The organism is Streptomyces lydicus, from assembly GCF_000717345.1.
GTDB classification, from domain to species: domain Bacteria; phylum Actinomycetota; class Actinomycetes; order Streptomycetales; family Streptomycetaceae; genus Streptomyces; species Streptomyces lydicus.
The window spans coordinates 1-56,985 of record NZ_JNZA01000027.1; the positions used below are offsets into that span (position 1 = coordinate 1).

Here is a 56,985-nt window from a genome sequence, read left to right on the forward strand (position 1 = left end):
CCCCAACCCAGCCCCCCAACCCCACCCCCTACTCCTCCACCACCAGCGCCGGCGTGGCCCGGGTGAGTACCTCGCCGCGGAAGAAGGCGGGGCTCCGGCGTCGCATGATCAGCATGATGACGACGCCCAGCAGGAGCAGGCCCACGCCGATGACGAAGACCGAGCCGACGCCGAAGACGGAACTGCCCGAGCCGTAGGCGGGGTTCCACATGTCGGTGAGGGTCTTGCCGAAGACGGCCGCGAGGAGCAGTCCGCCCAGGAAGGGGAAGACGCCCTTGAAGAGCAGGTCGCGGGCCGAGTTCCGCAGCTCGCGGCGGAAGAACCAGGCGCAGGCGAAGGCCGTGATCGAGTAGTAGAAGCAGATCATGAGGCCGAGGGCGTAGATCGTGTCGATGAGGACGTTCTCGCTCAGGATGCTCATGACGGCGTAGAAGACGCCGGTGGCGACGCCGGCGGCGATGGTGGCCCGGCCCGGGGAGCGGAACCGCGGGTGGATCTTCGCGAAGGACGCCGGCAGGGCCTCGTAGGTGCTCATCGCCAGGACGGTGCGGGCGACGGGGATGAACGTGGTCTGCAGGCTGGCCGCCGCCGAGGCGAGCACCGCGACGAAGAGCAGGACGCCGAGCACGGTTCCCATGACGGGGTTGGCGAGGGCGGCGAAGACGTTGTCGGCGGTGTCCGGGTTGCCGAGCCCGGTCCCCTTGTGGCCGACGCCGGAGAACATCTGCGAGGCGACGGCGGTGAGGAGGTAGGAGCCGATCAGTACGAGCATGGCCAGCAGGGCGGCGCGTCCGGGTGTCTTCGCGCTGCCGGTGGTCTCCTCGTTGACGGTGAGGCAGGTGTCCCAGCCCCAGAACATGAAGATCGAGAGGGACAGTCCCGCCGTGAAGGCCGAGAAGGACCGGACGGCGAACGGGTCGAGCCAGGTCCAGGAGAAGTGCAGCGAACCCGCGAGGTCGCCGGACTGCGCCTTGGCCACGGCCATGACGACGAAGACCGCGAGGACGGCGAGTTGGAGGCCGACGAGGGTGTACTGGACGCCCTTGGTGGCCGTCATGCCGCGGTAGCTGATGGCGGTGGCGACGGCGATGAAGGCCAGGCAGGTCAGGACGTGTGCGGCCCGGTTGCCGTCGAGGTCGGCGATGGCCTGGCTGCCGGTGAGTTCGCCGAGCAGCAGGTAGAAGAACGAGGTGGCGACGCCGGCGAGGTTGGAGAGTACGATGATCGTCGCGATCACCAGTCCCCAGCCGCACATCCAGCCGACCCGCGGCCCGAATGCCTTGACCGTCCAGGTGAACGAGGTGCCGCAGTCGGGGACGGCCTTGTTGAGTTCGCGGTAGGCGAAGGCGACCAGCAGCATCGGCAGGAAGCCCGCGAGGAAGACGGCGGGCATCTGCACCCCGACCTCGCCGACCGTCGGGCCGAGGGTCGAGGTGAGGCAGTAGACGGGCGCGACGGTCGAAATGCCGATGACCGCGCTGCCGAGGAGGCCCACGGAGTTGCCACTGAGGCCCTTGCCGCGGGTGCCGTCCGCACTGCCGGTAGCCGCAACGCTCGTTACCGTGTCTCCGGCCTGGGGCCGGGGGTCAACCTGAACCATGAACAGGACGTTAAGTGCTGCTGTATCCGTATCCGGAAGATCAAACTCCGCCACCTAAGCCTTAGTTAGCACGGTGGAGAGCGGCCAAGGGTCAATCAATCGAAACCCTCACGACCGTTTCGACCTTGGATTCGACCCTTTCTCCTTACATCTTTCACATTGCGAGAATCGCAGCAGCGTCCGCTTTGCCCCGATTCAAAATTTTCCCGTCCGGATTTTGAACATCACATCCCGCCCACCGGAACCCGAAGCGCCCGCCCGCGCACTCACCCCTGCCAGACGATCGCCTGCAGCTCGCTGTACGCATGCAGCGCGTACGAGCCCACGTCCCGGCCCACCCCGCTCTTCTTGAAGCCGCCGAACGGCGCCTCCATGTTGCGGCCGACCGTGTTCACCCCGACGCCGCCGGCCCGCAGCTGCCGGGCGACCCGGAAGGCGCGCGCCACGTCGCCGGACCAGACGTAGTCGATGAGCCCGTAGTCGCTGTCGTTGGCGAGGGCCACCGCCTCGTCCTCCTCCTCGAAGGGGACGACCACGACGACCGGGCCGAAGATCTCCTCCTGTACGACGCGCATGTCGGGGGTGCAGTCGGCGAGCAGCGTCGGCGCGACGTAGAAGCCACGCTCCGGGCCCCGGGGGTGTTCGCCGCCCGTGACGAGCCGCGCGCCCTCCTTCCTGCCCAGCTCCACGTACGACGCGACCCGGTCGCGGTGCGCCGCCGAGATCACCGGCCCGACGACCGTGCCCGGCGCCCTCGGATCGCCGACCTTCAGGTGCCCGGCGTAGCGGGCGAGCCGGTCGATCAGCGCGTCGCACACCCCCCGTTGGGCGATCACCCGGGTCGGCGCCGTACAGATCTGCCCGCTGTAGAAGGAGAACGTCGTACCGATCCCGGCGACCGCCGCGTCCAGGTCCGCGTCGTCGAAGACCACCGCGGCGCCCTTGCCGCCCAGCTCCATCAGCTGCCGTTTCATCGCGCGCCCGCAGACCTCGCCGATGCGCTGCCCGACGGCCGTGGAGCCGGTGAAGCTCACCATGTCGACGTCCGGCGCGTCGACGGCGGCCGCGCCGGCGTCCGCGGAGGCCCCGCTGACCACGTTCACCACCCCCGGCGGCACCCCTGCCTCCTCCAGGGCCGCCGCCATCCGGTAGACGGAGAGGGGGTCCTGCGGGGCCGGCTTCACGACGACGGTGTTTCCCATGGCCAGCGCCGGCGCCACCTTGCCCGCGGGGTTCGCCCAGGGGTTGTTGTAGGAGGTGATGCAGGTGACGACGCCGACGGGCCGGCGTGCGGCGAGCGCGCCGATCACCCCCGCCCTGCCCATCGGGCCCGCCTCGTTGACCTGTGGGGGCAGTCCCTGTTCGACGGGTTCCAGGGCGCCCTTGGCGTAGCGCCGGAAGCGTGCGACGGCCACCGCCACCTGCAGGGCGCGCGCCGTGCCGGTCGTCGCGCCGCTCTCGGCCTGCGCCAGCTCGGCGTGCGCGGCGAAGTCCCGCTGGAGCACGTCCGCGGCCCGGTCGAGGATCGCGGCACGTTCCTCGGGTGCGGTACCGGACCAGGTCGCGAAGGCCGCGCGGGCCGCGGCGGCCGCCTCGTGCACCTGCGCGCGGGTGGCCTCGGGGGCGAGCCCGACGACCGTCTCCGTCGCCGGGTCGATCACCTCGTAGTGGCCGCCGGCCGGGGCCACCCACTCCCCGCCGACGAACAACCGTCCTTCCGCCCCCGTCACCGCCGCCCCTCCCCCACCGTCACCACCACCCGCGCCGACACGGTCACCTGGTGCTCACCGTCCTGGTGTCGCGGCCCGAGCGCAGTACCGTGCCCGGTACGGCCCCGGTCACCTCGTCGTCGCGGAGGGTCTCGACGCCGTTGACCCACACCGCGTGCACCCCGATCGCCTTGGAGTCCAGGCGGGGGCTCTCGCCCGGCAGGTCGTGGACGAGGGTCGCCTTGCCGGCGTCGACGGTCTCCGGGTCGAAGAGGACCAGGTCGGCGTGGTAGCCCTCCCGGACGCGTCCGCGCTCGCGCAGGCCGAAGAGCTGCGCCGGATCGTCGGTCAGCATCTTCACGGCCTGCTCCAGGCCCACCAGCCGCCGTCCGCGCAGGCAGTCGCCGAGGAAGCGGGTCGTGTACGGCGCTCCGCACATCCGGTCCAGGTGCGCGCCCGCGTCGGACCCGCCGAGCAGGACGTCCTCGTGCTGCCAGGTTTCGGCGCGCAGGGCCCAGGACGCCGGATCGTTGTCGGTGGGCATCGGCCAAAGGACCGTACGCAGGCGGTCGTTGGCGCAGATGTCCACCAGGCAGGTGAAGGGTTCCTGGCCGCGTTCGGCGGCGATGTCCTTGACGATCCGGCCGGTGAGGCCGTCGTTGGCGGCGCTGTAGGTGTCGCCGATGACGTACCGGCCGAAGTCGGTCAGGCGACGGAAGACCCCGGCCTCCTTCGAGGTCGCGCGCCGCAGCATCTCGGTGCGGACGGCCGGGTCGCGCAGCCCGGCGATCCGCTCGTCGACGGGGAGGCCGAGGATGTCGCCCCAGCCGGGGATGAGGTTCAGGGCGCAGAAGGTGCCCAGGGACATGTTCATCGGGGTGAGGATCGGCATGGTCAGTGCCACGATCCGCCCGCCGGCCTTCCGGGCGCGTTCGCTCGCGACGAGCTGGCGCGGTACGCGCTCCGGGACGGCGGCGTCGATCGTCAGCACGTTCCAGTTGAGGGGCCGGCCGGCCGCCGCGCTCATCTCGACGAACAGCTCGATCTCGTCGTCGCTGAACTGGTCGAGGCAGCCGGCCACGATGGCCTCGATCTGGGTGCCTTCGTGCTCGGCGACGGCCCGGGACAGGGCGAGCAGTTCGGCGGGTGTCGCGTGCCGGGAGGCGACGGGCTGCCCGTCGCCGTCCGAGTGCGTGCCGGACTGGGTGGTGGACAGGCCCCACGCCCCCGCGTCCATGGCCTCGTGGAAGAGGGCGAGCATCTGCGCCATTTGCTGCTCGGTGGGCTGCCCGCCCACCGCGTCCGGCCCCATCACGTACCGCCGCAGTGCGCAGTGGCCCACCATGAAGCCCGCGTTGACGGCGATCCGTCCGTCGAGCGCGTCCAGGTATTCGCCGAACGAGTTCCACGACCAGGGGGCGCCCTCCTCCAGCGCCACCAGGGACATGCCCTCGACCCTGGACATCATCCGGCGGGTGTAGTCGGCGTCCTCGGGGCGGTCGGGGTGCAGGGGGGCCAGCGTGAAACCGCAGTTGCCGCCGGCCACCGTGGTCACGCCGTGGTTGAGCGAGGGCGTGGCGTAGGGGTCCCAGAAGAGCTGGGCGTCGTAGTGCGTGTGCGGATCGACGAAGCCGGGCGCGAGGATCCGGCCGTGGGCGTCCTCGCTCGTGGCGGATTCCTCGGTCACCGTGCCGGGCGCGGCGATGACGGCGATGCGCCCGCCGCGTATCCCGACATCGGCGGCGTACGCGGGTGCGCCCGTCCCGTCCACGACGGTCGCGCCCTTGATCAGATGGTCGAGCATGACGGAATGCCTCCCCTCGGGTGCTGTTGAACGCCGGCCGGTCAGCTGCCGGCCGGCTCCCTGTTCCCGGTTCTCGGCTCCCGGCCGTTCAGCTGCCGGCCGTCTGCCGGAACCGGGTCGTCCGGTGCACCGGATCCGTGTCGATCTTCGGGATCACGTGTTCGCCGATGAGCTTGATCGTGTTCATGGTGTCCTCGTACGGGATCCCGATGGGCAGCCCGAAGCTGAGCTGGTCGGCGCCGGCCTGGTCCCAGCGCTTGCACTGCCGCAGCACCTCGTCCGGGTCGCCGCAGATCATCAGCTCCTCGGCGATCAGCAGCTCGATGATCTCGGTGGTGTAGTCGGGCAGCAGCTCGGGCCACTCGGGGATGCCGTCGGGTCGGGGGAAGGTGTCGTGGTAGCGGAACACCAGCGACTGGAGGTAGTTGAGCCCGCCGTTGACGGCGATCTCCACCGCTTTCTCGTGCGTCTCGGCGCAGATCGCGGTCGACGTGACCATCACGTTGTCGTTGACGAAGTCGCCCACCGGTTCGGCGTCCCGGATCGCCGTCTTGTACTGCTCCAGCACCCACTCCATGTCGGAGACCTTCTGGACGCTGAAGCCCAGCACGCCGAGCCCCTTCCTCGCCGCCATGGCGTACGAGGACGGCGACCCGGCCGCGTACCACATGGCCGGGTGCGAGGCGCCGTACGGCTTGGGGAAGATCTTGCGCGGCGGCAGCTGCCAGTGCTTGCCCTGGAACCCGACGTACTCCTCCTGGAGCCACATCTTCGGGAACTCGGCGATGGTCTCTTCCCAGATCTCCTTGGTGTGGTTCATGTCGGTGATGCCGGGGAGGAAGCCGAGGATCTCGTGCGAGCCGGCCCCGCGCCCGCTGCCGAACTCGAAGCGTCCCTCGCTGAGGTGGTCGAGCATGGCGACCTTCTCGGCGACCTTCACGGGGTGGTTGACCTGGGCGAGCGGGTTGAAGATCCCGGATCCCAGGTGGATGCGCTCGGTGGCGTGCGCCAGGTAGCCGAGGAAGACGTCGTTGGCGGAGAGGTGGGAGTACTCCTCCAGGAAGTGGTGCTCGGAGGCCCAGGCGTACTTGAAGCCGGAGGTGTCCGCCTGGATGACGTACTCGGTCTCCTCCATCAGCGCCTTGTGCTCGGCGAGCGGGTCGGTCTCGGCCCGCTTGCCGACGTATCCCTGTACAAAGAGCCCGAATTCCAAGGTGGTTCACCGTCCCGAGCTATTTCTGACGCTCCGTCAGATTCGATGTGTGTGCCGACTGTTCCATCGCCCACGGGGACCGTCAATAGCTGACGACCGGTCAGCCACAGCGTCGTCCGGGGCTCACAGCACCGAGACGCCCGCGAGCCATCCGCCGTCGATCACGAACGGCTGCCCGGTGATGTACGACGAGTCCTCGCACGACAGGAAGAGCGCCAGCGCCGCGACTTCCTCCGGCCGGCCGACCCGCCCCAGCGGCACGAGCTTGCGGTACAGCTCGTCCAGCGCCTGCGCCGCCGCCTCGGTGTCCGCTTCCGGGTCGAGCTGCGCGGGATTGCTCATGGCGGTGTCGATCGCGCCCGGGCAGACGGCGTTCACCCGGATCCCCTTCGCCGCCAGCTCAAGGGCGGCGACCCGGGTCAGCCCCACGATGGCGTGCTTGGTCGCGGTGTACGCGCCGACGTACGCCATACCGGTCACACCGGTGTACGACGCGGTGTTGACGATGGTCCCGCCGCCCGCCGCCTCGATCTCCGGCGCGACGGTCTTGATGCCGAGGAACGCACCGACCTGGTTGACCTGCACGATCTGCTGGAACTCCGCCAGCGGGGTGCTGGTCAGCTCATTGAAACGCAGGATGCCGGCGTTGTTGACCAGCCCGTCGATCTTCCCGAACGCGTCCTTGGCGGAGGTGACGGCGGCCGCCCAGTCCTCCTCGCGGCCCACGTCCAGGTGGACGTACACGGCCCGCCCCTCCCCCGCCTCCTCCGCTACCTCCTTGGCGAGCGCCTCCCCCTGCGCGTCGAGGACATCGGCGAGGACGACCCTCGCCCCCTCGCCGGCGAAGAGCCGCGCCTCCCGTTCACCCTGCCCGCGCGCCGCCCCGGTGATGAGGACGACGCGCCCGTCCAACTTGCCCATGAGAGCCTCCCTGGCTGCTCGGTCGAGGTGCGGATGCTCGGTACGCGCGAGGCGACCGGTGCCGCCGGACCCGCGGGGCACGCCAGGGCCCCGGGAGGGCGGGGCGACCGCCCGCCCGTACGGTCACGGCACCGGCGGACCGGCCGGCCACCCCGGCGGTGACGGCCACCGCCGCTCAGTTCAAACAGGGGGCGACGTCCGTCCCGAACGCCGCCATCTGATCCGTCAGCTCGGCCCGGCTTCGGCTGCGGAACCGCACCTGGATCTGCGTCACGCCCATCGCCCCGTACTCCCGCAGCGAGGCCGCGATCCGCTCCGGGGGCCCGGTCAGGGCCCGCCGCCCGACGTCCCACCCGGGCTCGCCGACGTACACCGGCTCGGCGATCGCGCCGATCACCGCCGGCTCCCGGACCCCGGCGGCCTCCCGCATCGCCCGCAGCCTGGCGATCTGCCCGGGCAGCGCCTCCCGCCGGTCACCCTGCGGGAGCCAGCCGTCCCCGCGCTCGGCGGCCCGGCGTACGGCGGCGGCCGAGGAACCGCCCACCCAGATCGGCGGCCGCGGCGTCTGCGCGGGCCGCGGCGCCTGCCCCAGCCCCTCGAAGGCGAACCGCTTCCCCGCGAACGCCGGGAACTCCTCACTCCCCAGCGCCGCCTTCAGCGCGTCGACGGTCTCGTCCAGCACCGCCCCGCGCTCCTCGAACCCGATCCCCAGCGCCGCGAACTCCTCCGGTACGTGCCCGGCCCCGACCCCGAGGATCAGCCGCCCGCCGGAGAGGTGGTCGAGCGTCGCGTACTGCTTGGCCGAGATCAGCGGGTGCCGGAGCCCGACCACCGCCACATGACTCAGCAGCCGCACCCGCTCCGTCGCCGCCGCCAGATACGCCAGCGTGGCGACCGGGTCGTACCAGACGGTGCTCATCGCCTCCGCCAGCCGCCGCGGAATCGCGATGTGCTCGCAGCAGCCGATGTACGCGAACCCGTACCGGTCCGCGGCCCGCGCGACCGCCACCAGATCGGCCACCCCCGCGGCGGCCTCCCACCCCTCCGCGAAGAGCACACTCTGCGACTGCACCGGCAACTGCATCCCGTACACCAGCCGCCCACCTTCGGGCCGCCACACCCCACCACCTGCGCCGTCCGTACCACCCGTGCCGTCCACGCGCGCCCTCCGGCCATATCTGACGATGCGTCATATAACTGCGTGCGGGACATCGTCATACCTGACGGGCCATCAGGCAAGAGGAAGGGGAAGTGGGCAGCGCGGGCCGGCGCCGCCTCAGCCTCTCGGCGCCGACGGTTCCCAGAGGCCCTCAGCCGTCAGGCCCAGCAGGTCGATCGCGTTGCCGCGGACGATGCGTTCGACGGTGGCGGGGGGCAGGTGGGCCATCTGGGACTCGCCGACCTCGCGGGATTTCGGCCAGGTGGAGTCGGAGTGCGGGTAGTCCGTCTCGTACAGGACGTTGCCGGGGCCGATCGCGTCGAGGTTGCGCAGGCCGAAGGCGTCGTCGAAGAAGCAGCCGTAGACGTGGTCGGCGAAGAGTTCGGACGGGGGGCGGAGGACCTTGTCGGCCACGCCGCCCCAGGCGCGGTTCTCCTCCCAGACGACGTCCGCGCGCTCCAGGATGTACGGGATCCAGCCGATCTGGCCTTCCGCGTACATGATCTTCAGGCGGGGGAAGCGGTCGAAGGCGCCGCTCATCAGCCAGTCGACCATCGAGAAGCAGCAGTTGGCGAAGGTGATGGTGGAGCCGACGGCGGGCGGGGCGTCGGCGGAGGTGGACGGCATGCGGCTGCTGGAGCCGATGTGCATAGCGATGACGGTGCCGGTCTCGTCGCAGGCGCGCAGGAAGGGGTCCCAGTGGTCGGTGTGGACGCTGGGCAGGCCCAGGCGGGGCGGGATCTCGCTGAAGCAGACCGCCCGTACGCCGCGGGCGGCGTTGCGCCGTACTTCCGCGGCGGCGAGTTCGGGGTCCCACAGGGGGATGAGGGTGAGGGGGATGAGCCGGCCGCGCGCCTGGGGGCCGCACCACTCCTCCACCATCCAGTCGTTGTAGGCGCGCACGCCGAGGAGCCCCAGCTCGCGGTCCTTGGCCTCGGTGAAGGTCTGGCCGCAGAAGCGGGGGAAGGTGGGGAAGCAGAGGGCGGACTGGACGTGGTTGACGTCCATGTCGGCCAGTCGTTCGGGGACGCTGTACGAGCCCGGCCGCATCTGTTCGTAGGTGATGCCTTCGAGCTTGATCTCGTCGCGGGAGTAGCCGACGGCGGTGTCCAGGCGGGTCAGCGGGCGGTGCAGGTCTTCGTAGATCCACCAGTCGGCTATCGGTCCGTCGTCGCCGGGGGCGCCCATCTTTGGGGCGAATTTGCCGCCGACGAAGGTCATTTCCTTCAAGGGGGCGCGGACCACCCGCGGGCCGATGTCGTGGTACTTCGACGGGAGCCGGTCCCGCCAGACGTTGGGGGGCTCCACCGTGTGGTCGTCCACCGAGATGATCTTGGGGAAGGTCTCCATGCCCGTTACGGTAGCGTTGATCTGACGGTCCGTCAGTAACGGGAGGAAAATGCGCCGGGTGGAACGGGGGCGCGGAAGGCCGGCGTCCGCGCCGTTGTGGTGCGCCGCACCGCTCCCCGGCCGCTCCTCAGCCGAGGAGGCTTTGTGCACGGTCCGGACCCCTACTGACGTAAGTGGTCGCGACAAGGCAGACTGACCGTTGCGCACAGCGAGAAGGCGCATACAGCGCGGTCAATTCGGCACAGGGCAGGGGGACACCATGGACGACGGTCCGGGGCGGGAGCGGCTCCGCTTCACCGTGCTCGGTCCCGTACGGGCCTGGCGCGGCGCAACGCCGCTGGCGGCGGGCTCCCCGCAGCAGCGGGCGCTGCTCGCCGCACTACTGCTGCGCGGCGGACGCACCGCCACCGCGCCCGAACTCGTCGACGCCCTGTGGGGCGACGAACCGCCGCACGCCGCGCTCGCCGCCCTGCGGACGTACGCCTCACGGCTCCGCAAGGCACTGGGCGCGGACGCCGAGGCGCTGGTCAGCGAGTCCGGCGGCTATGCGATCCGGCCGGTGGACGGCCACCCGCTGGACCTCGACCACGACCACGCCGAGCAGTACGCCGCCGAGGCCGAGAAGGCCAAGGCGTCCGGTGACCGCGCCCGCGCCCGCGAACTGCTCGACGCGGCCCTGGACCTGTGGGACGGCGAACCGCTGGCCGGCCTCGCCGGTCCGTACGCCGAGACCCAGCGCACCCGCCTGGAGGAATGGCGGCTGTCCCTGACCGAGACCCGCCTCGAACTCGTCCTGGAGGCCGGCTGCCACGCCGACGCGGTCTCCGAGCTGACCGCGCTCACCGCCGCGCACCCGCTGCGCGAGCGGCTGCGCGAACTGCTCATGCTGGCGCTGTACCGCAGCGGCCGGCAGGCCGAGGCGCTCGCCGTCTACGCCGACACCCGGCGGCTGCTCGCCGACGAGCTGGGCGTCGACCCGTGCGCCTCACTCTCCGAGCTGCAGCAGCGGATCCTCCAGGCGGACCCGGACCTGGACGCGCCCGACGTCAGCTTCGACACCGACCCCGCCGGCCCCGCCGTGGTGCGCCCGCAGCAACTTCCGGCCACCGTGGCCGACTTCACCGGCCGCGCCTCGTTCGTCTCCGAACTCGGCGATCAACTCGCCACGGCCGAGGGCAGCGTGATGGCCGTCTCGGCGTTGACCGGCATCGGCGGCGTGGGCAAGACCACCCTCGCCGTCCATGTCGCCCACGCCGCCCGCGACCACTTCCCCGACGGGCAGCTTTACGTCGACCTCCAGGGCGCAGGGGACAACCCGTCCGAGCCGGTGGCCGTCCTCGGTGCCTTCCTGCGCGCGCTGGGCACGCCCGACGCCTCCATCCCCGACGGCCTGGCGGAGCGCTCCGCCCTCTACCGCTCCACCCTCGCCGGCCGGCGCGTGCTGGCGCTCCTGGACAACGCCCGGGACGCCTCCCAGGTCCGGCCGCTGCTGCCCGGCATGGAGGGGTGCGCCGCCCTGGTCACCAGCCGCGCCCGCATGATCGACCTGGCCGGCGCGCACCTCATCGACCTCGATGTGATGAGCCCGGAGGAGGCGCTCGCGCTCTTCACCCGCATCGTCGGCGAGGAGCGCGTCACCTCGGAGCGGCAGGCCGCCATGGCCGTCGTCGGGGCCTGCGGCTTCCTGCCGCTGGCCATCCGCATCGCCGCCTCCCGGCTGGCCGCCCGCCGTACGTGGACGGTCTCCATCCTGGCGACCAAGCTCGCCGACGAGCGCCGCCGCCTGGACGAACTGCGGGCCGGCGACCTCGCCGTGAAGGCCACCTTCGAACTGGGCTACAAGCAGCTGGAGCCGGCGCAGGCCCGCGCCTTCCGGCTGCTGGGTCTGGCGGACGGCCCGGACATCTCGCTCGCCGCGGCCGCCGCCGTACTCGACATGGACGTCGACGACACCGAGGAACTCCTCGAATCCCTCGTGGACACCTCCCTCCTGGAGTCCGCCGCGCCGGGGCGCTACCGCTACCACGACCTGGTACGCCTCTACGCGCGTGCCTGCGCCGAGCGCGACGAACACCCGCCCTCGGAGCGGGATGCCGCGATGTCGCGGCTGCTGGACTTCTACCTGGCGTCGGCCGCCCGGATGTACGCGCTGGAGCGCCCCGGTGACCGCCTGATCGTCCACATGGAGGCCACCAGCTACCCCGGCCTCGCCTTCGCCGACCGGGCGGCGGCCCTGGAGTGGCTCTTCAACGAGGCCGGGTGCCTGCTCGCCTGCGCCCGGCAGTCCAGTGGCGCCGCCACGCTGCGGCGGGCCGCCGATCTGCTGCTGCTCACCAAGGACCTGGCCGAGTCCGGTGCCGACGCGCTGCAGTACGAGCAGGCCAACGTCGCCCTGCTGACGGCCGCCCGGGAGGCTGCCGACCAGCACGCGGAGGCGCGTTTCCACCTCGCGCTCACCTATGTGCGGACGTTGTCGGGACGGCTGGACGAGGCCGACGAGAACGCCAGGTCCGCCATGCTGCTCGGGCTCGCCTCCGAGGACCCGTACGTGGCCGCGTCCGCGCCCAACGACCGCGGCATCATCGCCAACGCCCAGCACCGGCACGCCGACGCCGAGGGCTACCTCCGCCAGGCGCTGACCGCGTTCCGCGACGACAACAACCGGCAGTCCGAGGCCAGCGCGCTGTGCAATCTCTCCCGCGTCCACCTGGACACCGGGCGGGTGGACAGCGCCATCGAACTGGCCGAGGAGGGCCTGGCGATATACCGGCAGCTCGGTGCCAAGCGCCGGCTCGCCAACGGGATGTACGCCCTCGCACTCGCGTACACCCAGGCCATGCGGCTGGACGAGGCGACCGGGCAGCTGACCGCGGCGCTGGCGATCTTCCGGGACAGCCGGCAGCGCTTCTGGGAGGGGATGACGAACTTCCGGCTCGCCGAGGTCGAGCTCGCCGCCCGCCGCCCGGCCACCGCCGCGAACCACGCCGAGCAGGCGCTGACCGCGCTGCGCGGCATCGGCGGCGACTCCTGGCGCGCGACGGTGCTGACGACGCTGGGACGTGCCCTGCACGCGCTCGGACAGACCGGCCGGGCCCGCGTGTGCTGGCAGGAGGCACTGGCGACCTTCGAGCGCCTGGGGTCCTCGGAAGGCAACGCCGTGCAGGCGCTTCTCACGCCCACCGCGGTCGCATAACGCGTCCGTTCATCGGGCGGCTGCGACGTTTATCGATCGTTCATCGCGGCGGGCCACTCTTGTCGTTATCGATCCGCCGCCTCGGGGGGCAAGCGGCTCGGTGCCCAGGCCGCAGAGCTATGGTGAGCGGCCATGCTACGCCCGTCCGGCGGCCCACGGGGGAGCCGCCGGGCGGTCGACCAAGCAGTAAGCGCCCACACAGGAGTTGATCCCAGTGAACGCCGACAACAAGGCACCAGCTACGGGGGAGCGGGACGTCATCCGTCCCCTGGACAATCACCAGCCCATCATCGGGGCCGGCGTCACGCCGCAGGTGCAGAAGCCGGGCGACCGGGATGTCGTCAGGCCCATGGACAACCACCAGCCCATCATCGGGGCCGGTGTCACGCCGCAGGTGAAGCCGGCCGGGGACCGGGACATCGTGCGGCCGATGGACAACCACCAGCCGGTCGCCACGCCCAGGACCGACGACAATCACCAGCCGAGCCCGGGTAACGGCGCCGCACAGAAGGACTGACGCCGGCACGTCTACGAGTGGCAAAGGCCCGTAGAACCAACGGGGACCCAGAACCAACGGGGGGACGTTTTCGGGGGATCGCAGGGGCCGATTTCGGTGGCGCGGAGGGGATGCCATCGAAGCCGGTCCCTGCGGCGTATGCACGCTGCAGTCGCATTGGCGATATGTGCGCCCTTTTCCCAATGATCGAACATCTGCTCGCCATCGCCGCTAGCTTGTCCCGTGAAGAACAGCCGTACTGCTCCGAGGAGTTGGAATGACCCGCACCGCAAAGGGCCTCATCGTCACCGCCGCCGCGGTGGCCGCGCTGGGCACCGCCGCACTGCCCGCCGTGGCCGACAGCCACTCGCCCACCCCGCCGCACTCGGCGATGACCCTGGACAACCACGCACCGGTGCCGCCGGCGGACAAGCACACGCCGCTCACGCCCCTGGACAACCACATACCCTGAGCCACCGGAGGCCGGGCACGTCCGGCACCCTCGCGAGTCGAGCCGGCAGCGGCGCCACGCACCCCGTGGCCCGCTGCCGTCGCCGTTTCCCCCCAGGGCATCAACCCCGCACCGCACCAGACCTGACGCTTCGTCAGCTCCGGTGCTACAGTCACGCGGCACACCCCCGTCCTGCCCGCAGTCAGGAGGCGCGCCGTGTTCGAAGCCGCTCGTGTGCAGACGCTCTGGGAACTGGTCGAGTACCGGGCGCGGGCCTCCCGCGGGGCGCCGATGTTCTTCGACGCGGACGGGCGGAGCGTCACCTTCGACGGGGTACGGGACGAGGCGCTGCGGGTGGCGGCCGGCCTGCGGGAGCTGGGGATCGGGGCCGGGAGCCGGGTGGCCTGGCAGCTGCCGAGCCGGATCGGGACGGTGCTGGTCTCGCTGGCGCTGGCCCGGCTGGGGGCCGTGCAGATCCCCGTCATCCCGCTGCACCGGGAGCGCGAAGTCGGCTTCGTCCTGGCCGAGTCGGCGGCGGAGTTCGTCCTCGTCCCGGGGGTGTGGCGGGGGTTCGACCACACCGCGATGGCGCGGAAGGTGGCGGCGGACGGGGTGCGGGTGGTGCCGGTGGAGGACGGGCTGCCGCGGGCGGATCCGGCCGGGGTGCCCGCGGTGGCGCCGGCCGAGGGGACGACCTGGATCTACTACACGTCCGGAACGACCGCCGCCCCCAAGGGTGTCGAGCACACCGACGCCACGCTCCTCGCCGGCGGGGTGGGGCTGGCCACCGCACTGGGCATGTCCGCCCGCGACATCGGCTCGATCGCCTTTCCGTACGCGCACATCGCCGGCCCGGACTACGTCATCGCCATGCTGGTCAGCGGCTTCCCCGCGGTCATCCTCGACAGCTTCGAACCGGGCCGGGCGGCGGACGTCTACCGGCGCCGGGGCGTCACCATGGCCGGCGGCAGCACCGCCTTCTACCAGGCGTTCCTGGACGAGTCCCGGCGCCGTCGGGCGGGGCGGCCGGGGGCCGGGCGGCTGATTCCGTCGCTGCGGCTGCTGTCCGGCGGCGGGGCGCCGCTGCCGCCGGAGCTCTGCACGGCGGCCCGGCGCGAGCTGGAGTGCGCGATCGTGCACGGGTACGGGATGACCGAGTGCCCGATGATCGCCATGGGCACGCCGTACGACAGCGACGAGCAGCTGGCCCGGACGGTGGGGAGGCCGGTGGTGGGGGCGGAGATACGGATCGTCCGGCCGGACGGGAGCGGGGCCGCGACCGGGGAGTGCGGTGAGGTGACGCTCAAGGGACCGATGCTCTTCCGCCGGTACACCGACCCGGCGCTGACCGCCGCCGCGTTCGACGCCGAGGGCTACTTCCACACCGGTGACCTGGGGCTTCTTCGTCCCGACGGCCATCTGGTGCTGACCGGGCGGCTCAAGGACATCATCATCCGCAAGGGCGAGAACATCTCGGCACAGGAGATCGAGGACCTGATCCACACGCATCCGGCGGTGGCGGAGGCGGCGGTGATCGGGCTGCCGGACCGCGAGCGCGGGGAGCGGGTCTGCGCGGTGATCACGCCCGCCGATCCGGCCGCCCCGCCGCTCGCCCTCGACGCGCTCACCGCGCACCTGCGGGCGGCCGGGCTGATGACGCAGAAGCTGCCGGAGCAGCTGGAGAGCGTCGGGGAGCTGCCGCGCGGCGGGCCGCTGAACAAGGTGCTGAAGTCCGTACTGCGCGAGCGGTACGCGCGGGGTGCGCGGTGACCGCGCGGTAGCCGGGTGGTGCGGCGGGCCGTGGCGGTGTGGCGATGAGTTCACATCGGGGTGGGAGTCTTCACTGGGAGGGCCCGGCCGCGGTGTGCCGGCACGCCCGTACCCGTTGGACGGAAGGACCCGGACCATGACCGAGATGATCGACTTCACGGCGCAGACCCGGCTGGTGGCGCGGCTCGCGGAGCGGACGGCCGACGCGCAGCTCGATGCGCCGACCCCGTGCGGGACGTACGCGGTACGCCACCTCCTGGGCCATCTCGTGGGGCTGAGCGCCGCCTTTCAGGACGTGGCGCGCAAGGAGCTCGGCCCGACGACCAGTACCTCGCCCAACGCGTTCCGGCCGGATGTGGAGCCCGGCTGGCGGGCCGAGCTGGACCGGAACCTCGCCGGGATGGTGACGGCCTGGCGCGCCCCGGAGGCGTGGGAGGGGGAGACCCAGGCGGGCGGGGTGCCCCTGCCGGGCGCCGTCGCGGGCCGGATCGCGCTCAACGAGCTGGTGCTGCACGGCTGGGACCTGGCGCGCGCCACGGACCAGGACTACGCGCCGGACGAGGACAGCCTCGAAGTGTCGTACGCGCTGCTGTCGTCGTGGGCGGCGGCGGACGGGACGAACGGTGGGCTGTTCGGCACCGCGGTCCCGGTACCGGAGGACGCCCCGCTCCTCGACCGGGTCGTCGGACTCGGCGGTCGCCGGCCGGACTGGACTCCCTCAGCGGCGTAGGCCCGCCGGGTGGGCGGATCGCGCGGGAGCGGATGCACGGAGCGGGAATGAACAAATAACAGGGCTAGGCGCGGGCGGGGCCCGGGAGTCCCTTGCGCAGGTGGGTCTTGAGGACCTTGCCGCCCGCGTTGCGCGGCAGTTCGGTGACGAAGGCGACCTCCCGCGGCACCTTGTAGTTGGCCATCTCGCGGCGGGACCAGGCGATCAGGTCGTCGGCGGTGAGCGAGGAGCCGGCGCGGCGGACCGCGTAGGCCCGGCCGACCTCGCCGAGGCGGGGATCGGGTATCCCGATGACGGCGGCCTCGGCGATGTCCGGGTGGCGGCACAGGAGTTGCTCTATCTCGGCCGGGTAGGCGTTGAAGCCGCCGACGATGAACATGTCCTTGATGCGGTCGGTGATCCGGAGGTTGCCGGCCGCGTCGAGGACGCCGACGTCGCCGGTGTGCAGCCAGCCGTCGGCGTCCAGGACCTGCGCGGTCTCCTCGGGGTCCTCGAAGTAGCCGCCCATCACGTGGTGGCCGCGCACCAGCACCTCGCCGGGCTCGCCGGGCGCGGCGAGGACCCGCACCTCGGTGTCCGGGATCGCCCGGCCGGAGGTCGAGGCGATGACCTCGGGGGCGTCGCCGCGGCGGCACATCGTGACGATGCCGCTGGCCTCGGAGAGGCCGTACGCCGTCAGGACCGTGCGCACGCCCAGCTCGGCGTGCAGTTGTTCCACCAGCTGGAGCGGGACCACCGCCGCACCGGTCACCACCAGGCGCAGCGCGCTCAAGTCGTGGGCGGAGCGGGCCGGGTGGTCCAGCAGGGACCGGTGCAGGGTCGGCGGGCCGGGGAGTACCGAGATCCGCTCGGCGGCGATGTTCGCCAGCGCGGTCTCCACGCTGGACACCGGCTGCGGCACCATCACCGCGCCCCGCAGCAGGCACGCGACGATGCCCGCCTTGTAGCCGAAGGTGTGGAAGAACGGGTTGACGATCAGATAGCGGTCGCCCTCGCGCAGCCCCGCCAGCTCGCTCCACACGCCGTAGCAGCGCAGGGTCTGCGCGTGGGTGATGACCGCGCCCTTGGGCCGGCCGGTGGTGCCCGAGGTGAAGATGATGTCGGAGGGGGCTGTGGGGGCCACCGCGTCGGCGCGCCGCCGCACCTCCTCACCGGTGATGCCCTCACCGCCCGCGAGGAAGTCCTTCCAGGTCCGGTACCCCTCGGGCGCGCTGTCCGACAGCACGACCACCTGTTCCAGGTGCGGGAGGCCGGGCGCCGCACGGCGCAGCGAGGCGACGTAGGAGGTGCCGAGGAAGGTGCCGGTGACGAAGAGCAGCTTGGCGCGGGTGCGGTCCAGGACGTGGGCGGCCTCGGCGCCCTTGAAGCGGGTGTTGACGGGGACGAGGACGGCGCCGGCGGTGACCGCCCCGAGGGCGGAGACGATCCAGTCGAGGGTGTTGGGCGCCCATACGGCGACGCGGTCGCCGGGCTCCACCCCGCCGGCCATGCAGGCGGCCGCCGCCCGCTCCACCCGCTCGCCCAGTTCGGCGTACGAGACGCGGGTGCGGCCCTCGACGACGGCCTCGCGGCTGCCGTACCGCCGGGCGGCCGCGCGCACCAGCCGGGGCAGGGTGCCGTACTCCAGGTCCGCCCGGGGGTCCTCGTCACCGTGCATCTCGACCGCCTCCCGCCGAAGAGCCGCTGAACCACTAGCTGACTGTCCGTCAGATTAGCGGTAGCCTCCTCCGCTGTCAGCACTGACGACCGACCACGGAGGTGGCGATGGGGGCGACCCTCAAGGACGCTACGGCGATAGCCGGCATCGGACAGACCCCGTTCGCCAAACACCTCCCGGAATCCGAGAAGACCCTGGCCTGCCGGGCGATCGTCGCGGCGCTGGACGACGCCGGGATCGCCCCCTCGGAGGTGGACGCCTTCGCCTCGTACACCATGGAGGAGACCGACGAGGTCGAGATAGCCAAGGCCATCGGCGCCGGGGACGTCACCCACTTCTCCAAGGTCGGCTACGGCGGCGGGGGTTCCTGCGCGACGGTGGCCCATCTGGCCGCCGCCGTCGCCACCGGCCAGGCGAGCGTCGGCGTCGCCTGGCGGTCCCGCAAGCGCGGATCGGGGCCGCGCCCCTGGAAGAACACCCGGGTCCAGCTGCCGACCCCCGGGCAGTGGACCCGGCCCTTCGGGCTGCTGCGCCCGGCCGACGAGATCGGCCTGCTCGCCCGCCGCTACATGCACGAATACGGCGCCACCCGCGACCACCTCTTCAATGTCGCGCTGGCCTGCCGCAACCGCGCCAACCAGAACCCGGCGGCGATCATGTACGAACGCCCGCTGACCCGCGAGATGTACATGACCGCACGCTGGATCAGCGAGCCGCTCTGCCTCTTCGACAACTGCCTGGAGACCGACGGCGCGCTGGCCTGTGTCGTGGTCTCCGCCGAGCGGGCTCGCGACTGCCGGCAGCGGCCCGTCTACGTCCACTCCGCCGCCCAGGGCCTGCCCGCCCAGCACCACGGCATGGTCAACTACTGGAACGACGACCCGCTCACCGGCCCCGCCTGGACCGCCGCCCGGCACCTGTGGAAGGGCGCCGACCTCGGCCCGCAGGACGTCGACGTGGCACAGATCTATGACGCCTTCACCCCCCTGATCCCGCTGTCCCTGGAGGGCTACGGCTTCTGCGGGCGCGGCGAGGGCGCGGCCTTCACCGAGGGCGGCGCGCTGGAGATCGGCGGCCGGCTCCCCCTCAACACCGGCGGCGGCGGCCTGTCCGAGGCGTACGTCCACGGTTTCAACCTGATCACCGAAGGCGTCAAGCAGCTGCGCGGCACCAGCACCGCGCAGGTCCCCGACGCCGCCACCTGCCTGGTCACCGCGGGCGAGGGCGTCCCCACCTCGGCCCTGCTGCTGAGGAGTTGATCCGCCATGAGTGCCACCGAGTCCGTCCGTGCAGCCATGACACCCTCCGTTCCCGAGTCCTTGTCCGCAAGCGTGCCAGGCACCACTGACAACGCTCCCGGCGACGACGCCGGCCTGCTGCTCCCCGTCCCCGACGAGGACGGCGCGCCCTTCTGGGACCACGCGGCGCGGGGCGAACTGCGCGTGCAGAGCTGCTCCGACTGCGACGAGCTGCGCTTCCCGCCCCGGCCCTGCTGCCCGCACTGCCAGTCCTTCGCCTCCCACTGGCGCAGGATGAGCGGCCGCGGCCGCATCTGGTCCTACGTCCTGCCGCACCCGCCGCTGCTGCCCGCGTACGCCGCGCTGCCCGGCTACAACGCGATCGTCGTGGAACTGGCCGAGGCCCCCCGCATCCGCCTCGTCGGCAACCTCGTCGCCGCCCCCGACGCGCCCCTCAACTCCGTCGGCCCGGCCCGGCTGCGCATCGGCGCCCCGGTGAAGGCCGTCTTCGCCAAGCTCCCCGGGGGCGTGACCGTGCCCCGCTGGCTCCTGGAGCGGCCGTGACGGTCCGCACCCGGATCGCGGACGGGGTCGCGCTGGTCACCCTCGACCGGCCCGAGCGGCACAACGCGATCGACCTCGACACCGCCGCCGAACTCGCCGCCACCTGGCGGGCGTTCCGCTTCGACGACTCCGTACGGGCCGCGGTCGTCACCGGCGCCGGCGGGCGCGCCTTCTGCACCGGCCTGGACCGCTCCGCCGACGTGCCGCAGCCGCCGTCGCCCTACTCCCTCGACGACCCGCTGCTCTCCATCGGCCCGAAGACCAACGACCTGTGGAAACCGGTCATCGCCGCGGTGGACGGGATGGCCTGCGGCGGCGCCTTCTACCTGCTGGGCGAGGCCGAGTTCATCGTCGCCTCCGAGAACTCCACCTTCTTCGACCCGCACACCACCTACGGGATGGTCAGCGCCTACGAGTCCGTCCTGATGGCCCAGCGGATGCCCCTCGGGGAGATCGCCCGGCTGTCCCTGATGGGCACCGCGGAGCGGCTGGGCGCCCGGCGCGCGTACCAGATCGGGCTGGTCTGCGAGCTGACCGCGCCCGGCGCCGCGGCCGAGGTCGCCCTGCGGCGCGCCGCCACGGTCGCCGCCCAGCCGACGAGCGCGGTGCAGGGCACCGTACGTGCCCTGTGGGCGGCGAAGGAGGCGGCCAGGACGCAGGCCCTGGCGCACGCGCCCCAGCTGATCGCGCTGGGCAACCTGCCGCCCGAACGGCAGGCCGAGCTGTTCGCGGCCCGGAAACGGGACGGCTCCGGCTGACCGCCCCGGCCGCCCCGGGTCACATCCGGGTCTTGTGCGCCCGCGTGATCTGGCAGGTGTACCAGAACTGCCCGATGGAGGACTGGTTGACCGTGTACTTGGCGGTGTAGGTCTCGGTCGCGCCGGGGCCCACCGTGATCGAGCGCTCGTGCAGCCCGTACGCCTTGCCGTCGGCCGGCTTGGCCTTCATCCAGTTGACGGCCATGTCGTAGGAGTAGGTGTCGGTCGACGACGGGTTGGTGATCGAGACCGTGTAGGTGAACTGGCGCAGCGAATTGGAGAAGTCGCAGTTGCTGCCGGAGACGTCCGCGCGCCCGTCCGGGTCGTAGGTCTCCTGCGTCGGCGACGGCGAGTACGTGGGCTCGTACGACGGCGTCGGGTAGTCGGTGCTGTAGCCGGTGGACGTCGAGGTGGGCGTCGGGTAGTAGCTCGGCGGCACCACCACCCGGGGCCGCGCGAAGGCACAGCCGCCGACCGTGGCGACCGTGGCCAGCGTCAGCCCGGCCGCGACCGCCACCCTGATGCCCTTACGGGTGCCGCCGCGGGCGCCCGTGCCTGTGCGTGCGTGGTGCTTCATACGAACCCGTCCCCCGTGGAAATTTCAGAGCGCCACCCTCAGGATTGACGCGTGCACGGCACCCTAGCAAGCACCGGTGACACCCCGTACGGGCCCTGGCAACGCGTGTGGACGTACTTGTCTAGCGGGTGCAGACGGGCAGGCGTAGCGTCGGTCACGGAGGACGACCGGACGACTCGAAGCGAGGCGACGCCCGTGGTGCGCAACGTTCTCGGGTCGCTGATCGCCCTCATCGGAGCGACGGCCGCCGTATGGAGCCCCTTCCGTCCCTGGTACGACGGCCGTCACGGCAGGGACGTGCGCATCGAGGACCTGTTCAACGGCATCACCCGCAACAGTGCGCCCCTCTTCGGCTCCCTGCTCCTGCCGCTGGCCTTCGCCGCGCTGGTGACCCTGGTCGGTGTCGCGCTGTGCTCCCGGGCGCTGGTCGCCCTCGCCGGCCTGGTCGTCCTCGGCTTCACCATCCTGTGGATGGTCCGCCAGGGCCAGGCCGCGAGCGAGCTGACCGCGGGCGCCCGGGGCCTCGGCGTGGGCGTTGCCAACGCCCTGGGCGGCGGCGCGCTGCTGCTGCTCGGCGCCCTGATCATGCGGGGGCGCCCGCGCCGGGTCCGCGACCCCGAATACGACCGCGGCTACGACCGCCGCTACGACGACGCCCGTTACGACGAGCGGCAGTACGACGACCACGGGTACGGCCGTTACGCACCCGACGACCGCTACGACGAGCGCAGGCCCCCTCCGCCGGCCGCCTACCCTCCGGCGGCCTACCCGCCCGCGACGCCCGAGCCCTGGGACGCGGGCCGGCCGGGAGCCGAGGAATGGGACCCCGAGCCGTACGCGCCCGGTCCCGCCGGCCCGCAGACGGGCGCCTCCCCCTCCCCCTACGGGGAGCAGGGGGGCAGCCCCTACAGGGAGCAGGGGGACAGCACCCCGACCGCTCCCCTGCCGGTCACCCCGCCCCCGCCGCAGGAGGGGCAGCAACGGCCGCAGCCGCTGCAGGCACCGACTCCGCAGCCCCAGCAGGAGCAGCGGCCGCGTGCGCCGGAGCCCCCGCCGACCGTGACGTCCCGTCGCCCGCCGCCCACCCCGCCGGTGGAGTGGGGCTGGGAACACCGCCAGGCCGGCCCACCGCCACCACCGCCCTCGCCACAGCAACAGCAACAGCAACAGCAACAGCAACAGCAACAGCAACAGCAACAGCAACAAGCGCAGCAGGAACCCGAAACGCCTCCACAGCCCCAGCAGCCCCAGCAGCCCCAACGGGCCCCGGAGGAGCGGGAGTAGCGGTGCCGGCGCCGGCCGTCAGGCCCGGCGCGCCTGCCCCGTCCCCTTGGCCGCGTCCAGTGCGTAGACGCAACGGTCCTTGCTGCAGGCGTAGACGACCCCGCCGACCGCCACCGGCGAGCCGGTGATCTCCCCGCCGGTCGCCAGCTTCCAGCGCAGCTGCCCGCCCATCGCGTCGAGCGTGTACAGGCAGTGGTCGGCCGAGCCGAAGTGCACCCGGCCCTCCGCGACGACCGGGGCGCCGACGACTTCGGCAGCCGCCTGGAAGCGCCAGCGCGGGGTGCCGGTGACCGCGTCCAGGGTGTAGAGCGCCTTGCCGCTGCCCAGGTGGACCGCGCCGTGCGCGACCAGGACCGGTTCGGTGGACTGCCGGGCCTCGGTCGCGATCCGCCAGCGGTCGCGGCCGTCCGCGGTGTCCAGGGCGTAGACCGTGCCCAGGTAGTCGGCCAGGTAGAGGCCGCCACCGGTGACCGCGGGGCCGGGCGCGAAGGCCGGCGGGCTCAGGAAGACCGCGGGCGCCTCGAAGTGCCAGCGCACGTCGCCGCGCGCGATGTCGATCGCCAGCACCCGGGTGCCGGCCACCACGTAGACCACACCGTCCGACGCGGGCAGCAGCCGCATCGGCACCCCACCGCAGGCCGCCGCGTCACCGACCGGGTACGACCAGCGCTCGGCGCCGGTCCGCGCCTCCAGCGCCTTCAGCCGCGCGTCGGCCCAGACGAACACCGTGCCCTCGTGCACCGCGGGCCCGGCCTCGGCGGTCTCGAAGTCGGTCTGCGCGCCGGCGGTCTCCCACAGCAGCTCGCCGGTGGCGGCCTCCCACGCCTGGACGCCGCCGCCACGCGTACTGGTGACGACCGTGCCGCGGTCGGCCTTCAGGGCGTAGACCCAGCCGTCGGTGTTCAGCCGCCAGCGCTCGGTGCCGTCCTCGGCGTCCAGCGCGTACAGGCTCGGGCCGTCCGAGGCGTGGATCCGGCCGTCCGCGACCGCCATCGCCCAGGCGACGTCGCGGGTCTTGAATTTGCGCCGGCCGCTGGCCACATCGAGCGCGTGCACCTCGAAGGAGGTGACGTAGAGCAGGTCGTCGGCGACGACCGGGGTGCCCCAGACGTCGTTGGACATCCGGAACCGCCAGGGGCGCCAGCGGCCCGGTTCGGCGGGCGGCGGCTCGGGCGGTGCGGCCGGCGGCGCGGGGGCGGCCTCGGGCAGCGGGGCGGCCGCGCCCTGCTGCGGCACCCCGGCCGTGGGCGCACCGGCGGGCGGCCGTACCCAGTTCGTGGCGGCGGCCTGCCCGCGCGGCTGCGGGTCCCGGACGTCGGCGCGCGGCCCGGGCCCTATCGGGGCGGCCGAGCCGCCGAGGTGGACGGGGCCGGCGGCGCCGTCGGCGGACGGTGCGGACAGCACGGCGGCCCGGTCCGGCGCGACGGCGGGCGGGGCCGCGGAGACCGGCGTCGCCCGGGGCGCCCCGGCGTCCGGGCCGAGCGACGCGGGCTGCGGCATCGGACCGGGGTGGCCGCCGCGCGGGTCACCGCGGTGCGCGCCGGGGCCGATCCGGCCGGGCCAGCCGGACCCGTCGCCGGCCGGGGCGTTCTCGGGCCGCGGCGGGGCCTGGACGGGCTGGGGCGCGGGCATCGGCGGGACGGCCGGGGGTGCGGGCGGACGGCTGGCGCCACGGCCGGCGGCGGCCCGCTGGGCGCCGTCCCGGGGCACCGCGGTGCGACCGCCGCGCCGGCTCTCGATGAGCCCCACCGCGCCGGGCGGCAGCCAGGCCGAGGCGGTGCCGCTGTCGTCGCTGCCGGAGCCGAAGAGGTGCGGGGCGAGCTGGGACTGCAGATCGGCGGGGGACGGCCGGTGGCCGGCCTCCATCTGCATGCAGGACTCCATCAGCGGGCGCAGCTCGTCGGGCAGCCCGGCCAGGTCGGGGCCCTCGCGCAGCAGCATGAAGACGGTCTCGACGGGGTTGGCGCCGTGGAAGGGCGCGTGCCCGGTGGCGGCGAATACCAGGGTCGAGCCGAGCGAGAAGACGTCGCTCGCGCCCGTGACGCTGCGCGAGTCCCGGGCCTGCTCGGGTGACATGTAGGCGGGCGTGCCGACGGCCACATTGGTCATCGTCAGACGGGTGTTGGACACCCCGGAGGCGATACCGAAGTCGATCACCCGGGGGCCGTCCTCGACGACCAGGACGTTGGACGGCTTGAGGTCGCGGTGGACCAGGCCGGCGCCGTGGATGGACTGCAGCGCCTCGGCGATCCCGGCGGCCAGCCAGCGCACCGCCTGGGCCGGCAGCGGCCCGCACTCATTGACTATTTCTTCCAGGGAGGGCGCGGGGACGTAGGCGGTCGCGAGCCACGGCACCGCGGCGCGCGGGTCGGCGTCGACCACCGCGGCGGTGTAGAAACCGCTGACCGCGCGGGCCGCCTCGACCTCGCGCGTGAAGCGGACCCGGAACAGCTGGTCCTCGGCGAGCTCGGTACGCACCGTCTTGATCGCCACCCGCCGGCCGGACGCCGAGCGCGCCAGATAGACCAGTCCCATGCCGCCGGCCCCGAGACGGCCGAGCACCTCGAACGGCCCGATCCGCCGGGGATCGTGCTGCGTCAGCGCCTTCAGCTGCTCCACCACTTGCCTGCCACCTCCCCGTGGGGCGTAGAAAAGAGACTCTCACTAGCCACGAGCCGCCGAGAGCCACTGCCCCGTGCAGCATCCCCCCGCCTACGGCGAGGACTGTCGATACGGCCGTACGCGAGCTGATTCTTCCTGGCCGGGCCGACGGTTGCGAACCCGGGGCCCGTCCGTCGTGTCATGGCATACCCCCCGTGCCCCGCGGCGGGTCCGTTACCCGACGTAACCCAACCCCGCCTGACGTGCTCCGATACGTCCGTTGACGGGTGGGTACCCCCGGGGTTACCCGCGGGTTGCGGTGCTCTTCGGGCGCGACCCCGCCCGAGGGTACGGGCCCTCACCACTGCGCCGCGCCGGCCTGCCGGCCCTGCCCCCTGTCGCCGTCCCGGACCTGACGGCCCAATTCTGCGTCGGCGCGGGCCACTTCGTCGCGCTCATACGGCGCGTGGCGCCGTGCTCGGCGTCCGGGCAGCCCACAGCGCCGGCCGCCTTCGTGGCCATATATCCACGTTAGCCCCGCTTCGTGCGGCGCGCGCGCAGAGCAATCGAACACGGGGGCGGCACTGATCGATTCCGGGCGACCGGGCAGCGGCGGGCGACGGGCGGGCCCGGGGACCAACTGGCGGCACTCCTTGCGCATTTCGCGCACGGACGGTGACCGATTGTCCACCGAAGTTGTCCACAGCCTGTTGATAAGACCATTCACCAGTTCGGACCAGGCCGGGAACCGGGATCCGCACCCCCGGCCGGAGCCACCAACCGTGCACCGACGGTGACCGCGCACCCCGAATTTCCCCATCCCCATTTGCAGGCAGCCAAATCGCGCTCCGATCACCCCTCGGTAAGCTGACGGCATGACAGGACAAGTTCGAACCGTTGACGGCAGAGTTGCCGGCCGCCGCGGGCAGGCGACGCGGCAGAAGCTTCTCGACTGCCTCAGTGAAATGCTCAGTTCGTCCCCCTATCGGGACGTCAAGGTCATCGATGTGGCCCGAAAAGCGGGGACTTCACCCGCAACGTTCTACCAGTACTTCCCGGACGTCGAGGGTGCCGTCCTCGAAATCGCCGAGGAGATGGCCAAAGAAGGCACCACTCTGACCGATCTTGTCGCCGGACGCTCCTGGGTGGGCAAGTCCGGCTGGCAGACGGCGGAGGAACTGGTCGAAGGCTTCCTTTCCTTCTGGCGCAAGCACGACGCGATTCTGCGCGTCATCGACCTGGGTGCCGCCGAGGGCGACAAGCGGTTCTACAAGATCCGCATGAAGATCCTCAACGCCGTCACCAACTCGCTCACGGAGTCCGTCCAGGAACTCCAGAGCAAGGGCAAGGTCGACAAGGACGTGAGCCCCGCGGCCGTCGCCGGCTCGCTCGTCGCGATGCTGGCAGCGGTTGCCGCACACCAGAAGGGCTTCCAGAGCTGGGGCGTCAAGCAGGCCGAGCTCAAGCCGAATCTGGCACTGCTGGTGCACCTCGGCGTCACCGGCCGTAAGCCCACGAGGTGAGGTCCACCGGCAAAACCAGCGAGTAACCGAGCCAGCAGCCGAGGAAGCGGCCGAGCAACAGCCGCGCCTCCAAGTCCCGGTCTTCCCGGGCCGGTTCGTGAGTGGTCCTGTGTCCGTCCTGCCATAGCTGTACCGCACACTCAGCGGGTGCCGGCGCCCCTCAGGGGCGCCCCGGGCACCCGTTGCGCATGTCCGGCCCCACGCGGCGCCGGCCCTCGAACGCAGCGGCCGGTCAGCGCCGCTCCAGGCGGAACAGCCGGATCTCCCGCTCCACCCGCGCCTGATAGGCGGCGTACGGCGGCCAGAGCGCCAGCGCCGCCCGCCACGCCCGTGCCCGCTCCTCCCCGGTCAGCAGCCGCGCCCGTACGGGTATGTCCTTCCCCTGCCAATTGACCTCCGCCTCCGGGTTCTTGAGGAGGTTGCCGGTCCAGGCCGGGTGCCCCGGCCGCCCGAAATTGCTGCCGATCAGCAGCCAGCCGCCGTCCTCCTCCGGCAGGCAGGCCAGCGGCGTGCGCCGCGGACGGCCGCTTCTCGCGCCGGTCGCGGTGAGGATCACCCCGGGCAGCATCCGGGCGCTGAGCAGCACCTTTCCCCGGGTCAGCCGGTGCACCGCACGGTCCAGCGCGGGAATGCAGTGCGGTGCGACCCGGGCGAAGACGCGGGTCGCGGAGACCTTCTGCAGTAGCCGCTCGCCTGCGGATGTCACGCACCGGCCCCCTCTCGGGTACGGAGGGCCACCGCCGGCCCGCCGCCGGACCCGGCGCCGGTGTCCTGCGGAAACAGTCCCGCCTCCTCGGCGGCCCGGGCCCGCAGCCGGTGCACCGGCCCCAGCAGCAGTTCGTCGCAGGCCGCCCGCTTGAAGTACAGATGCGCCGCGTGCTCCCAGGTGAAGCCGATGCCGCCGTGCAGCTGCACGGCCTCCGCCGCCACCGCACGCAGCGTCTCCAGCGCCTGGGCGAGTGCCAGCCCGCCCACGCCCGGTTCGGGCGTCCCGTACGCAGCGGGGTCCGCGCCGCCCCCGGACGGCTCGCGTCCGGCCGACCACGCCGCGTAGTACGCCGCCGAGCGCGCCGCCTGCAGCGTCACGTACAGGTCGGCGAGCCGGTGCTGCACCGCCTGGAAGGACCCGATGGGCCGGCCGAACTGTTCGCGCTCCCGGACGTGGCCGACGGTGCGGGCCAGCGCCGTGTCGGCCACCCCGACCGCCTCGGCGGCCAGTGCCGCCGCGGCCTGCGCCCCGGTCGCGGCCAGCGCCGCGGCGACCGCCGCCGCGTCGCCGTCCTCCTCCCCCAGCAACTCGGCCGGCACGTCGCGCAGTTCGATCCTGGCCTGCGGCCGGGTCTCGTCCATCGCGGTCTGCCGGACCCGCAGCAGACCGGGCGGGCCGGCCGGCCCGCCGCCGTCCGCCCGCACGAGGAACAGCCGGGTGCGGCTGCGCGCGAAGCCGCCGGTGTGCGCGGCCACCACCAGCAGCTGCGCGGTGTGCCCGTTCAGCACCTGCCCGGCCTCGCCGTACAGCCGCCAGCGGCCCGTCGCCGGTCCGCCGCCGTCCGGTGCCGGCTGCCGGGCCTGGATCCCGCCGGCCCGGCCGCCGCCCGCCCAGTCGCCGTCGTTCGGGCCGGTCAGCGCGAGCGCGGTGGCCAGCCGCCCGTCCGGTACGACCAGCGTCGCGGTCAGCTCACCGGCGGCGAGGGCCGGCAGCAGCGTGCTGCGCTGCCGTTCGCTGCCGAGGGCGAGGATCAGCGGGGCGGCCAGCGCGGCGGTGGCGATCAGCGGTGAGGGCAGCACGACGCGGCCGGTTTCCTCACAGACCAGGGCGAGTTCGGTGGGCCCGCAGCCGACCCCGCCGTACGCGGTGGGCAGCGCCAGACCCGGCAGCCCGAGACGGGCGGCGAGCTGGTGCCACAGCTGCTCGTCGTAGCCCGGCGGGGTGCGTACCGCCGCCTTGACCTCGTCCGGACCGCTGCGCTTGTGCAGCAGCTCGCGCAGGGTACGGCGGATTGCGTGCTGCTCCTCGGTGAACGCGGCATCCATCGGCGGGCTCCTCCCGACCGTGCGACCACGCCCGCCCGGTGCGGGCGGGCCCCGGCAGCGATCTGACGGTGCGTCATAGTAGGGACGGTCGGTGCACTTTCCTAGGGCGGCCCCGCAAAGTCGTCGGATGGCCGGGCCACGTCACCGTGGCCCGGCCCGCAGGTGCCGTTGCGCCTTTCCGCCGGGTCAGCGGATGAGATGGACGGTGAGCTGGGTGTCCGCGGCGCTGAGGTTGACGGCGCGGACGAAGCCGTGGGCCGTGCGGTAGCGCCCGGTGCCGCCGGTGATCGCCATGTCGATGCCCCCGGTGCCGGCCGCGGTGACGGTGAAGCGGCCCTGGATGGTGAGTTGCCCCGGAGCCAGGGAGAGGTCGCCCGCGCACTGGAGGTCGAACTCGTCGGCGGGGGCGGTCCGGGTCAGCGTGCAGATCTGGCTGTAGTCGCCGACCTTGGTGGTGCCGCGGAGCAGGTCACCGGTGATGACGATCTCGTCCCCCTGGGTGGGCCCGGCCCCGTCCAGATCGATCGAGTTGATCTGGGTCTGGTGCGCGATCAGCTGGAAGACCTCCTCTCCCTGCGGCCAGGGCCCGTCGCCCGCAGCGGTGGCGGCCGACGCCGCGGGAGGGCAGAAAAGGAGGGCCGCCAGTCCGGCGAACGCACTCACGGCGACGTGCTTGAAATGACGCATGACTTTTTCTCCTGTGGGACTGGAAGGAAGGTGCCCTGACGATGCGCACGGGGAAATGCACTGACCCCGGTACGCGGTGCCGGATCGGCGCCGAAGGTTCAGGGACGGGGGCGGCGGCGATCACGGAAAAGGCGTGCGAAACCTGTCGGGCGACTGCACAGCCGCAGGTGAAAGGCGGTTGGCCGGTGGGGCGCGGGCGCCGTCCGGCGCGCGGGCCGCTATTCCCTTACGGTCACCGGCAATTGCGCTGCAAAGGTGAACATGACACTCCCCAGGCTCGGCGGGACGACGTGTCCCGCACACGGAAATGTCTGCTCCACCGCATGGGCAACAGCGAGCAGGCGCCCGGCCACAGAAAGGGGCCGGTTTGCACACAGCACGTCGAGAATACCGGCGCCGGGAAATCCTTCAATACCCGTTCCATAACTCGGATTCTCCGATAATCGCCCGCACTTTCCTTATCGGAAACGGGACCACCGGCGCACGCCTACCCCTCGCGCGACCCCACCGGACCACCCCCTCCCCGCCCCTCCCGATCTGATGTACCGTCAGATTCATGTCTTCAGCGACTACCGCGACTTCGGGGAAGCGCAGGGTCGCCGTGGCCGGCGTCGCCCTGTCCGACTGCGGCCGGGTGGACGAGGCCACCCCGTACGCGCTGCACGCACAGGCCGCCCGCCGGGCGCTCGCCGACAGCGGACTGGACCGCTCGGTGGTCGACGGCTTCGCCTCCGCCGGCCTCGGCACCCTCGCCCCCGTCGAGGTCGCCGAGTACCTGGGACTGCGCCCCACCTGGGTCGATTCCACCGCGGTCGGCGGCGCCACCTGGGAGGTGATGGCCGCCCACGCCGCGGACGCGATCGCCGCCGGCCACGCCGACGCGGTCCTTCTCGTCTACGGCTCCACCGCCCGCGCCGACCTCAAGGCCCGCCGCCGCACCGCGAACCTCTCCTTCGGCGCGCGCGGCCCGCTCCAGTTCGAGGTCCCCTACGGGCACACCCTGATCGCCAAGTACGCGATGGCCGCCCGCCGCCACATGCATCAGTACGGCACCACACTGGAACAGCTGGCCCACATAGCGGTGCAGGCGCGGGCCAACGCGGCGGCCAATCCGGACGCGCTGTACCGCGAGCCGATCACCGTCGACGACGTGCTCGCCGGCCCGATGATCGCCGATCCGTTCACCAAGCTGCACTGCTGCGTGCGCTCCGACGGCGGCTGCGCGGTCCTGCTGGCCGCCGAGGACTACGTCCCCGACCTCGCCAAGCCTCCGGTGTGGGTGCTGGGTTCGGGCACCGCGGTCTCGCACTCCACGATGTCCGAGTGGGAGGACTTCACCGTCTCGCCCGCGGCGGTCTCCGGGCGCCTGGCCTTCCAGCGCGCCGGGGTCCGCCCCGAGGAGATCGACCTGGCGGAGCTCTACGACGCCTTCACCTACATGACCCTGGTGACGCTGGAGGACCTGGGCTTCTGCGCCAAGGGCGAGGGCGGCGCGTTCGTCGAGCAGGGCCGGTTGCTGCGGGACGGCGCGCTGCCGGTCAACACCGACGGCGGCGGACTGGCCGCCTGCCACCCCGGTATGCGGGGCCTGTTCCTGCTGGTCGAGGCGGTGCGCCAGCTCCGCGGCGAGGCGGGCCCGGACCGCCAGGTCCGCAAGGCCGGCGGCAGGCTGCCGCAGCTCGCGGTCGCCTCGGGCACGGGCGGCTGGTTCTGCTCGTCGGGGACGGTGGTGCTGGGGCGGGAGTGACGGGGCGCGGGGCGGCGCGCGCGGAGGGACCGGGCCGGTGCCCGCGCGGACACCGGCCCGGCTCCGACGCCCCGGACCTCAGCCCAGCCGCGCCTCCAGGAGATCCGCGGCCCGGCGGGCGCCGCCCTCCGCACGCACCTCGGCGCGCAGCTCGGCCGAGCGCGCGGCCACCCGCGGATCGGCGGTGAGCTCCGTCAGGGCCGTACGCAGCGCCTCGGCCGTGGCGTCCGCGGTGTCGAGGCGGCGGGCGACCCCCAGCTCGACCAGCCGGTCGGCGTTGAAGAACTGCTCGGCGCCCTGCGGGACCGCGATCATCGGTACACCGGCGTACAGCCCCTCGCTGCTGCCGCCCATCCCGGCGTGCGTCACGAACGCGTCCGCCTGCTCAAGGATGGCCAACTGCGGTACGCACGACCGGACTTCGATGTTCGCCGGCAGCGTGCTGCCCAGCTCCGCCGGGTCGATGTAGCGGCCGATCTGGAGCACCACGTGCCACCCCGGCAGGTCCCCGAAGGCCGCCACGCACTGCCGGTAGAACTCCGGCCGGCGGGTGTACGCCGAGCCCAGTGACACCAGCAGCACCCGCTCGGCGCCGGCCGGCCGCGTCCAGCCGCCCTGCTCCGCGCGGTCGCCGAGGCACGGCCCGACGAACGTCACCGCGTCGGCGTCGACCCGGTCCGCGTGCGGCTGCATGGCCCGGGGAATCGTCGCCAGCGCCCGGCGCGGCCGGCCGGAGAACTCCGCCACGTCCGTGGTGCGCGCGCCGCACCCGGCCAGCCAGGCGGCGAACCGCGCCTGGTACTCCTCGGCGCCCGGCAGCCCGGCGAACGCCGCGGCGATCTCCGCCTCGGCACCGTCCCAGCCCACGAACGTCGGTGACAGCTGGACGATGTCCCGGCCCTGCGCCTCGGCCAGTGCGCGGGCGGCGTAGGCGCCGACGTCGTAGAGGTAGAGATCGGCGGGGTCGTCGTCGTAGGCGGCGTGCAGCTGCGGCAGCAGGGCGATCGCGTCGTCGAGGAAGAGCGAGGAGGCGGCGACCGGATCCTGCGGCCAGGCGTTGTCGACGACCGGCAGGGTGGTGGTGCAGCGGACGAACTCGGCGCCGGTGGGGGCGATCAGCGCGGCGGCGGGTTCGGCGTTGGCGTACGTCACGCGGTGGCCGCGGGAGACCAGCTCACGGATGATCTCCAGGCTGGGCAGGACGTGGCTGACCATGGGCGTGCCGACCATGGCGATATGGGTGGTGCGGGGCACGGGAACACTTCCTTCGATGCAGAGCTACGGCTGGCAACAGGGAAGCCCGACGGACCGCGCGGCACCGCGCGGCGTCGGCCGGGAAGGCCGGCCGCCGCCCTTCGCGGTGCGGACGCGGGCGGGCACGGGCGGACGAGACCGCCCCGAGCCGTGTCAGCCGTACATCTGGAGGAAGGAATGCATGCGACGAGGGTAGGCCGGAGGACTGCGCCGGGCGAACGGTTTTTCCGCGGGTGCCACGGAAGCCTCTTCTGCCGCTCCTGACCTGCCCGTTGGTCTCCCGGACCCAGGGAGATCACGGCAGCGCCGGGTGTCTCAGCTCAGCACCTTCTCGATGGCCTCGAAGATGTCGGCGTCGGTCTCCTGCTGCCAGGACGGGAGGTCAGGCCAGTCGGCCACGTAGCCGGGCTTCGGGTCCTCGAAGTGCTTGAACATCTGGGCCGTCCAGCACGTCGCGACGAAGCGGCTCTTCTGCTCGCGGGACAGCCGCGCTGTGGAACCGCCGCTGCTCTCGATGAATTGCCGGACCTGCTCGTAGACGGCACCCGCGGCCTCCCGCTCCCACTGCGGGGTGGCGTCCCACGGCGTGACATAGCCGGCCTTCGGCTCTCCCGGGAAGTGCCGGTGGACTCCCGCGATCCAAGCTTCCCGGAACACTCGTGCACCCTCGGTCTGCGACATGCCTACCCCTCTCGTCACGGCGCGCTCAGCGCGGCGATGTCCGCCGGCCTGCACCTGGTCCGTCTGCAGTAAGGACAATCCGCCTTCAACTCGGTCCCCCTTCATGGATGCTCTGCGATGCTGGAGACCAGTCGAGAGGGGCGGCAGCGATGCGGTGGAAGATCCACGGGGAACGTCCGATCTACGAGAACAGCTGGGTGAACCTCTGGCTCACCGACGTCGAGACGCCGGACGGAAACCGCTGGGAGCACCACGTCGTCAAGCTCCGGCACCTGGCCGTGGCCGCCGTGGTCAATGAGCGGCACGAGGTTCTGATGATGTGGCGGCACCGCTTCATCACGAACGCCTGGGCGTGGGAGCTGCCCATGGGCCTGGTCGAGGAGGGCGAGACGCCGGCCGACGCAGCGGCCCGCGAGGTCCTGGAGGAGACCGGCTGGCGCCCCGGTCCCCTCAAGCCGCTGATCTACGCCGAGCCGGCCAACGGCATCACCGACTCCCAGCACCACGTCTTCCGGGCCGACGGAGCGACATACGAAGGACCGCCGACCGAGAAGAACGAGTCGGACCGGATCGAGTGGGTCCCGCTGGAGAACGTGCGGGGCATGATCGACCGGCGCGAGGTCGTCAGCAGCGGCTCGCTCGTCGGGCTGCTCTACGTGCTCATGGACGAAGCGATCCGCTGACCTGGCGGGGCAGCACTTCCCGGAGCCGGGACTCGAACGCCACCGCGGCCGGCTCCCGCCGGAAGGGCTCCAACTGCTCATAGAACTCCCGGAGGTGACCCGCGACCCGTCGCGAGCTGACGGCCACAGCCGGAGCCAGGGCGCCCATCGCCGTGTGGCACGCCTCATCGAGCTTGCCTCGCTGGAGTTGGGTGCGGGCGAGCCAGAAGCTGTGGAAAGCGCGGCCTCGATGGTTCGATCGGTGTTCACGGCACAGGGCATCCGCGATAAGAGGTTCGGCGAGGGCGCCTTCACCCAGGCGGCCGTGCGCGATGCCGGTGTCCACGATTAGCTTTGGCTCGTCGAAGTAGGCCACCCAGGCCGGATCTGGATCGTCGGCACTGATCCGTCCGAAGTGGGTGTGGGCCTGCGAGATCGCGCTGTGGGTCGCGCTGTGGTTCCCGAGGACGGCGTGGGCGAAGGCTTCTCTTATGGCGAGCATGGCCAGCACACGAGACGTTGTCCCAATGGCGGTTCGAGCCTGGTCCTGGGCCGCGGTGACGAGTGCGAGGGCGTCACCGGGCTTGTCCTGGTAGGTGGCCTGGAGGCTCATGCAAGCGAGGACGTTGGCCATGAACTGGCGGTCCTCAATGGCCTTGGCCAGACCGAGGGCTTCGGTGAAGTAGGCACGTGCCTGGTTGTACTGGCGCGCGTCGAAGTACGTCCAACCGGTGAGCCGGGCCAGTTCGGCCGCGATGCTGTGCAGGCCGTCCCGCATCGGGGCGGGTCGCTGCTCCTTGAGGAGATCGACGACGTAGCGGAGCTGACCGACGACCGCCGGCCGTAAGGTCTCGCCGCCGTGCGTGTCGTCCCGGCGCCAGTAGTCCGCGATCGAGGAGTGCAGCGCGTCCAGCGTCGACGGGCCGAGCTCCCGCTCGGCCGCCAGGGCGAGGATGCTGTCCACGTCGGCCCCAGGCAGCCCCGCGGTCAGCAACTCCACTGCTGGGGCCGATTCCCCGGCCGGTTCTCGGGATGTGGCCGCCAGACTCTGTGGGGTCTCCCACGAGCGCCGAGCAAGACCGAGCATGTGTCCGGGGATGCGCAGCCCATCAGAGATCCGCTCGATCACGTCCATGTGCAGCAGCTGCCGGTGCCCGGCGATCACCTCGCCGACGCGGCTCGGAGTGAGGTCGCAGCGTCGCGCGATCATCGACGGGTAGACGCCTGCTCGCGCTTTGACCAGCTGAAAGATGCGGCCGAAGTCCCTGGCCCCGCATGCCTCGATCATCAAAGGGTCCGCGAGCAGGCGGGCCGGGAGTTCTTTCGGGCGGGGTGGCTCGGGCATCGGGCACGCTCCGGCAGTAAGACCACGGATCGCTACTGTTCGGCAACCGATAGTGATGTTACCCAAGCTGGGTAATCCACTTGGCCTTTCTGGTCGAGCCTGTGGATCGCGATGCTCCTGACCATGACGAACGGACAGGACGAGGTACGGATGACGCTGCGGGTCTCGCGCGACTCCGGCCGGACGTGGGGACCTCTCACCGAGGCACGCGTGGGCGACAGCCCGGTGCTCCCGAACGGCCCCGGCGGCCTCCCGCCGTGCACGTGCCGCCGGTGCGCGGAGCGGAACGCCGTCGATTCTCTGCGGAGGGAGTCGTGATGCGGTGCACGCACTGGCGCCGGGTGCCGCTGGACCTGGTGCGGGAAGCGCGGGAGAGGTCGGCCGCGGAGTGCGTCGACCGGGCCGTGTAGTGCCAGTTGGCCTCACACGACGACGGTGAGCACTGCGGCCTCCTCGGCGGCGACCTCGACGAGTACGGGACCGCCCTGTGGCTCCGCTGGCTCGGGGGGACCGAGGTGGAGCTGGTCGTACTGCCGGACTGCCCGGTGGTCGCCCCGGGACCCGACGGGGAGGGCTGCTGTCTGTTCGCCGGTCACGCCGGCCGGCACACCTGGGACGGCACCGCAGAGGAGGCCCCGTGCACCGGTTGAACACGAGCCCGCCGGCCGTTCCTACCGCGCGTTCGGCCGGCGCGTGATGACGCTGAAGGACGTGCCGAAGGGGTCGGTGAGGGCGGCCATCCTGCCGTACGGGGTCTCCTGCGGGGGCTCGGCCGTGCCGCCCGCGGCGACGGCTCGGGCCACGGCCTCGTCCGTGTCCGCGACTTCGAAGACCGTGTGCCAACGGGAGGCGGCGGCCGTCGGGGAGCCGAAGACACCGCCGATCTCATGGCCGTCGGGGCGGCGCAGGAACGTGAAGTCGAGGTGCGGGAGGTCGTCGTTGCCGTCGAGAGAGAAGTCGAAGACCCCGGTGTAGAAGCGGCGGGCGGGCCCGGGTTCCGGGGAGATGAGGTCGTTGCGGACCAGCGCGTCCGGCTCGTTGACCAGTTCGCAGCCCGGCAGCGTCCGGCCCTGCCAGAGGCTGAAGCGGGCGCCGACGGCGTCCGCGACGACGGCGGTACGGCCGAGGCCGGCCACGTCCGACGGCGGTACGAGCAACTCCCCTCCGGCGCCGGTGATCCGCTTGGCCGTACCGTCGCAGTCGTCGGTGGCGAGATACACGTGCCACCAGGACTCGCCCGCGACATCGGCCCCGGCGACGGGCCGCAGCGCCGCCACCCGCCGGCCGCGCAGCAGACACAGGGTGAACGGGCCGCTCGCCGCGGACGGCTCCTGGAACTCCCAGCCGAACAGCGCGCCGTAGAACGCCTTGGCACGGTCGAGGTCCGCGACCCCGAGATCGATCCAAGTGGGCGTACCGAGCGGCTGGTTGACCTTGATCTCGCTCATTGTCTGCTCCTTCTCGGTGGTGCGGTGACGTGGGTGGCGCGGGGACGCGGTGACGGGCTGGCTACCGACGGGACGACGCTAACGGGCATGGAGGACGGAGCCTGTCCTAGTTGGTTCGGGCGTCGAGACCTCTCGATCTATACGCTCGTCATAGACAAGCGTTTAAGACGCTCGTATAGTCAGGGGTGCCGGTCAACGCGTGCACCACGACCGAACGGCGCCGGTACGACGCGCCGCAGTCCACCCCAGGAGCAGCACCTCCCGAAGGGAACCCCGTCATGCCCGGTACCACCGCCCCCGCCCGCCCCACCTCCGTACTGATCTCCGGTGCGAGCATCGCCGGCCCGGCGCTCGCCTACTGGCTGCACCGCCACGGCTTCGCGGTGACCGTCGTCGAGCGTGCCCCCGCCCTGCGCACCGGCGGCTACAAGGTCGACATCCGTGGCGCGGCGGTCGACGTCGCCGAACGGATGGGGATCCTGGAGGCCGTGCAACGCGCCAGCACGGACATGCGGACCGGCGCGTACGTCGACGAGGACGGCAAGCGGATCGCCACCCTCCCCGCGGACATCTTCGGCGCCCGGACCGGCCGCGACGACGAGATCATGCGCGGCGATCTGGCCCGCATCCTGTACGAGCGGACCCGGGAGGAAGTCGAGTACGTCTTCGGCGACTCGATCGCCTCGCTCACCCCGGTCGAGCGGCACGCAAGCGGGGACGGCGACCCGGGGGTCGAGGTCACCTTCGAGCGCGGCGCTCCCCGCCGCTTCGACCTCGTCGTCGGCGCCGACGGCCTGCACTCGACCGTCCGGCGGCTGGCCTTCGGCCCGGAGGAGCAGTTCGTACGGCACCTCGGGGCATACATCTCGGCCTTCTCCATGCCGAACGAACTGGGCCTGGACCGCGAGGAGTTGTACCACGCCGTGCCCGGCAGGCTGATCTGCGCCTACAGCTCGGCCGGGGATCCGGCGGCCAAGGGCCTGCTGTGCTTCCGTTCGCCGCGGCTGCCCTACGACCACCGCGACACCCGGGCGCAACTGGCCCTGCTGGAGGACGCGTTCGAAGGCGTCGGCTGGCAGACCCCGCGCATGCTGCGCGCCGCCCGGGAGGCGGATGACTTCTACTTCGACGGGCTCCAGCTGGTCGAGGCGGACCGCTGGTCCCGGGGGCGCGTGGTGCTGCTCGGCGACGCCGCGCACTGCCCCTCCCCGGCGTCGGGCCAGGGCACCGGGATGGCGCTGGTCGGCGCGTACGTCCTGGCCGGTGAGCTCGCGGCGGCCGGCGGCGCGCCCGAGACGGCCTTCGCGCGCTACGAGCGGGAGATGCGTGGCTACGTCGAGGTCAATCACGCGCTGGCGCGGAAGTTCGCGCAGGAGATGACGGTGGACTCGCGGTGGCAGATCCGCCTGCGGCACCTGATGATGCGGATCCTGCCGTACATGCCCTGGAAGAACCTCGTCGCCAGGAAGATCGCCGAGGACGTGCAGCGGGCCGCCTGCGCGATCACGCTCAAGGACTACCCGCAGCCGGGTCCGGTGGCGGGGCGCGCGGAGGTTGCGGGGCCGGGTGCCGTCGGTGCGCCGGGCGTCCCGCACCCCCCGTACGCTGCCTGACATGAGCGAGCACCCCGCGCCCCAGCACCCGCCGGCCACCGGCCCCGACGGCGCCGCGCCGGAGCACGGCGCCGAGGCCGACCCGGCCGCCCGCGCCTTCCGTGACCTGCTGCGCGGCCTGCGGGTCTGGGATCACGACCTGCCGTCGTTCGATCCGGCGGCGGCCCCGGACGAGCCGCTGCCGCTGTTCCGGCAGTGGCTGCGGGAGGCCGCCGAGGCCGGCCAGCCGGAGCCGCAGACCATGACACTCGCCACCGCCGACGCGGCCGGGGACCCGAACGTACGGACCGTGATGCTGCACGACGCGGATGAGCGCGGCTGGCACTTCGCCACCCACCGCGGCAGCCGCAAGGGCCGTGAACTGGCCGAACGGCCGCGAGCGGCGCTCGGGTTCTACTGGCCGGCGGTCGGCCGCCAGGTGCGGGTCCGGGGGTCGGTGACCGAGGCGGGCCCCGCGGAGAGCGCGGCCGATCTGCACCGCCGTTCCCCGGGGGCGCTGGCCGCGGCGCTGGTCGGCCGGCAGAGCGAGGTGCTCGGCTCGGTCGAGGAGCTGGCCCGCGCCTCGGACGCGGCCTGGGAGCGCGCCCGGCAGGAACCGGACGCACCCGTGCCGAGCTGGACGCTGTACGTGCTGCGGCCCGAGGAGGTGGAGTTCTTCCAGGGGGACGCCCGGCGCCGCCACGTCCGCCTCGACTACCGCCGGGAGGACGGGCGGTGGACGCGGGACCTGCTGTGGCCGTGAACCACCGGGTGCCCCGCCGGGCGTCCGCTCACGGCCGCCGGCCGGCGCTCACAACTGCTGGTACATGATGTGCAGCCCCACATAGCCCTTGGTGGGGTGCCGGAAGCCCTCGGGGAGCGTCGTCATGATCGCGAAGCCGAGGGACTCCCAGAGGGCGACTGCGCCGGTGTTGGTCTCCACGACGGCGTTGAACTGCATCGCCCGGTAGCCCTCGGCGCGGGCCCAGGCCAGGACGTGTTCGCCCAGGGCCCGGCCGACTCCGCGCCTGCCCCGGCGCGGGTCGACCATGAAGCTGGCACTGGCGATGTGCGCGGCGCCGCCCATGTGGTTGGGGTTCATCTTGGCCGTGCCCAGCACCGTGCCGGACTCGTCGACGGCGACGACCGTACGCCCGGGCGGGGCGAGCAGCCACATCTCGCGACCGGTCGTCTCGTCGAGGTCGCGGGGGTAGGTGTAGGTCTCCCCGGCTGCCACGATCTCGTGGAAGAAGGGCCAGATGGCGGGCCAGTCGGCCTCGGTCGCCTCGCGTATCAGCACCTCTTCAGCATGCCGCCGATCCACGGCGAACCGCTACCGGGAATTGTCCCGTCCGGCCGCCGCCACCGGGGGCCCGGGCCTGCGCCGCGGGTCGCCACCGGGGCCTGCATCGCGTGGCCGCGCCGCGGCTCGGCGGCCGATCCTCACGCGGGGGCGAAGACGGGGACGACGTATCCCGCGCCGCCCGCTCCGGCACCGCCCTGCCGGCCGTCACCGCCTTGCCTGCCGTCACCGTCCTGCCGGAACCGCACCACCAGCGGCATCCCGATCCGCAGCGCGTCCGCCGGGCAGTCGATGATCTCGGTCATCATCCGGGGCCCCTCGGCCAGCTCGACCACCGCCGCGACATACGGCACCCGGTCGCCGAACGGCGGGAGGTCGTTGCGGTGCACGACGGACCAGGTGTAGAGGGTGGCGCGGCCGGTGGCCTGCTCCCAGACGACGTCCTCGCTCCAGCAGGACGGGCAGAACTCGCGCGGGTAGTGGTGAGTCACCCCGCACCCAGCGGCCCGGCAGCGGCGCAGCAGCAACCGCCCCTCGGCCGCCGCGTCCCAGTAAGGCCGGGTGAAGGCGTCCACCTCCGGCACGTCGAACCGCGGCGCCCCGGCCGGGGCCCCGGCCCCGGTCCTGCCGTCGGCACTCTTCCCGGCACCGGCCGTCACCGGATCACCCCCACCGCCGCGTCGGCCGACCACGTCCGCCGACTCACCCCTGATGACTTCTGACGGTACGTCAGTTAGGCCCGCGAGGGAACGGGTCGGCAAGAGCCCGGACCCAGGGCGGCCCGGGTTTCGCACCCCGAAGAGTGCGACCGGGCGGGATCGACTCCCGGACCTTTTCCTGCGCCGGACCATTCCTGACGTGTCGTCAGTTCAAGTAAACTGACAGAGCGTCAGCTAGCGCACAGTGCAGCGTGCAGGTAATGAGAGCCGTCACACAGGAGCGGGCGTTTGCGATGCTTGGATCGACTCACGGCACCCTCACCACGCACTCCCGGCCGGCCCGTGTCGTGGCCTGCGGGGAGCAACCACCCCACACCGTCCACGGTATGAGCGCACCGCAGCGCGACGGCGACGGCCAGGGCGCCGGGGCCCCGGTCGACCGGGACGTCAGCGGCCGCCCGCTGCACGCCCCGGTGCCCGACCTGGACCGGTTCTTCCGGCCCGGCTCGGTGGCCGTGATCGGCGCCTCGGACACCGAAGGCCGGCCCCACACCGGCATCACCCGCCAGCTGATCGCCTGGGCGGAACGGGTCGGCGCCCGGCTGTATCCCGTCAATCCGGGGCGCACCCAGGTGTTCGGGCTGCCCTGCCACGCCGCCGTCGCCGACCTGCCCGAGCCTGTCGACCTCGCCGCGATACTGGTCGCCGACCCGCTGCCGGTCGTCAAGGAACTCGCCGCGGCCAAGGTGAGGTTCGCGGTGGCCTTCGCCTCCGGCTTCGCCGAGACCGGCGCGGACGGGGCGGCCGCCCAGGCCCGGCTCGCCGAGGCCGTGGAGCGCTCCGGTCTGCGACTGCTGGGCCCCAACACCAACCTCAACGCCTTCGAGACCTTCCGCGAGGACCTCGACGGGCCGGCCATCGCCCTGATCACCCAGTCGGGCCACCAGGGCCGGCCGGTCTTCACGCTGCAGGAACTGGGCATCCGCCTCTCCCACTGGGCCCCCACCGGCAACGAGGCCGACCTGGAGACCGCCGACTTCCTCTCCTACTTCGCCACCCGTCCCGAGGTCGGCGCCATCGCCGCGTATGTGGAAGGGCTCAAGGACGGCCGCAGCTTCCTGCTCGCCGCCGACCGCGCGGCCCGCAACAAGGTGCCGGTCGTCGCCGTCAAGGTCGGCCGCACCGAGGCCGGCGCCCGGACGGCCGCCTCGCACACCGGCAAGCTCACCGGCGCGGACGAGGTCGTCGACGCCGCGATGCGGCAGTTCGGCGTGATCCGGGTGGACGGGCTCGACGAGTTGCAGGACACCGCGGCGCTGCTGGCCCGCGCCAGGAAGCCGGTCGCGGAGGGCGTCGCGGTCTGTTCGATCTCCGGCGGCACCGGCGCGCACTTCGCCGACCTGGCGACCGCGGCGGGGCTGCGGCTGCCCACCCTCGACGAGGCCAAGCAGGCCGAACTGCACCAGTGGATACCGGACTACCTCAACGTCGCCAATCCGGTCGACAACGGCGGTCACCCGGTCGGCGACTGGCGCGGCCGCAAGATCATCGACGCGATCCTGGCCGACCCGTCCGTCGGCGTCCTGATCTGCCCGATCACCGGCCCCTTCCCGCCGATGAGCGACAAGCTCGCCCAGGACCTGGTGGACGCGGCGGAGCAGACGGACAAGCTGGTGTGCGTGATCTGGGGGTCGCCGGTCGGCACGGAGGACGCCTACCGCCGCACCCTGCTCGGCTCCTCGCGGGTGGCCACCTTCCGCACCTTCGCCAACTGCATCACGGCCGTACGCGCCTTCCTCGACCACCACCGCTTCACCGCCGGCTACCGCTCGCCCTTCGACGACGCCCCCCGCACGGCGTCGCCCTCCGCACGCAAGGCGCGGGCACTGATGCGCCCGGGCGAGCAGCTCAGCGAACACGCGGCGAAGCAGCTGCTGCGCGCCTACGGCATCCGCGTCCCGCGCGAACAGCTGGTGACCAGCGCGGCGGCGGCCGTACGGGCGGCGAGCCTGGTCGGCTACCCCGTCGTCATGAAGGCGTCCGGGCCGCAGCTGGCGCACAAGACCGAACTGGGCCTGGTCAAGGTCGGTCTGACCTCCGCCAGCCAGGTCAGGGACGCCTACCGGGAACTCACCGACATCGCCCGCTACGAGGACGTCCCGCTGGACGGCGTCCTGGTCTGCCAGATGATCGAGCGGGGCGTCGAGATGGTCGTCGGCGTCACCCACGACAGCCTCTTCGGGCCGACCGTGACCGTCGGCCTCGGCGGCGTCCTCGTCGAGGTCCTGCGGGACGTCGCGGTGGGCGTACCGCCCTTCGGGGAGGACCGGGCCCGCGCGATGCTGGACGAACTGCGCGGCCGCGCCCTGCTGGACGGCGTACGGGGCGCGCCGCCCGCGGACGTCGACGCGCTCGTCGAGGTCGTGCTGCGCGTCCAGCGGATGGCGCTGGAACTGGGCGGCGACCTGGCCGAGCTGGACATCAATCCGCTGGTGGTGCTGGAGCGTGGACAGGGCGCGGTGGCCCTCGACGCGCTCGCCGTGTGCCACTGAACCCCGAACCGGCCCCGCCCGCACCCGGCCCGGCACCACTCGTGAGCATCCCGCCCGCACTCCCTGGAGCCGCTCCCCCATGACGTCCTCCCCGTCCCCCGGCACCGTCCCCCCGGCCGGGCCCGGCAACGCCGCCGCGCCCGTCGATTCCTTGATACTGCACACCACTGACAACGGCGTCTCGTGGCTCACCCTCAACCGCCCGGAGGCGCTCAACGCCCTCACCCGGGACCAGCGCGAGCGCCTCATCGACCGGCTCGCCGACGCCTCGGCCGACCCGGACGTCCGCGCCGTCGTCCTGACCGCGACCGGCAAGGGCTTCTGCGCCGGCGCCGACCTGCGCGGTGCGCCGCCGGCCGGCGAACGGGTCGCCGGCGACGTCGCCCGGATGATCCGGCACGGCGCCCAGCGGCTCATCGCGGCGGTGCAGGACTGCGAGAAACCCGTGATCGCCGCGGTCAACGGCACCGCCGCCGGGCTCGGCGCCCATCTCGCGCTCGCCTGCGACCTGGTGCTGGCCGCCGCATCGGCGCGCTTCATCGAGGTGTTCGTCCGCCGCGGCCTGGTCCCGGACGGCGGCGGCGCCTATCTGCTGCCCCGGCTGATCGGCCCGCAACGCGCCAAGGAGCTGATGTTCTTCGGGGACGCGCTACCGGCCGCGGAGGCCGAACGGCTGGGGCTGGTCAACCGGGTCGTCCCGGACGACGCGTTGACCACCACCGCCCGGGAGTGGGCCGAGCGGCTGGCGGCCGGCCCCACCCGTGCGCTCACCCTGACGAAGCAGCTGGTCAACGCCTCGTTGGAGAGTGACAGGGCGACCGCCTTCGCCGCCGAGGCCACCGCCCAGGAGATCAACATGACAACGGCGGACGCGCGGGAAGGGGTGGCCTCTTTCGTGGAGCGCCGCGACCCGACGTACCGAGGACGGTGACCCCCGGCCCAGCGGTCCCCCGGTCCACCGGCCCACCGATCCGCCGGCCCACCGGCCGCGTGCCGCTACTTGCGTCCCTCGGGACACACCGGCACCTCATGGGTGTTCCGCGTCCGCACTCCCGGCAGCCAGCCCTCCACCCCCTGCCCGTTGGTGACCAGGTACCAGCGGGTGGAGGTGAGGCCCGCCTCGTCGCGGACCAGCCGGCCGTCCGTGACCACGCAGCGCGCGGCCAGCACGTCGCCGTGCCAGACCCGGCCGGCGGAGTTGTCGCGCGCGGCGTACGGGGCGTGCGGATCCTTGGCCAGCCGCAGGGCGCACTCCTGCAACCGGCCGCCGCGGCACGCCGTTTCGCTGTTGTGGACCGTGAGGCGCACGGTCGGCGGCGGCCCCGCCGGCCGCACGTCGACGGGCCCCGGCCGCACCAGCCACCACACGCCCAGTGCCACCGCCGCCACCGCCGCCGCGACCACCAGGACCAGGGCGTACGGCCGTCGGCGGGGCCGGGCGGCCGCGGGCTCCCGTGCGCCGCCGGTCTCCCTGACCCGGTCCCACAGGCCCGGCGGGGTCTCGATCTGTTCGTCCGCGCGCCGCAGCCGGGCGCGCAGCAGCGCCTCGGCGTCGTCCCCGAATCCGCCCCGGCCACCGCCCGGGGCCGGACCGTCGCCGCCCGTACCGCCCACGCCGCCGTCGTACCGTGATCCCACGCCCACCGCGCCGCTCACCTCCCGGCCTGCCCGTGTTCGGATTCGACTAGGTGGGCGCGCAGCCTGTCCAGCGCCCGGGCCCGGTGCCGGGCGGCGGTGCCGCGGTGCACCTTCATGATCTTCGCGGCCTGGTCAATGGTGTAGCCGTCCAGGTCGACGAGGATGACGATGCCGGCCTGCCGGTGCGACAGCAGCCCCAGCAGGCGGACCGCTTCGATCTCGGCGTGCCGGCGCTCCACCCCGCCGTCCCAGCCGCCGGGCCCCGCCGCCCCCGGTTCACCGCCCTCCTCCAGCCCGTCCAACCGGTCCACCAGGACCTGGCGCCGCTCCTTGCGCCGGGCGTCGCGGGCGACGTTGAGCACCGCGGTGAAGGCATAGGCGTACGGCTCCGGGTGGGCGAGGAAGCGCTGCGGGCGGGCGGCGAGTCTGAGGTACGCCTCGTGCACCACGTCCTCCGCCGACTGCCGTGAACCGGCCAGCATCACCGCTCTTCGGTAGAGCCGGGGCAGCAGCCCGCAGAAGACCTCGTCGAAGGCGGGTGACGCGCCGGACGACGCTGAGGGTGGTGTCGCATCGGCCATGTACCGGAACTCCCCCGTGCTCGGCTACGGACGCGGCCGAGGCGACCGCTCCCCCGCGGACGACACGCAAGCGGGAATCCGCCCTCCCAATTTCCCCCGGAATCCCCCGGCATCCCGGCGGTCGGCGGGCAAACCACGCGTCCGGGTGGCCGTCACCTCCTCCGCCTTCACAACTGACGCTCCATCAGATTCAATGCAGGCATGATGGGACACGCCGGAATGGCGGCCACGGCCGTGCGATACCTGCGCTCCGTCGGCGCACCGACCTCGGCCGCGGCACCGGCCACCCCCGCCGCGCCCGTCCCACGCCCGGCCCTGCGCGCCGTGCGCGAGGACGAGCGCGCCCCGCTGGACGCGGCCGAATTCCGCGCCGCCCTGGGGCACTTCGCCAGCGGCGTCACGATCATCACGGCCCCCGGGGAGCCCGGCCCGGCCGGCTTCGCCTGCCAGTCCTTCACTTCCCTGTCCCTGGACCCGCCGCTGGTGGCGTTCATGGTGGCGCGCACGTCGACGACCTGGCCGCGGATCGCCCGCGCCGGGGTGTTCTGCGTCAATGTCCTCGGCGCGGGCCACGGCGCGCTGTGCCGTGCCTTCGCGGTCAGCGGCGCCGACAAGTTCGCCGGCGTCCGCCACGTGCCGGCCCCGGCGACCGGCTCGCCGCGCCTGGCGGACGTCCCGGCGTGGATCGACTGCACGATCCACGCCGTGCACACCGGCGGCGACCACCTGATCGTGGTCGGCCGGGTCGACGCCCTCGGTACCGATCCGCGCGCCGCCGCGGCCGGCCCGCTCCTCTTCCACCGGGGCGCCTTCGGGCAGTTCAGCCCGTGAGCGCCACCGCCCGCACCCCGCCCCGCCGCTCGCGGATGACCAGGGCCATCAGGGCCGCCAGGGCGCACAGCGCCCCCGCGGTGTACCAGACCGGGTTGTACGTACCGAACGCGTCGCGCGCCAGGCCCCCCAGGAAGGCGATCAGCGCGGCACCCACCTGGTGCGCGGCCAGCACCCAGCCGAAGACGATCGCGGCGTCCTCGCCGTAGTGCTCGCGGCACAGGGCGAGGGTCGGCGGTACGGTCGCCACCCAGTCCAGACCGTAGAAGACGATGAAGAAGACCATCGGCGGGTGGACGGTGTCGGCCAGCAGCAGCGGCAGGAACATCAGGGACAGGCCGCGCAGTCCGTAGTAGACGGCGAGCAGCCGGCGGGCGCTGAAGCGGTCGGTGAACCAGCCGGAGGCGACGGTTCCGGCGATGTCGAAGACGCCGATCACCGCGAGCAGCGACGCGGCCGCCGTCATCGGCATGCCGTGGTCGTGCGCCGCCGGCACGAAGTGGGTCTTGACCAGGCCGTTCGTCGTCGCACCGCAGATCGCGAAGGTGCCCGCCAGCAGCCAGAAGGGGCCCGTGCCGGCCGCCGAGACGAGCGCCCGCACCGCGCGCCGGGCGGCCCCGCGCTGCGGAGGCGGCCTGGGGACGAACTCCGCCGCCCCGTACGGCGCGAGGCCCACGTCCGCCGGGTGGTCGCGCAGCAGCAGCCACACCAGGGGGACGACGGCGAGCGCGGCCAGTGCGACGGTCACCGCGGCCGGCCGCCAGCCGTGCCGCTCGACGACCACGGAGAGCGCCGGCAGGAAGATCAGCTGGCCGGACGCGCCGGCCGCGGTGAGGATGCCGGTGACCAGCCCGCGCCGCGCGGTGAACCACCGGCCGGTGACCGTCGCGGCGAAGGCCAGCGCCATCGAACCGCTGCCCAGCCCCACCAACACGCCCCAGTACAGGACCAGTTGCCAGCTCGACGTCATGAAGCAGGTCAGGCCGGCGCCGGCCGCGATCACCGTCAGCGCGCCGGCGACCACCCGCCGGATGCCGAACCGGTCCATCAGGGCCGCGGCGAACGGCGCCGTCAGCCCGTAGAGCGCCAGGTTCACCGAGACCGCGAAGCCGATCGTGCCGCGCGACCAGTGGAACTCGGCGTGCAGCGGCTCGATGAGCAGACCGGGGAGGGAGGCGAAGCCGGCCGCGCCGATGAGGGTGAGGAAGGTGACGGCGGCGACGGACCAGGCACGGTGCGGCCGCCGGCGACGGGGCGGGGCCGCCGGGCCCGCAACCTGTGCGCGGGCGGGCAGTTCGGAGGGGGTGAGGGTCACCCGACCACCTTCGCCCGGCACCCCCGCACACAACGAGTGGCCGGAAGGCCATGGTTCATCAGGATCGGGCCACTAGAACGTCAGCACCGCCCGCGCCACCCGCCCGTGGTGCGCGTCGTCCGCCGCCTTCGCGAAGTCCTCCACCGGGTACGTCCTCGTCACCAGCTCGTCCAGCAGCAGCCGCCCCTCGCGGTACAGCCGGGCGTACAGCGCGATGTCCCGCTGCGGCCGCGACGAGCCGTACCGGCACCCCAGGATCGACTTGTCCAGATACATCGACGACACCGGGAACGACGCCTCCGCACCGGCCGGTGGCACCCCGAGCAGCACCGCCTGGCCGTGCCGGTCCAGCAGCTCGACCGCCTGCCGGATCAGCCGGGTGCTGCCCACGCACTCGAAGGCGTGGTCGGCACCGGTCGGCAGGATCTCCTTCACGGCCTTGACGCCGTCCGCCACCGCCGACGCGTCCACGAAGTGCGTCGCCCCGAACTGCCGGGCCATCGCCTCCTTCGCCGGGTTGGCGTCCACCGCGACGATCGTCGACGCCCCGGCGATCCGCGCCCCCTGGAGCACATTGAGCCCGACGCCGCCGGCCCCGATCACCACCACCGACTCACCGCGGTCCACCCGCGCGCGGTTCAGCACCGCCCCCACCCCGGTCAGCACCGCACACCCGATCAGCGCGGCCGAGGTCAGCGGGATCTCCTTGCCGATCTTCACCGCCTGCACCGCCTTGACGACCGTACGCTCCGCGAACGCCGAGTTCGAGGCGAAGTTGAACAGCTCGGCCGCCCCGCGCCGGAACGGCTTCCCCGGCATGCCGATCGCCGTACGGCACATCGTCGGCCGCCCCCGGTCGCACTCCGCGCACGCCCCGCAGTTGGCCAGCGTCGACAGCGCGACGTGATCGCCGGGCGCCACGTGCCCGACGCCCGCGCCCACGGCTTCGACCACCCCCGCCCCCTCGTGTCCCAGCACCACCGGCACCGGAAACGGAATCGTCCCGTCGACCACCGACAGGTCGCTGTGGCACAGCCCGGCCGCCCGGATGCCGACCAGCACCTCGCCCGGCCCCGGATCCCGCACCGTCAGGTCGTCCACGACCCGGGGCCGCTCACCGTCGAATATGACGCCTTTCATCACCGCTCCACTCTGGGCAGGCCGAGCACGCGCTCGGCGATGATGGTGCGCTGGATCTCGTCCGAGCCGCCGTACAGCGTGTCGGCCCGGCTGAACAGGAACAGCCGCTGCAGCGCGTCCAGTTCGTACGGCGCCTGCGCGGTCCAGTCGAGGGGCCCCAGTGCGGCCGCGGCGCCCCGCACCCGCATCGCCAGTTCCCCGAGCCGCTGGTGCCAGCCGCCCCACAGCAGCTTCGCCACGCTCGGCGCGCCCGCGTCCCCGGCCGCCCCCAGGGTCCGCAGCGCGTTCCACCGCATCACCCGCAACTCGGCCCACTGCCGTACGAGTTGCTCGCGCAGCACCGGGTCGCGGAGCGCGCCGCAACGCACCGCCGCCGCGACCACCTCGCCCAGCTCCGCAGCGAACCCGATCTGCTGGACGAGCGTCGAGACCCCCCGCTCCAGCGCCAGCAGCCCCATCGCCACCCGCCAGCCGGCCCCCTCCCCGCCCACCACGTGCCCGGCCCGCGCCACCGCCCCGTCGAAGAACACCTCGTTGAACTCTGCCGTCCCCGACATCTGCCGGATCGGCCGCACCTCGATCCGCCCCGGCTGGTCCATCGGCACCAGCAGGAACGACAGCCCCCGGTGCCGCCGCTCACCCGGATCCGTCCGCGCGAGCACGAAGCACCAGTCGGCCTCCTTGGCCAGTGAGGTCCAGATCTTCTGCCCGCTGATCCGGTAGCCGGCCCCGTCCCGCACCGCCACCGTCCGCAGCCCCGCCAGGTCCGACCCCGCGTCCGGCTCGCTGTAGCCCTGGCACCACAGCTCCTCGCCCCGCGCGACGGCCGGCAGGAACCGCCGCCGCTGCGCCTCGTCCCCGTACGCGAGCAGCGTCGGCGCCAGCAGGTTCTCCCCGATGTGCCCGACCCGCCCGGGCGCCCTGGCCCGCGCGTACTCCTCGGCCCACACCACCTGCTGCGTCAGGCTCGCCGCGCGGTTGCCGTACGCACCGTGCGCGCGGTCCCACCCGAGCCCGATCCAGCCACCGGCCCCGAGCTCGCGCTCCCACGCCCGGCGCGCCACGGCCCCCTCGTGCTCACTCCCCGGCCCGCCACGGCCCGCCAACTCCGCGTACGGGCCCACGAGATGCCCCGCCAGCCACTCCCGGGCCGCCGCCCGGAACCCCTCGTCCGCACTCCCGAACGCAAAGTCCACAACGCCCTCCCGGCCCGCACGTGCACGACAGGCCCTACCGCTTCGCCGCCGCCTCCGCCATCGCCTCCAGCTGCGCCAGCATCGGCATGGGGTCGACGCCCACGGCACCCGGCACCACCTCGGCCACCCGTTCCGGTGTCCACCCGCCCTCGCCGGCGTACACGGAGCGCAGCTCCGCGGGCTGGGCCCACACCGCGATCTTCGGACCGGCCACCGTGTAGACCTGCCCGGTGACCTCGCGGGCCCGCTCGCTGAGCAGGTAGACGACGAACGCCGCCACGTCCTCCGGCTCGCCGATCTCCTTGAGTTCCATCGGCACCTTCGCCGACATCCGCGTCCGGGCGACGGGCGCCACCGCGTTGGCAGTCACCCCGTACTTGTGCAGGCCAAGCGCGGCGCTGCGCACCAGCGAGATGATCCCGCCCTTCGCGGACGCGTAGTTGGCCTGCGACACCGACCCCTGGTGGTTGCCGCTGGTGAAGCCCACCAGCGTCCCGGAGCCCTGGCGCCGCATGACCGCGGCCGCGGCCCGGAACACCGTGAAGGTGCCCTTGAGGTGGGTGGCGACCACCGGGTCCCACTCCTCCTCGGACATGTTGAAGAGCATCCGCTCGCGCAGGATCCCGGCCACGCACACCACGCCGTCGATCCGCCCGTACTGCGCCAGCGCGGTGTCCACGATCCGCTGCCCGCCGGCCATCGTGGAGACGTCGTCGGCGACCGCGGTGGCGACCCCGCCCGCCGCCTCGATCTCCTTCACCACCGAGTCGGCGATCCCGCTGCTCGGTTCGGCACCGTCGAGGGCGACTCCGAAGTCGTTGACGACGACCTTCGCCCCTTCGTGTGCGCAGGCCAGCGCCACCGCCCGCCCGATGCCGCGCCCGGCCCCCGTGACGGCGACCACCTTGCCGGCCAGGAAGTTCCCCATGCCGCACCCCTTCCACCCGTTTCTGACGGACCGTTAGATTTTTGAGCAGACGCAGTGCGAACACAAGACCCCGGCCCGAACCGGACCGACCCGCCCCGAGGAGGCCGTCATGCCCCTGCCGCAGGAGTTCCACGACATCGCCGCACGCGTGAACAACTGGGGGCGCTGGGGGGCGGACGACGAGATCGGCACCCTCAACCTGATCACCGACGAGGTGGTGCGCGCGGCCGCCGCCACCGTCCGCAGCGGCCGCCGCATCCCCCTCGCCCTCCCTCTCCGGCAGGACGGCGTGCAGACCGGGATGATCCCCGGCCGGGTCAATCCGCTGCACACCATGACCGCCATCAATCAGGAGATCTTCGGGCCCGGCACGGTCGCGACCTCGGACGACGCGGTCACCATGGGCCTGCAGGCGGCCACCCACTGGGACGGCCTCACCCATGTCTCGCACTCCGGGCGGCTCTACAACAACCGCCCGGCCGACGCGGTCACCGCGCACGCCGGCGCCACCGTCCTCGGCATCGAGAAGGCCACCCCGATCACCTCGCGCGGCGTCCTGCTGGACGTGGCCCGCGCGCACGGCACCGACCTGCTGTCCGGCGGGCACGCCGTCACGCCGGAGGACCTGGACGCCGCCGAGGAGCTGGCCGGAACGACGGTCCGGGCCGGCGACATCGTCCTCGTACGGACCGGGCAGCTGCGGCACTACCTCGCCGGCGACCGGCAGGCGTACGCGTTCCCCTCCCCCGGGCTGTCGCTGCGCACCCCGGAGTGGTTCCACGCCCGCGACGTGGCGGCGGTCGCCAACGACACCCTGACCTTCGAGATCTTCCCGCCGGAGATCGAGGACCTGTGGATGCCGGTGCACGCGCTCCACCTCGTCGAGATGGGCATGCTCCAGGGCCAGAACTGGAATCTGGAGGAGCTGGCGGCGGCCTGCGCGGAGGAGGGCCGCTACAGCTTCTTCCTGTCCGCCATGGCGGAGCCGTTCGTCGGCGGCTCCGGTACACCGGTCGCGCCGGTGGCCGTCCTCTGAGGGCACCCGGCGGGCCAGGTGGCGGTGCGCTCATGCGCGCCCCGAGCACGGCACCGCGCGCCGCCACCTCCCCGGCCACCGCCGGGGGCCCAACCAGGCCGCGATCCACACTCGTCGAGGTCAGGACCGGGTCGGCACCCGATTCCCCCCACATCCTCGGCGTCCCCTCGCGGCGAATCGCACCACCCAAGAGTGATCAACTGAGCACGCCACGTCAACACCTGGTCTGGACTAATTTCGTGACACCCGCTGCACCATTGGGCGTTATGCCCGAATTGTCAGGGTGTAAGGGAGCTCAGTTGGCCGCGCTCGGCGCCGGCCGCCATCAACAGCGGCCGCCCGCGGTCCACCTCGCACCAGATCCGCTTGCCGGCACCCTCCGGCTGCCAGCCCCAGCGGTCCGCCAGACCGTCGACCAGCTCCAGGCCGCGGCCGTTGGTGTCGTCCCCGTCGGCGTGCCGCGGGCGCGGCGGGCGGGCGCTGGCGTCCACCACCTCCACGCGGACCGTCCCCACGACGGCACCGGACCCGGAGAAGCACATCCGCAGCTCGGCCGCCGCACCGGTGTGCACCACGGCGTTGGTGACGAGCTCGGAAATCAGCAGGATCAGGGTCTCGGCAAGCGGCTCGTCGGGCCCTATGCCGGATCCCACGAGCCGCGAACGGGCCCATCGCCTGGCCCGCCCCACTTCCGCGGGATCGGGCCGTACGTCCAACTGCACCTGAAGCACCTGCACCGCTCACACCATCCGAACCGGCGGAAACATCGCCTCGCGCCTCCACGGGGTCACGGTGCGTGACCCCGGCGAAGCACAGCATGGTTGACGTTCAGTCACCCCAACAAGCGCTTCGGGCATATTCCAGCGCAAGGGAGTATGCGTGCTGCATACTGTGCGACGCACTTTGCGGGGAGTCGAACATGGGGGATTGTCGGGCTCTGGCCCAAGGCGGGCGGCGCGCAGTCCGTACCCCGGAGCCGTCGGAAGGACGACGCCGGGTTCGTTGCGCCACAGAACCACTCGCACCCAACGGAGCGTACCTGAGCGGAGCGCCGACTCCCCCCTGTGACGAGTCACGCCTAGGACACAACCCGATATCGACACTCCGTGACCACTTCTGTGTGGCGAGTCCGACATTTCGCACACAGGTTGCCTGAGTCTGACATCGCCGGTCATCGGTCACCGCCCCTACGGCCTCGGCGCGACCCTGGTCAGCCGAGCAGGTCCGCGGCCAGCGCTTCTTCCGCCTCGGCCGCGACGCCCCAGCACGCGGCCCGCAACCAGGCCCGCTTGAGATGCAGATGCACATCGGCCTCCCAGGTGAAGCCCATCCCGCCGTGGACCTGCAGACAGTCCCGCGCGTTGCGCACCGCGGCCTCGTCGGCCAGCAGCTTGGCGCCCGTCACATCCATGGCACCCTCCGTGACCGCCGCCGCATAGACGGCACTTCGGGCTATTTCTGCACGTACGAGCATCTGGGCGCACAGATGCTTGACCGCCTGGAAGGAGCCGATGGGCGCACCGAACTGGGTGCGCTCACGGGCATGGGCGACCGCCGTCTCGACCGTGCGGACCGCGCTGCCCACCTGCTGCGCCGCGGTCAGCAGCGCGGCCTCGCGCCGCAGCCGGGACGGGTCGGGGCCGGCGAGGGGCGCGCCGCGCGGGAAGTCCGTGACGCGGGCGAGCGGGGTGAGCGGGTCGACGGAGGTGAGCGGGGCACACGCCACCCGGTCCGGCGCACTCCGGTACACACCCGCCGCGCGCCCGGGTGCGCCCGCGGCGTCCCGCCCGCCCCCCTCCACCAAGATCAACTCATCGCAGTCGGCCGGGTGTTCCCACAGCACCGCCTCCGCCGAGCCGTCGCACAGCCCGGCGGTCCGTTCGCCGGCCGCCACCCCGTCGACCACCCCGGCCAGCAGTTCGCACGCCACCAGCGGCCCCGGCAGCAGCGCCCGGCCGACCTCCTCGAAGACCAGCACCGCCTCCGGCAGTCCGAGCCCCACCCCGCCGGCCTCCTCGGGCAGGCGCAGCGCGAAGAACCCGGCCGCGCCCAGCTCCCGCCACAGCGCACGGTCCAGGGCCGGTTCGTCGACCGCCGCCCGCAGCCGGTCCCGGCCGAACCGGCCGTCCAGCAGCTTCCGCGTCCCGTCCCGCAACGCCCGCTGTTCGTCGGTGAGTTGGAAGTGCACCGGCCGCTCACCGCCCCTTCGGCAGGCCGAGTATCCGCTCGGCGACGATGTTCTGCTGGATCTGCGAGGTGCCGGCGGCGATGGTGTACGAGAGGGAGGAGAGCCGGTCGGCGACCCACTCGTGTCCGGCGTCCAGCGCCCCGGCGCCCAGCACCTCCGCGGCCGCGTCGTACAGCTCCTGGCGGGCGTGCGAGTAGCGCAGCTTGAACACCGAGCCGCCGGTCCCGGGGACGCCGCCGCCCTTCCCCGGAGCGGCCGACGCCCCTCGGCCGGCCGGAGCCGCCCCGGCCTCGCTGACGTTCCACTGGATCAGCCGCCACAGCGCCGCGAAGTCCGCGTTCAGCCGGCCGAGTCTGCGGCGCAGCACGGCATCGTCCCAGCGGCCGTTGGCGCGGGCGGCGCGGGCCAGCGCGCCGAGCACCCGCCGGCAGGCCACCACCTCGCCGACGAAGGCGGTGCCGCGCTCGAAGGAGAGCGTCACCATCGTCACCCGCCAGCCGTCGTTCTCCGCCCCGACGCGGTTGCCGGCCGGTACCCGCACCTCGTCGAGGAACACCTCGGCGAACTCGGCCGTCCCGGCCAGCGTCCGCAGCGGGCGGACGGTGACGCCGGGTGCGTCCATCGGCATCGCGAGCCAGGTGAGGCCCCGGTGCCGCGGCGCGTCCGGGTCCGTCCGCACCAGCAGCTCGCACCAGTCGGCGACCTCGGCGTGCGAGGTCCAGATCTTGGCGCCGGTCACGACGTAGTCGTCGCCGTCGCGCACCGCCCGGGTCCGCAGCGACGCCAGGTCCGAGCCGGCGTCCGGTTCGCTGAAGCCCTGGCACCACACCTCGTCGCCGCGCAGGACGGGCGGCAGCCAGCGCTGCCGCTGCGCCGGGGTGCCCTCCACCGCGATCGTCGGGCCCGCGTGCAGCAACCCGACGAAGTTCGCCCCCACATAAGGGGCCCCGGCCCGCTCGGTCTCCTCCAGGAAGATCAGCCGGATGGTCGGGGCGGCGTCCCAGTGCACGTCGGCATACCCGGCGTCGTGGAGCATCCGCTGCCAGGCGGTGTCGTACGCCCGCCGGGCCGGCCAGTCGCGCGGGTCGGGCCGGGCGGGCAGCGTCGGCAGCACCGAGGCGAGCCAGTCCCGCAGCCGCACCCGGAAGGCCCGCTCCTCCTCGGTGTACGCGAGGTCCATCCCGCTGCCCCCTCACCCACTTCTGATGCTCCGTCAGATTCAGGCTAACCGCCGCCCCGTGGACCGACAAGGCATGCCGCCGTACGCTCGGACGAGAAACTGACGTAACGTCAGATCACGTCGACGGAGGCCGGTATGGACTGCGGGACACTGTGGGACCTGGTGGCCGGGCGTGCCGCCCGCAGCCCGGACGTGACCGCGCTCATCCAGGCGGGCGACACCGCCGCGGACGACCGCCGGCTCACCTTCGGCGCGCTGCGCACCCGCGCCGAACGCGTCGCCGCCGGGCTGTACGGGCTCGGCGTACGCCCCGGCAGCCGGGTCGTCTGGCAGCTGCCCACCCGCCTCGAGACCGTGCTGCTCAGCCTGGCGCTGGCCCGCCTCGGCGCCGTGCAGAGCCCGATCGTCCCCGCCTGCCGCGACCACGAGACCGCGCACGTCCTGCGCCGCACCGCGGCGGACCTCTTCATCGTCCCCGGCACCTGGCGCGGCTTCGACCACGCCGCCATGGCGCGCCGGCTCGCCGCCCGGCTGCCCCGCCCGCCTGCCGTCCTGGCCGCGTACCGCACGCTGCCCGACGGCGATCCGGCCGTCCTGCCGCCGCCGCCCGCGGAGGGCGAGGCGGTCCGCTGGATCTACTGGACCTCGGGCACCACCGCGGCCCCCAAGGGCGTCCTGCACTGCGACCGTGCGCTGCTGACCGCCGGCACGGACCTGGGGCGGGCGCTGCGCCTGCCCCGTCCGACATCGGCTCGATGGCCTTCCCCTACGCACACGTCGCCGGGCCCGACTACACCGTGCTGCTGCTGCGGCACGGCATTCCGGCCGTCCTCTTCGAGCACTTCGCGCTCCCCGCGGCGCTGGACGCCTACCGCCGGCACGGCGTCACCCTCGCCGGCGGGTCGACGGCCTTCTACGCCCTCTTCCTCGCCGAGCAGCGCAAACAGCCGGGCCGCCCGCTCCTGCCCGCCCTCCGCCTGCTGGCGGGCGGCGGCGCGCCCAAGCCGCCCGGCCTGTACCACGACGTGGTGCGCGAGCTGGGCTGCGCGCTCACCCACGGGTACGCGCTGACCGAGGCGCCCATGGTCACCATGGGCGATCCGCGGGACAGCCACGAGCACCTGGCCACGCGGGACGGTCGGCCACCGGCGGGGATGGAGATCCGGATCGCCGACGACGGCGGGATACGGCTGCGCGGGCCCGCCGTCTGCCGCGGCTACCTCGGCGAGCCCGACCCCTTCGACGCGGACGGCTTCCTGCCCACCGGCGACCTCGGGCACCTCACCCCTACCGGCCACCTCGTGGTCACCGGCCGCCTCAAGGACATCATCATCCGCAAGGGCGAGAACATCTCCGCCCAGGAGATCGAGGAACTGCTCCACCGGCACCCGGACATCGCCGAGGCCGCGGTCATCGGCCTGCCGGACGCCGAGCGCGGCGAGCTGGTCTGCGCGGTGATCGAACAGCCGCCGGGCGCACGGGAGTTGACGCTCGGCGCGGTCACCGCACACCTGCTCGCCCAGGGCCTGGCCCGGCACAAGCTCCCCGAGCGGCTGGAGGTGCTGGCCGCCCTGCCGCGCGGGGCGACCCTGGGCAAGGTGCGCAAACCGGAGCTGAGAGAACGGTTCGGGGGCGGCGCCGCGCGGGTGTAGGACGACCGCTGTCCTACCGGACCCGTACGGTCACCCCATGGACGCCCGACCCCGTATCGACACCGCCGCGCGCCGCGCCCGCCTCGGGCGGCGGCACCTGCTCGCCCCCGCCCACCGGGCGGCCCGCACCGAACAGGCCGCCGACGCGGTCGTCGGACTGCACGCCAGCGACCCGGCGACCGTCCACCTGGCGGCCTGCGCCCGGCTGGCCGTCCCGGACCCCGCGGACGTCGAGCGCGCGCTCTACGACGACCACACGCTGGTCCGGCTGCTGTGCATGCGCCGCACCCTCTTCGCGGTCGGCGCCGGTATCGCCCCGGTCGTCTCCTCCTCCACGGGGCGGGCGATCGCCGCCAAGGAGCGGGCCGGGATGGTCAGATGGATCACGGAGGGCGCCCCGGGCTGGGACGAGCGACGGATCACCGAGGTCGAGGCGCAGACACTGGCCGCGCTCGCCGGGCGCGGTACGGCGACCGCGGCCGAGCTGGCCACCGACGTCCCCGGACTGCGCGAGACGATCGTGGTCTCCCCCGGCAAGCCGTACGAGGCCACGGTGAGCGTCTCCAACCGGATCCTGCGGGTGCTGGCAGCCGAGGGACGCATCCGGCGCGGCCGCCCCCGCGGCAGCTGGACCAGCAGCTCCTTCCGCTGGACGCCCGGCACCCCGTTCGCCGAACTGGACGCCCCGCCGGCCCCCGAGGCGCGCGCCGCGCTCGCCCGCCGCTGGCTCGCCGCCTA

The 56,985-nt window shown here is 72.9% G+C and carries 48 protein-coding genes and 1 pseudogene (1 of these 49 only partly in view); 21 read left to right on the forward strand and 28 right to left on the reverse strand.

Translation table 11 applies throughout. From position 1 onward, the window contains the following. Positions 1-28 precede the first annotated feature (28 nt). From OO62_RS23850 to OO62_RS23880, 7 genes are all read right to left on the reverse strand, one after another. Entirely contained in the window at positions 29-1,600 is a 1,572-nt protein-coding gene (locus OO62_RS23850; RefSeq protein ID WP_033269618.1) for an APC family permease, read from the reverse strand. A 266-nt stretch (positions 1,601-1,866) separates the two neighbouring features. Further along, on the reverse strand, positions 1,867-3,330 hold the full coding sequence (locus tag OO62_RS23855) for an aldehyde dehydrogenase family protein (protein WP_033269619.1): 1,464 nt from the start codon (positions 3,328-3,330) through the stop codon (positions 1,867-1,869). Between the two features lie 43 nt (positions 3,331-3,373). Beyond that, a complete protein-coding gene (locus OO62_RS23860; RefSeq protein ID WP_033269620.1) occupies positions 3,374-5,113 on the reverse strand; it encodes an N-acyl-D-amino-acid deacylase family protein in 1,740 nt (579 codons plus the stop codon). 88 nt (positions 5,114-5,201) lie between these two features. Further along, positions 5,202-6,326: an LLM class flavin-dependent oxidoreductase gene (locus OO62_RS23865; protein WP_033269621.1), complete on the reverse strand. Its 1,125-nt coding sequence runs from the start codon at positions 6,324-6,326 to the stop codon at positions 5,202-5,204. Between the two features lie 123 nt (positions 6,327-6,449). Further along, positions 6,450-7,247: an SDR family NAD(P)-dependent oxidoreductase gene (locus OO62_RS23870; protein WP_033269622.1), complete on the reverse strand. Its 798-nt coding sequence runs from the start codon at positions 7,245-7,247 to the stop codon at positions 6,450-6,452. A 175-nt stretch (positions 7,248-7,422) separates the two neighbouring features. Further along, a complete protein-coding gene (locus tag OO62_RS23875) occupies positions 7,423-8,331 on the reverse strand; it encodes a TIGR03619 family F420-dependent LLM class oxidoreductase (RefSeq protein WP_033269750.1) in 909 nt (302 codons plus the stop codon). Positions 8,332-8,523: 192 nt separating this feature from the next. Beyond that, positions 8,524-9,756: an amidohydrolase family protein gene (locus tag OO62_RS23880; RefSeq protein WP_033269623.1), complete on the reverse strand. Its 1,233-nt coding sequence runs from the start codon at positions 9,754-9,756 to the stop codon at positions 8,524-8,526. A gap of 259 nt (positions 9,757-10,015) precedes the next feature. Here OO62_RS23880 and afsR point away from each other — a divergent pair, with 259 nt between their 5' ends. From afsR to OO62_RS23905, 5 genes are all read left to right on the forward strand, one after another. Next, positions 10,016-12,949, forward strand: coding sequence for an SARP-family global regulator AfsR (afsR, locus tag OO62_RS23885; RefSeq protein ID WP_033269624.1), 2,934 nt, complete (start codon positions 10,016-10,018; stop codon positions 12,947-12,949). A gap of 214 nt (positions 12,950-13,163) precedes the next feature. Further along, a complete protein-coding gene (locus OO62_RS23890; RefSeq protein ID WP_033269625.1) occupies positions 13,164-13,466 on the forward strand; it encodes a hypothetical protein in 303 nt (100 codons plus the stop codon). Between the two features lie 256 nt (positions 13,467-13,722). Then, positions 13,723-13,917, forward strand: a complete 195-nt coding sequence (locus tag OO62_RS23895; protein ID WP_033269626.1) for a hypothetical protein — start codon at positions 13,723-13,725, stop codon at positions 13,915-13,917. A gap of 195 nt (positions 13,918-14,112) precedes the next feature. Continuing rightward, on the forward strand, positions 14,113-15,666 hold the full coding sequence (locus OO62_RS23900) for a class I adenylate-forming enzyme family protein (protein WP_033269627.1): 1,554 nt from the start codon (positions 14,113-14,115) through the stop codon (positions 15,664-15,666). A gap of 136 nt (positions 15,667-15,802) precedes the next feature. Beyond that, positions 15,803-16,396 carry a TIGR03086 family metal-binding protein gene (locus OO62_RS23905; protein WP_033269628.1) on the forward strand — a complete coding sequence of 198 codons (594 nt, stop codon included), beginning with the start codon at positions 15,803-15,805 and terminating at the stop codon, positions 16,394-16,396. Positions 16,397-16,460: 64 nt separating this feature from the next. Here OO62_RS23905 and OO62_RS23910 read toward each other — a convergent pair whose 3' ends face one another. Next, entirely contained in the window at positions 16,461-18,053 is a 1,593-nt protein-coding gene (locus OO62_RS23910; protein WP_033269629.1) for a FadD3 family acyl-CoA ligase, read from the reverse strand. 107 nt (positions 18,054-18,160) lie between these two features. On the opposite strand from OO62_RS23910, the gene OO62_RS23915 reads away from it, so the two are divergent. The 3 genes from OO62_RS23915 to OO62_RS23925 are packed head-to-tail and all read left to right on the forward strand — an operon-like array spanning position 18,161 to position 20,613. After that, complete coding sequence (locus tag OO62_RS23915; protein WP_033269630.1) at positions 18,161-19,312, forward strand: lipid-transfer protein; 1,152 nt, start codon at positions 18,161-18,163, stop codon at positions 19,310-19,312. Between the two features lie 36 nt (positions 19,313-19,348). Then, positions 19,349-19,855 carry a Zn-ribbon domain-containing OB-fold protein gene (locus OO62_RS23920; RefSeq protein ID WP_051733561.1) on the forward strand — a complete coding sequence of 169 codons (507 nt, stop codon included), beginning with the start codon at positions 19,349-19,351 and terminating at the stop codon, positions 19,853-19,855. Next, positions 19,852-20,613, forward strand: a complete 762-nt coding sequence (locus OO62_RS23925) for an enoyl-CoA hydratase/isomerase family protein (RefSeq protein ID WP_033269631.1) — start codon at positions 19,852-19,854, stop codon at positions 20,611-20,613. The genes OO62_RS23920 and OO62_RS23925 overlap by 4 nt, the downstream gene beginning before the upstream one ends. Before the next feature lie 19 nt (positions 20,614-20,632). Here the strand turns inward: OO62_RS23925 and OO62_RS23930 are convergent, their stop codons facing one another. Beyond that, positions 20,633-21,190, reverse strand: a complete 558-nt coding sequence (locus OO62_RS23930; RefSeq protein WP_033269632.1) for a hypothetical protein — start codon at positions 21,188-21,190, stop codon at positions 20,633-20,635. A gap of 195 nt (positions 21,191-21,385) precedes the next feature. Between OO62_RS23930 and OO62_RS23935 the strand changes: the two genes are divergently transcribed. Then, positions 21,386-22,474, forward strand: coding sequence for a hypothetical protein (locus tag OO62_RS23935; RefSeq protein ID WP_033269633.1), 1,089 nt, complete (start codon positions 21,386-21,388; stop codon positions 22,472-22,474). An 18-nt stretch (positions 22,475-22,492) separates the two neighbouring features. On the opposite strand, the gene afsK is transcribed toward OO62_RS23935, so the two are convergent. Next, positions 22,493-25,096 (reverse strand): protein serine/threonine kinase AfsK, encoded by a 2,604-nt coding sequence (gene afsK, locus OO62_RS23940; RefSeq protein WP_063739049.1) that lies wholly within the window; start codon positions 25,094-25,096, stop codon positions 22,493-22,495. Between the two features lie 854 nt (positions 25,097-25,950). Between afsK and OO62_RS23945 the strand changes: the two genes are divergently transcribed. After that, positions 25,951-26,598 carry a TetR family transcriptional regulator gene (locus OO62_RS23945; RefSeq protein WP_033269634.1) on the forward strand — a complete coding sequence of 216 codons (648 nt, stop codon included), beginning with the start codon at positions 25,951-25,953 and terminating at the stop codon, positions 26,596-26,598. 232 nt (positions 26,599-26,830) lie between these two features. On the opposite strand, the gene OO62_RS23950 is transcribed toward OO62_RS23945, so the two are convergent. From OO62_RS23950 to OO62_RS23960, 3 genes are all read right to left on the reverse strand, one after another. Next, the gene (locus OO62_RS23950) at positions 26,831-27,304 is read right to left on the reverse strand and encodes a nitroreductase family deazaflavin-dependent oxidoreductase (protein WP_033269635.1); all 474 of its coding nucleotides are present in this window, start codon (positions 27,302-27,304) and stop codon (positions 26,831-26,833) included. Continuing rightward, positions 27,301-28,632 carry an acyl-CoA dehydrogenase family protein gene (locus OO62_RS23955; RefSeq protein WP_033269636.1) on the reverse strand — a complete coding sequence of 444 codons (1,332 nt, stop codon included), beginning with the start codon at positions 28,630-28,632 and terminating at the stop codon, positions 27,301-27,303. Before OO62_RS23955 ends, OO62_RS23950 begins: the two co-directional genes overlap by 4 nt. A 186-nt stretch (positions 28,633-28,818) precedes the next feature. Continuing rightward, on the reverse strand, positions 28,819-29,319 hold the full coding sequence (locus OO62_RS23960) for an allene oxide cyclase barrel-like domain-containing protein (RefSeq protein WP_033269637.1): 501 nt from the start codon (positions 29,317-29,319) through the stop codon (positions 28,819-28,821). Between the two features lie 556 nt (positions 29,320-29,875). On the opposite strand from OO62_RS23960, the gene OO62_RS23965 reads away from it, so the two are divergent. Continuing rightward, entirely contained in the window at positions 29,876-31,066 is a 1,191-nt protein-coding gene (locus OO62_RS23965; RefSeq protein ID WP_033269638.1) for a thiolase C-terminal domain-containing protein, read from the forward strand. Positions 31,067-31,144: 78 nt separating this feature from the next. Here the strand turns inward: OO62_RS23965 and OO62_RS23970 are convergent, their stop codons facing one another. Both OO62_RS23970 and OO62_RS23975 read right to left on the reverse strand, forming a co-directional pair. Beyond that, positions 31,145-32,296 (reverse strand): macrolide family glycosyltransferase, encoded by a 1,152-nt coding sequence (locus OO62_RS23970; RefSeq protein ID WP_033269639.1) that lies wholly within the window; start codon positions 32,294-32,296, stop codon positions 31,145-31,147. 339 nt (positions 32,297-32,635) lie between these two features. Beyond that, positions 32,636-33,001 carry a hypothetical protein gene (locus OO62_RS23975; protein WP_033269640.1) on the reverse strand — a complete coding sequence of 122 codons (366 nt, stop codon included), beginning with the start codon at positions 32,999-33,001 and terminating at the stop codon, positions 32,636-32,638. A gap of 149 nt (positions 33,002-33,150) precedes the next feature. On the opposite strand from OO62_RS23975, the gene OO62_RS23980 reads away from it, so the two are divergent. After that, positions 33,151-33,684 (forward strand): NUDIX hydrolase, encoded by a 534-nt coding sequence (locus tag OO62_RS23980; protein ID WP_033269641.1) that lies wholly within the window; start codon positions 33,151-33,153, stop codon positions 33,682-33,684. On the opposite strand, the gene OO62_RS23985 is transcribed toward OO62_RS23980, so the two are convergent. Further along, positions 33,662-35,008: an NsdA family TPR-like regulatory protein gene (locus OO62_RS23985; protein ID WP_033269642.1), complete on the reverse strand. Its 1,347-nt coding sequence runs from the start codon at positions 35,006-35,008 to the stop codon at positions 33,662-33,664. The genes OO62_RS23980 and OO62_RS23985 overlap by 23 nt on opposite strands. Positions 35,009-35,424: 416 nt before the next feature. Here OO62_RS23985 and OO62_RS37100 point away from each other — a divergent pair, with 416 nt between their 5' ends. Then, positions 35,425-35,658 (forward strand): hypothetical protein, encoded by a 234-nt coding sequence (locus tag OO62_RS37100; RefSeq protein WP_323135802.1) that lies wholly within the window; start codon positions 35,425-35,427, stop codon positions 35,656-35,658. Between the two features lie 21 nt (positions 35,659-35,679). On the opposite strand, the gene OO62_RS24000 is transcribed toward OO62_RS37100, so the two are convergent. Beyond that, positions 35,680-36,456 (reverse strand): VOC family protein, encoded by a 777-nt coding sequence (locus OO62_RS24000; RefSeq protein WP_033269644.1) that lies wholly within the window; start codon positions 36,454-36,456, stop codon positions 35,680-35,682. Positions 36,457-36,734: 278 nt separating this feature from the next. On the opposite strand from OO62_RS24000, the gene OO62_RS24005 reads away from it, so the two are divergent. Together OO62_RS24005 and OO62_RS24010 are read left to right on the forward strand one after the other, a co-directional pair. Beyond that, on the forward strand, positions 36,735-38,069 hold the full coding sequence (locus OO62_RS24005; protein ID WP_051733555.1) for an FAD-dependent monooxygenase: 1,335 nt from the start codon (positions 36,735-36,737) through the stop codon (positions 38,067-38,069). A gap of 1 nt (position 38,070) precedes the next feature. Beyond that, positions 38,071-38,811: a pyridoxine/pyridoxamine 5'-phosphate oxidase gene (locus OO62_RS24010; RefSeq protein ID WP_078617338.1), complete on the forward strand. Its 741-nt coding sequence runs from the start codon at positions 38,071-38,073 to the stop codon at positions 38,809-38,811. A gap of 48 nt (positions 38,812-38,859) precedes the next feature. On the opposite strand, the gene OO62_RS24015 is transcribed toward OO62_RS24010, so the two are convergent. Together OO62_RS24015 and OO62_RS24020 are read right to left on the reverse strand one after the other, a co-directional pair. Beyond that, entirely contained in the window at positions 38,860-39,348 is a 489-nt protein-coding gene (locus OO62_RS24015) for a GNAT family N-acetyltransferase (protein WP_033269645.1), read from the reverse strand. Between the two features lie 143 nt (positions 39,349-39,491). Beyond that, positions 39,492-39,935 (reverse strand): Zn-ribbon domain-containing OB-fold protein, encoded by a 444-nt coding sequence (locus OO62_RS24020; RefSeq protein WP_033269756.1) that lies wholly within the window; start codon positions 39,933-39,935, stop codon positions 39,492-39,494. Positions 39,936-40,303: 368 nt separating this feature from the next. On the opposite strand from OO62_RS24020, the gene OO62_RS24025 reads away from it, so the two are divergent. Together OO62_RS24025 and OO62_RS24030 are read left to right on the forward strand one after the other, a co-directional pair. Continuing rightward, positions 40,304-42,562 carry an acetate--CoA ligase family protein gene (locus OO62_RS24025; protein WP_033269646.1) on the forward strand — a complete coding sequence of 753 codons (2,259 nt, stop codon included), beginning with the start codon at positions 40,304-40,306 and terminating at the stop codon, positions 42,560-42,562. A 79-nt stretch (positions 42,563-42,641) separates the two neighbouring features. Further along, a complete protein-coding gene (locus OO62_RS24030; RefSeq protein WP_033269647.1) occupies positions 42,642-43,493 on the forward strand; it encodes an enoyl-CoA hydratase/isomerase family protein in 852 nt (283 codons plus the stop codon). A gap of 65 nt (positions 43,494-43,558) precedes the next feature. Here the strand turns inward: OO62_RS24030 and OO62_RS41385 are convergent, their stop codons facing one another. Both OO62_RS41385 and OO62_RS24040 read right to left on the reverse strand, forming a co-directional pair. After that, on the reverse strand, positions 43,559-44,206 hold the full coding sequence (locus OO62_RS41385; RefSeq protein WP_266105131.1) for a hypothetical protein: 648 nt from the start codon (positions 44,204-44,206) through the stop codon (positions 43,559-43,561). Positions 44,207-44,214: 8 nt separating this feature from the next. Next, complete coding sequence (locus OO62_RS24040) at positions 44,215-44,781, reverse strand: RNA polymerase sigma factor (RefSeq protein WP_078617333.1); 567 nt, start codon at positions 44,779-44,781, stop codon at positions 44,215-44,217. A 219-nt stretch (positions 44,782-45,000) separates the two neighbouring features. Between OO62_RS24040 and OO62_RS24045 the strand changes: the two genes are divergently transcribed. Beyond that, positions 45,001-45,612: a flavin reductase family protein gene (locus tag OO62_RS24045; RefSeq protein ID WP_033269648.1), complete on the forward strand. Its 612-nt coding sequence runs from the start codon at positions 45,001-45,003 to the stop codon at positions 45,610-45,612. Here the strand turns inward: OO62_RS24045 and OO62_RS24050 are convergent. The 4 genes from OO62_RS24050 to OO62_RS24065 all read right to left on the reverse strand — a co-directional run bounded on the left by OO62_RS24050 (position 45,602) and on the right by OO62_RS24065 (position 50,191). Continuing rightward, complete coding sequence (locus OO62_RS24050) at positions 45,602-46,927, reverse strand: MFS transporter (RefSeq protein WP_033269649.1); 1,326 nt, start codon at positions 46,925-46,927, stop codon at positions 45,602-45,604. The two genes, OO62_RS24045 and OO62_RS24050, sit on opposite strands and share 11 nt — an antisense overlap. Positions 46,928-46,999: 72 nt before the next feature. Continuing rightward, positions 47,000-48,067 carry a Zn-dependent alcohol dehydrogenase gene (locus OO62_RS24055; RefSeq protein ID WP_033269650.1) on the reverse strand — a complete coding sequence of 356 codons (1,068 nt, stop codon included), beginning with the start codon at positions 48,065-48,067 and terminating at the stop codon, positions 47,000-47,002. Beyond that, the gene (locus tag OO62_RS24060) at positions 48,067-49,263 is read right to left on the reverse strand and encodes an acyl-CoA dehydrogenase family protein (RefSeq protein ID WP_033269651.1); all 1,197 of its coding nucleotides are present in this window, start codon (positions 49,261-49,263) and stop codon (positions 48,067-48,069) included. Before OO62_RS24060 ends, OO62_RS24055 begins: the two co-directional genes overlap by 1 nt. A 34-nt stretch (positions 49,264-49,297) precedes the next feature. Then, positions 49,298-50,191, reverse strand: a complete 894-nt coding sequence (locus OO62_RS24065) for an SDR family oxidoreductase (RefSeq protein WP_033269652.1) — start codon at positions 50,189-50,191, stop codon at positions 49,298-49,300. A 109-nt stretch (positions 50,192-50,300) separates the two neighbouring features. Here OO62_RS24065 and OO62_RS24070 point away from each other — a divergent pair, with 109 nt between their 5' ends. Continuing rightward, entirely contained in the window at positions 50,301-51,227 is a 927-nt protein-coding gene (locus tag OO62_RS24070; protein WP_033269653.1) for a cyclase family protein, read from the forward strand. Between the two features lie 278 nt (positions 51,228-51,505). Here OO62_RS24070 and OO62_RS24075 read toward each other — a convergent pair whose 3' ends face one another. The 3 genes from OO62_RS24075 to OO62_RS24085 all read right to left on the reverse strand — a co-directional run bounded on the left by OO62_RS24075 (position 51,506) and on the right by OO62_RS24085 (position 54,595). Continuing rightward, positions 51,506-51,964 carry an ATP-binding protein gene (locus tag OO62_RS24075; RefSeq protein WP_033269654.1) on the reverse strand — a complete coding sequence of 153 codons (459 nt, stop codon included), beginning with the start codon at positions 51,962-51,964 and terminating at the stop codon, positions 51,506-51,508. A 473-nt stretch (positions 51,965-52,437) separates the two neighbouring features. Next, on the reverse strand, positions 52,438-53,415 hold the full coding sequence (locus tag OO62_RS24080; protein WP_033269655.1) for an acyl-CoA dehydrogenase family protein: 978 nt from the start codon (positions 53,413-53,415) through the stop codon (positions 52,438-52,440). A 7-nt stretch (positions 53,416-53,422) separates the two neighbouring features. Further along, positions 53,423-54,595: an acyl-CoA dehydrogenase family protein gene (locus OO62_RS24085; RefSeq protein WP_033269656.1), complete on the reverse strand. Its 1,173-nt coding sequence runs from the start codon at positions 54,593-54,595 to the stop codon at positions 53,423-53,425. A gap of 135 nt (positions 54,596-54,730) precedes the next feature. Between OO62_RS24085 and OO62_RS36585 the strand changes: the two are divergent. Together OO62_RS36585 and OO62_RS24095 are read left to right on the forward strand one after the other, a co-directional pair. Then, positions 54,731-56,247, forward strand: a pseudogene (locus tag OO62_RS36585) (class I adenylate-forming enzyme family protein). Between the two features lie 37 nt (positions 56,248-56,284). Next, positions 56,285-56,985: the 5' portion of a winged helix DNA-binding domain-containing protein gene (locus OO62_RS24095; RefSeq protein WP_033269657.1), read on the forward strand. Its footprint extends 490 nt past the window's final position; only the first 701 of its 1,191 coding nucleotides appear in the window; it begins with the start codon at positions 56,285-56,287; its stop codon lies beyond the right edge, outside the window.

Excerpts from the sequence above, each read along its gene's own strand:
- OO62_RS24085 (WP_033269656.1), bottom strand. The coding sequence starts at position 54,595 with ATGGACCTCGCGTACACCGAGGAGGAGCGGGCCTTCCGGGTGCGGCTG.
- OO62_RS23965 (WP_033269638.1), top strand. The coding sequence starts at position 29,876 with ATGTCTTCAGCGACTACCGCGACTTCGGGGAAGCGCAGGGTCGCCGTG.
- OO62_RS23970 (WP_033269639.1), bottom strand. The coding sequence starts at position 32,296 with ATGGTCGGCACGCCCATGGTCAGCCACGTCCTGCCCAGCCTGGAGATC.
- OO62_RS23930 (WP_033269632.1), bottom strand. The coding sequence starts at position 21,190 with ATGAAGCACCACGCACGCACAGGCACGGGCGCCCGCGGCGGCACCCGT.
- OO62_RS23895 (WP_033269626.1), top strand. The coding sequence starts at position 13,723 with ATGACCCGCACCGCAAAGGGCCTCATCGTCACCGCCGCCGCGGTGGCC.
- OO62_RS23920 (WP_051733561.1), top strand. The coding sequence starts at position 19,349 with ATGACACCCTCCGTTCCCGAGTCCTTGTCCGCAAGCGTGCCAGGCACC.
- OO62_RS23875 (WP_033269750.1), bottom strand. The coding sequence starts at position 8,331 with ATGCAGTTGCCGGTGCAGTCGCAGAGTGTGCTCTTCGCGGAGGGGTGG.
- afsR (WP_033269624.1), top strand. The coding sequence starts at position 10,016 with ATGGACGACGGTCCGGGGCGGGAGCGGCTCCGCTTCACCGTGCTCGGT.
- OO62_RS23905 (WP_033269628.1), top strand. The coding sequence starts at position 15,803 with ATGACCGAGATGATCGACTTCACGGCGCAGACCCGGCTGGTGGCGCGG.
- OO62_RS24055 (WP_033269650.1), bottom strand. The coding sequence starts at position 48,067 with ATGAAAGGCGTCATATTCGACGGTGAGCGGCCCCGGGTCGTGGACGAC.
- OO62_RS23880 (WP_033269623.1), bottom strand. The coding sequence starts at position 9,756 with ATGGAGACCTTCCCCAAGATCATCTCGGTGGACGACCACACGGTGGAG.
- OO62_RS23910 (WP_033269629.1), bottom strand. The coding sequence starts at position 18,053 with ATGCACGGTGACGAGGACCCCCGGGCGGACCTGGAGTACGGCACCCTG.
- OO62_RS23960 (WP_033269637.1), bottom strand. The coding sequence starts at position 29,319 with ATGCGTCATTTCAAGCACGTCGCCGTGAGTGCGTTCGCCGGACTGGCG.
- OO62_RS23980 (WP_033269641.1), top strand. The coding sequence starts at position 33,151 with ATGCGGTGGAAGATCCACGGGGAACGTCCGATCTACGAGAACAGCTGG.
- OO62_RS23860 (WP_033269620.1), bottom strand. The coding sequence starts at position 5,113 with ATGCTCGACCATCTGATCAAGGGCGCGACCGTCGTGGACGGGACGGGC.
- OO62_RS23870 (WP_033269622.1), bottom strand. The coding sequence starts at position 7,247 with ATGGGCAAGTTGGACGGGCGCGTCGTCCTCATCACCGGGGCGGCGCGC.
- OO62_RS24000 (WP_033269644.1), bottom strand. The coding sequence starts at position 36,456 with ATGAGCGAGATCAAGGTCAACCAGCCGCTCGGTACGCCCACTTGGATC.
- OO62_RS24070 (WP_033269653.1), top strand. The coding sequence starts at position 50,301 with ATGCCCCTGCCGCAGGAGTTCCACGACATCGCCGCACGCGTGAACAAC.
- OO62_RS23945 (WP_033269634.1), top strand. The coding sequence starts at position 25,951 with ATGACAGGACAAGTTCGAACCGTTGACGGCAGAGTTGCCGGCCGCCGC.
- OO62_RS24010 (WP_078617338.1), top strand. The coding sequence starts at position 38,071 with ATGAGCGAGCACCCCGCGCCCCAGCACCCGCCGGCCACCGGCCCCGAC.
- OO62_RS24025 (WP_033269646.1), top strand. The coding sequence starts at position 40,304 with ATGCTTGGATCGACTCACGGCACCCTCACCACGCACTCCCGGCCGGCC.
- OO62_RS24040 (WP_078617333.1), bottom strand. The coding sequence starts at position 44,781 with ATGGCCGATGCGACACCACCCTCAGCGTCGTCCGGCGCGTCACCCGCC.
- OO62_RS24030 (WP_033269647.1), top strand. The coding sequence starts at position 42,642 with ATGACGTCCTCCCCGTCCCCCGGCACCGTCCCCCCGGCCGGGCCCGGC.
- OO62_RS23985 (WP_033269642.1), bottom strand. The coding sequence starts at position 35,008 with ATGCCCGAGCCACCCCGCCCGAAAGAACTCCCGGCCCGCCTGCTCGCG.
- OO62_RS23850 (WP_033269618.1), bottom strand. The coding sequence starts at position 1,600 with ATGGTTCAGGTTGACCCCCGGCCCCAGGCCGGAGACACGGTAACGAGC.
- OO62_RS24005 (WP_051733555.1), top strand. The coding sequence starts at position 36,735 with ATGCCCGGTACCACCGCCCCCGCCCGCCCCACCTCCGTACTGATCTCC.
- OO62_RS24065 (WP_033269652.1), bottom strand. The coding sequence starts at position 50,191 with ATGGGGAACTTCCTGGCCGGCAAGGTGGTCGCCGTCACGGGGGCCGGG.
- OO62_RS24045 (WP_033269648.1), top strand. The coding sequence starts at position 45,001 with ATGGCGGCCACGGCCGTGCGATACCTGCGCTCCGTCGGCGCACCGACC.
- OO62_RS23975 (WP_033269640.1), bottom strand. The coding sequence starts at position 33,001 with ATGTCGCAGACCGAGGGTGCACGAGTGTTCCGGGAAGCTTGGATCGCG.
- OO62_RS23955 (WP_033269636.1), bottom strand. The coding sequence starts at position 28,632 with ATGGATGCCGCGTTCACCGAGGAGCAGCACGCAATCCGCCGTACCCTG.
- OO62_RS23915 (WP_033269630.1), top strand. The coding sequence starts at position 18,161 with ATGGGGGCGACCCTCAAGGACGCTACGGCGATAGCCGGCATCGGACAG.